The sequence below is a fragment of the Actinacidiphila epipremni genome (assembly GCF_012034175.1).
GTDB classification, from domain to species: domain Bacteria; phylum Actinomycetota; class Actinomycetes; order Streptomycetales; family Streptomycetaceae; genus Actinacidiphila; species Actinacidiphila epipremni.
On sequence record NZ_JAATEJ010000022.1, the window covers coordinates 57672 to 115342 of the forward strand.

Consider the following 57671-nt stretch of genomic DNA (forward strand, 5'->3'; position numbering starts at 1 on the left):
GGCCAGCTCACCGATCTGATCATCCCCCGATGAGGCGGAAAAGCTCCGTAGGCCAGCGGTCGGTGTTCGCCGCGATCGCAAACGTCCTGGTCGGCGACTGCGCATGGTGCCAGCTTCCGCCCTGCTTCAGGATGTCGAAGTCGACGGCGCACCGCCGGTCCGTGATCTGGTCAAGAGCCGGTGTTTGGGGCCGCCCGCATGAGGCTGTACTGCACCGTCTCGACGGCGCCAGCCTCATCGACGTGACCCGTGTCGTCCTGAACACCGCCTATGTCACGGCTGAAGAGGGGGCGAACACACAGGTCCGAGGCCCGTGGACCGGGCGAGTCCGGCTCCGAGATGCACGTCCTGTTGGACGCAAATTGGACTATCCCTCTTCGTCGGGGACTCGGCCGGCAACGTCCACAACGGTGAGGGGCTGAAGCCCACAGTCGCAGATCACCACCACGAGACACGCCCCCGCCGTATCCGCTACTTCAAGCCCCGGCGCCTTCCCGCCGACAAGGCGTACGACCGACTCGACTTGCGGAATTGGCTGCGCGGCAGCGGATCGGCGTGCGCATCGCCCGCAAGGGCATCGAATCCGGCGAACGCTTAAGGCACCGGATGTGGGTGATCGAGCGGGCCGTTTCGTGGCTGTCCGGCTACCGCAGACTCCGCCCCCGCTACGAGCGTCATCCCGCAACTACCTGGCTCCTACTCGGACTCGCCGCGGCGCTCTGCTGCTACGAGCAGAGCGTCCGCGTCACCACACAGGACACGGTCTTAGCTGCGCGTTAGCTCACCCGTAAGAGAACGAGCAACCTCGCTCTCCAGGTGGACGGGCGCGGCCTCATCGACCGGCCGAGCGGCGTGGTGTCCAAAGCGCGAGCGCGTGGCGGCCTTGGGGATGTAAGGCACGTCGTCGCTTCGTTGGAGGGAACCGATGCCGCCCCAAGGGGACGCTCAGTCATGCCCCAACAGTCCGCCTGACGGGGGTGCCTGGTCGTATACTGGCCGCAGTAAGCGCGGCCGTGCCCTCTCGTTCACCGGGCACGTGACCTCCCTCGGTGGCGCCGCAGGGGAGCGCTTGCAGGGCGAGTTGGCCGTCGCGATACGTGACCTGCTGCGATGGGCGGTGGACGCCCGCAAAGCCGCCGAGGACTCCTCCGAGCATCACGAGGACACCGCGGCATGACCATCGACAACTTCCCCGATTACACCGGCAATCCGCCCTCCCCCGTTCTGAATCGCCGACTCCCCTCTCCCTCCGGTCCGCCGGCCTCGCCCCTTTCGGACCTCGCCGTATCCCCCTTCGGCATGCCCACCGCCCTGCTCCGCGGCGAGGTACGGGTCGCGTGGGTGGGCCGGACCTCGACCGAGGAGCAGCAGGATCCACGGCAGTCGCTCATCCGGCAGCTCCGTAACAGCAAGAGCGCACTGCCCGAAGCCTGGGCGGTCGTCTGCCACTTCTATGACGTCGAGTCCGGCCGGATGGAGCTGGCGGCACGCGGCCGTAAGCGCGGATACGAGCGCTTCGACATCCCCATCGCCCGCGACGGCGGCATCACCGACCTCCTGGCCGAAGCAGCACGCCCCACCCGGCGATTCGACGTCGTCATCTGTGAAGGCGTCGCCCGAACCGCCCGGCGCATGTTCGAAGGGCTCTCCATCGAACGCGAGTTGGAGAAAGCCGGCGTCCCGCTCTTCGCCTCCAACGAACCCATCAAGCTCGACGGCGGCCGAGCCCAGCAGATCCTCATGCGGCGCATCAACCAGTCCGTCGCCGAGTACGAGGTTCTCAACACCCTGGAGATGTCCTGGGGCGGACTGTGCACCCACGTCCGTGACGGCTGGAACATCGGCAAACCGCCCCACGGCTACAAAGCAAAACGCTACCGGCACCCCAACCCGGCGAAGGCCGCCAAGGGCGCCACGAAGACTCGCCTCGAACCTGAGGGGGTACTCGGGGAGACCGTCACCCAGATAGCCAACTGGCGCTACTACGAACGTCTCGGCTACGGCCAGATCACCGACCGCCTGGACACCGACCCGGACCGCTACCCCCCTCCGACACCACCCGGGGGACCGGAGCGAGCCCGCGGGGCGTGGAGCAGGTCGGCGGTCTACGACATCCTCCACAACCCCAAGTACACCGGCTACCAGGTCTTCAACCGCCGAGCCACCCGCTCCAAACACGGCGCCCACAACCACCCCGCCCTCTGGGTCTGGTCACCCGAGCCCGTCCACGAACCCCTCATCCCCAAGTGGATGTTCGACGAAATCAACAACACCGCCCACCAAGAGCACGGCACCCGCCCAGGCGGCGACCTGAGCAAGGACCCACACGCCCGACGGACGTACCTCTTCCGGAGCATGATGATCTGCGGGTGCGACCGCAGGATGGCCGGCAACGGGCGGCCGACGCGCACGTACTACACCTGCTGGCCCAAGGCGAACAACCGAGGCCGAGACAAGACCTGCACCGAATACCCCGGACATCCGAAGTCCGTCTACATCCGAGAGGACGTGGTCCTCGCAGGTGTCTCGGACTTCCTCGCCGACCGGCTCTTCGGTCCCCACCGCCGAGAACTGTTCCTCTCGGCCCTCGACACGAAGGACGAGACCGCCGCCCGACAACGGGACCGGGAACGAGATAACCTGCGGCGCGCACTCGCCGAAACCACCCGCCGGCAGGACAACCTGCTCGCCCAGGCCCAGGAGTGCGCGCCGGGGGACCCCTTCGCAGCCGGCCTGCGCGAGAGCTTCAACCGGCTCGAAGCCAACAAACTGCGGCTCCTGGCCGGCATCGAAGCCCTTGACGCAACCGAGCCGGCCACACCGCAAGGGCCCACCCAAGCCGACGCGGACCTTCTGGACGCCGTGCCCTACCTCGCACTGAACCTGGCCAAGGCACCCGAGCGCCTACTCCGCCCACTGTTCGAGATCATCAGGCTCCGAGTCAAGCTCCACCTGGACTCGGACGCAGCGACCATCAGCGTCACCTTGCCCGCCCACATCCTGCCGGACCTGACGGCAGCCACCGAAAAGATCAGAGAGACCATGCCCGCAACCGCACCCGACGCCCCGGCGTCAGGCACCGCTAGTGCAGGGTTTTGTGGTGCCCCCAACGGGATTCGAACCCGTGCTACCGCCTTGAAAGGGCGGCGTCCTGGGCCACTAGACGATGAGGGCTAATCGGCCAGCCGTCAGCGCCTTGCGGCGCGCTTCGGGGACGTCAGCAGCATAGGGGATGCGCGGCGGGTTAGCCAAAACCCTTTCCGTGCGGCGGGGAGGGGCGGCGGGCGGGGTGGGGGCGGGAGAATGAGGGGGTGCTGGAGATGAGCCGCGAGGAGTTCGAGGAGCTGGTCGGGGAAGCGCTCGACCGGATCCCCGCCGAGCTGACCCGCCTGATGGACAACGTCGCCGTGTTCGTCGAGGACGAGCCGCCGGACGGCGACCGGGAGCTGCTGGGGCTGTACGAGGGGACGCCGCTCACCGAGCGCGGCGAGTGGTACGCGGGCGTGCTGCCGGACCGCATCACGATCTTCCGCGGGCCCACGCTGCGGATGTGCCGGACGCGGGAGGAGGTCGTGGAGGAGACGGAGATCACCGTCGTCCACGAGATCGCGCACCACTTCGGCATCGACGACGCGCGGCTGCACGCACTCGGTTACGGCTGACCCGCCGCGCGGCGGCGGGGCGCGGGTACGGCCGCTCCGGTGACAGCGGCTCGCGTACGGCCCGATGGCCCGCGGCGGCGGGGGCTCGGGTACGGCCGAGGACCCGCGGCAACTGTGGCTCGCGTACGGCCGAGGACCCGCGGCAACTGTGGCTCGCGTACGGCCGAGGACCCGGCGTCCGCTGCGTAGGCGTGTCCTGGGGGTGCGTGGGGGCGTTGGGCACGGGAGACACCGTCCCCCATGCCCCGAGCCCCGATTCGCGAGGTCCGCGCCCGATGCCCCCAGCGCAGCCGAAGCCGCACCCGCGGTCGTACGCGTCCCCGTACCCGTCGCAGCCGTCGAAGCCGTCGTACCCGTCGCAGCCGAAGCAGCCCGCGGCGCCCTCAGCCCGAGTGCGCTGCTCCGCCGTGCTGGTCGCCCTGCTCGCGGCCGGCGTGGCGTCCTGCGTCAGTACGGGCGGCGCGGCGGGCAGGCCGGCGACGGCGTCGGCGAGCGGCAGCGCGGCGGTACGGGCCGGGGCGCACCCGGGGCCGGCGGCGGACCGGCCGGGGCGCGGGCAGGACGGCATGTCGCCCTCCCCGCGGCAGGCGGGCGAGGCAGACGCGGGCACGGGCCCGGGCGCGGACTCCGCCTCCCCGGCGGCGTCCGGCTCGCCCGCGCGGGGGCGTACCGGCGGGGGCGGCGGCCGGCCCGTACCGCCCGCGGCAGGCGGCGGCGCCTCCGTACCGCAGCCGACCGCCGGGACGCCGCCCACCGCCGACCCCCCGACGTCCGCCGCGCCGCCCACCGCCGACGACCCCACGGCCCCGCCGCCCGACGGCGACGACCCGACGGCCACCGCCGGCTCCGGCGACCCCGGCGGCGACCCGCCCCAGCCGTAAGCGCCCCCTCACATACCCCCGAGCCGTAAAATCGCAGGTCAGCCGCCCTCCGAGGAAGGGATTCGCTAAAGCGGCGGCGTATGCGTATGCTGGTAGATCGTTTGATCCCCCTGATTCCCTGATTCCCTGCCTGGCGCCTGATCCGTAGCGCGCCGCGTGGCGCGTTCCTTTTCTCCTGTGGCTGACCGCATCGAGGCGGTTGCAAGCAACCTGTGGAGCTGGCGCGTGCCGTAAGTCTCCGAGAGGTTTTGCTTCCGCATGTCCATTGCCAGTGCCGACCGTTCCGCCATGCCCGAGAACGCCGCGGACGCCGCCGTCCTCACGGACGAGGTCACCGTCACCGCCGAGGTCGACGAGGCCACCGAGGGCCGCCCCGAGCCGGCAGAGCCGGCTGAGCCGACCGGCTCCACCGAGTCGGCGGAGCCCACCGAGCCCGCCGAGCCCACCGTCACCTTCGCCGACCTCGGCCTGCCGGACGAGATCGTCCGCAAGCTGACGCAGAACGGCGTGGTCACCCCCTTCCCGATCCAGGCCGCGACGATCCCCGACGCGCTCGCCGGCCGCGACATCCTGGGCCGCGGCCGTACCGGCTCCGGCAAGACGCTGTCCTTCGGCCTGCCGCTGCTCACCCAGCTCGCCGGCGGTCGCAGCGACAAGCGCCGCCCGCGCGGTGTCATCCTCACCCCGACCCGCGAGCTCGCGATGCAGGTCGCCGACGCGCTGCAGCCGTACGGCGACGTCCTCGGCCTGAAGATGAAGGTCGTGTGCGGCGGCACGTCCATGCAGAACCAGATCTACGCCCTGGAGCGCGGCGTCGACGTCCTCGTCGCCACGCCGGGCCGGCTGCGCGACCTGATCAACCGCGGCGCGGCGATCCTCGACCAGGTGCGGATCGCGGTGCTGGACGAGGCCGACCAGATGTCGGACATGGGCTTCCTGCCCGAGGTCACCGAGATCCTCGACCTGATCCCGGCGGGCGGCCAGCGGCTGCTGTTCTCCGCGACGCTGGAGAACGAGATCGACACCCTCGTCAAGCGCTACCTGGTCAGCCCGGTCACGCACGAGGTCGACGCGGCGCAGGGCGCGGTCACGACGATGACGCACCACGTCCTCATCGTGAAGCCCAAGGACAAGGCGCCGGTGACGGCGGCGATCGCGGCGCGCAAGGGCCGGACGATCATCTTCGTCCGCACCCAGATGGGTGCCGACCGGGTCGCCGAGCAGCTCATCGAGGGCGGTGTGCGCGCCGACGCGCTGCACGGCGGCATGACGCAGGGCGCCAGGACCCGGACGCTGGAGGACTTCAAGGCCGGCCAGGTCAACGTCCTGGTCGCCACGGACGTCGCCGCGCGCGGCATCCACGTCGACGGCATCGACCTGGTGCTCAACGTCGACCCGGCCGGCGACCACAAGGACTACCTGCACCGCAGCGGTCGTACGGCCCGGGCCGGCAAGTCCGGTACGGTCGTCTCGCTCGCCCTGCCGCACCAGCGCAAGCAGATCTTCCGGCTGATGGAGGACGCGGGCGTCGACGCCTCGCGCCACATCATCGGCGGGGCGGGCGCGTTCGACGAGGACGTGGCCCGGATCACCGGCGCCCGGTCGCTGACCGACGTGCAGGCCGACGCCGTGCAGAACGCCGCGGCGCAGGCAGAGCGCGAAGTCGCCGATCTGACGCGGCAGTTGGAGCGGGTCCAGCGCCGGGCGGCGGAGCTGCGCGAGGAGGCCGACCGGCTGACCGCCCGCTCCGCGCGCGAGCGCGGGGAGGACCCGGACGAGGCGGTCGCGGCGAAGGCCGCGGAGACGGCGCAGGCGCTGGCCGCCGCGGCGATCCCGGAGCCGCGGCACGAGGAGCGCCACCAGACGCAGTCGGCTGCGCCGGCGTACCAGCGCCGCGACGAGCGGCGGGACGACCGCCGCGACAGCCGGGACGACCGCCGGGATGACCGGCGGGATGACCGGCGCGACGACCGCCGGGATGAGCGCGGCAACTTCGACCGCCGCCGGCCGTCGTACGAGGACCGCCGCCCGGGGTCGTACGACCGCCGCGACGACCGCCGCCCCACGTCGTACGACCGGCAGGACGACCGCCGGCCTTCGTCGTACGACCGCCAGGACGACCGCCGACCCGCGTCGTACAACGGCCGCGACGACCGCCGTGAGGCCCGCCCCTCGTACGACCGCCGCGACAGCCGCCCGTCGTACGACCGGCGCGACTCCCGTCCGTCCTACGGCAACCGCGACGACCGCCGCGACAGCCGCCCGGGCACCGCGAGCTACGGCAAGCGCGACGACCGCCGCCCGTCCTACGGCACGCGTGACTCCCGCGACGCCCGCCCGTCCTACGGCACCCGCGACCGCGACCGCCGCCCCTCGGGCCCGTCCTCCTACGACCGCCGCGACGAGCGCCCCACCTACACCGAGCGCAAGCCCCGCTGGAAGCGCAACGGCTGACCGCCCTCCCCCCCCCCCGCCGGCCCCGCGCGACCGGCGGGCCCGGGGGCCCGGGCCCCGACACCCCATATCCCTGCTGAGCCCACGCGACGACCCGGTTATGCTGTCCGGTGCGGGCCGTTAGCTCAATTGGCAGAGCAGTGGACTTTTAATCCATTGGTTGTGGGTTCGAGTCCCACACGGCCTACCGGGTCGGACCCCTGCGGGAGCCGCTGACCTGCGGGTTTGGTGCCCCGATCGCTTCCGAGCGGCCGGGGCACAGCCATGCCGGGGTCCGTGCGTGAGCGATGCGTGAGCGGGGGGCGCGGTTGACCGCGCGAGGACTGGCTCCACCAACCGGCAACACCTGGTGTGCTCGCGGTGTGCCTCACGGGATGTCTCGGGAGGACGCACTCACTCGGTGTCACTCGATAACATCATCAGGTGGGGTCAGCGCTGGGGCTGGCCTGCTGGGGAGGCGGGGGCGACGTGACGTCCATTCGATCGCAGCAGATTCATCCGGCCGCCTACGGCTCTCTAACTGAGGCATTGGCCACGATCTACTGGTACAAGAAGGACCTCATCCAATTCATCAGGCGCCGCTCGACAGAGCATCCGGAACTTCTCACCGGACTGGATTCCAATGCCTACAAGCGGACTTTCGCCGACGAGTTCGTGGACCGGCTCATGGCCGATGAAGAACAGTATCGAGACGTCACTCTGGCGATCATGCTGGAGATCTCGCAGATGGAGTCCTTCCCCAGTCTGAAGCGGCAGTCGGATTCTGAAAATCTGCTGTCGCAGGCTCGGGAGGCTGTGGCTGATCTGAAGTCTTGGACTGAGCGCCTTCAGGGAGTCCTCGACGAGCGCGCCAAGGTAGAGGCCCAACGTGTCGAGGATGAGGAACGTCAGAAGCATAGGCGCGGTTTCTCCCAGAGGCTCGCAGAACTAAGGGAAGAATTCTTGCGCCTCCAGGCCGAGACCAATCGGCAGCGAGCCGGTCGCGAACTTGAGACTCTTCTGAACAACCTATTCCGCCTGTTTGATATGCAACCGCGCCTTGGTTATGAGCTTGCATACGAGCAGATCGACGGTTCGTTCACGTTCGACACCGACGACTACGTACTAGAGGCGAAGTGGTGGAAGGAAGCCATCGAGGCCGGCCAGTTGCGAGAATTCAACGACAAGGTACGTCGTAAAGGCAAGAACGCCCTTGGTTTGTTCATCAGTGTCAACGGCTTCACGGCGGGTGCGCGGGCCGCTTTCCGGGAAGGCACATCATTCCTGACAATGGACGGCACTGATCTATTCTGTGTTCTCGATGACCGCGTCCGGTTGGACGACCTGCTGGGACGTAAGAAGCGGCACGCCAACGAGACTGGAGACTGTTACTTCCCGGCCAGTTTGATGCTGGAGAGCCTTTAGGGCTCGCGTCGTGAGTAATAAGCGTTGAGGCGGAATGGATTACCCTTTTTCCGGCCGCGCCAAACCCAGACACCAGTTGTGCCATCATGCCGCGTTTCCCTGGGCGGATGGGATCGGTCAGCCCCCTCCTTCCTGTCTCTTCCGCAGAAGCCTGACGCGCCAGCTTCGAGTGGACTACGATTGACTGGTGCGCAACTCCCAGTTGTCAACCACTCGCCCACGAGTGTTCCTCAGTTACGCCCATTCTGACGACCTCCTTGCGCAGCGCGTAAGGGAGGCTCTCGCCGGGTTCGAGGTCGTCCCCTCGAACCCGGTCTCGCACCCGGCAGCAAATGCGGCGGATTGGTTACGACAGAGCCTTCGAGCAAGTGACGTCGTAGTAGTCCTGTTGTCTCCCGCATCCACCATGAGTAAGTGGGTCAACTCTGAGGTGGAGTACGCCTTGTCCCGTGACCTTGACCGGCGCGGTGCCGACCTCATTCCAGTCCTCATCGCACCAACTGATCTGCCGCCGTCACTCCGCGACCGCCAAGTGCTGGACCTTACTGGAGACATCGACGGGGGGCTCCAGCGTCTTGTTCGGCAGATCGAGATGACAGCACTGGCAGACTTCGACGGAATGGGCCCACTAAAGTTCGAGCTTCTCATCGCAGACCTGCTTCGCACTCTTGGGTTCGACGTCGAGGTAGCGGCGGGCCCGGGAGATGCGGGGGCGGATATGCGTGCTACATACCAGCGCTCCGATCCTTTCGGGTCACCTGAGACGGAGGTGTGGTTGGTCGAGACGAAGCTCTACTCGCACCAACGCATCTCCTTCGAGATAATTAGGAGGCTTGCTGGAATTCTGGCTGTATCCCCCGGTAGAACGCGTGGTTTGCTCATCACGAACGCCCAACTAACCTCTGTGGCTGAGGAGTACGTGGCGGAGCTGGAGCAGAGTTCTCATATCACGTTGCGAGTAGTTGATGGCGTTGAACTAAAAAGACTTCTCCGACAGTTTCCCTCAGTCGTATCGCGTCACTTCGGGCCTGCGCCGACGGCGAGGCGCGATGGCGACTCCTGAAGAGGCTCTAAGAGATCGGCTCAGGGCTGTCCCGCGTGGGACCTCGGGGTGGAAGCAGTTCGAGGACGCCGCGATAGCTGTCCTAGCCCATCTCTTCGTGCCACAACTAGCGGATCCCATAATTCAAGCTAGATCGTATTCCGGCATTGACCGACGGGACGCGATATTTCCGAATCGGAACCATGGTGCGTCGAACCACTGGGGACGACTCTTACATGAGCTTGATGCACGTATGATCCTTGTCGAGTTCAAGAACTACGACACAGAGGAGATCGGTAAGGATGAGGTCAATCAGACGCGTAACTACCTCACCAAGCCGCTGGGACGACTCGCGCTGATCGTATCGACAAAGAAGCCCAATCATGCCGCCCACCTAAAACGGAATAGCGTGTATAGCGAAGACGGCAAGGTCATAGTGTTTCTGACCGTGGAACATCTCGACGAGATGCTCTACATGAAAGAGCGCGGTGAGGATCCGGCAGACTTGATCACAGATTTGGTGGAGCGCTTCTATATCGAATGGGAGTAGCCATTTCGTCGTCCAGTTGGTGCCTTAGTCCCATAGTCTGCGCTAGGCAGCTTCTCCTCGTCCGCTTAGGGGGCGCGGGCACATGATCAAGAACCTGGCTGTGTCGATATTATCTGCGCCGAGTTCACTGTGGTCTGCTGTGCCTTGGCCTTTGGGCGAACTCGGGGAACGAGTCGGGCGGCCCTTTCCGCGACCTCCCGGTCTAGTTCGGGCAGCAGGCTCGTGTAGGTGTCCGAGGTCAGGGCGATTGTGGAGTGGCGCAGCACCTTCTTCACCGTGTGGATGTCGCCGCCACCCGCGTGGGTGAGGGTCGCGGCTACGTGGCGGAGGTCGCGGAAGGTGATCGGCGGGAGGCCGGTCGTCGCGTGGATGCGGCGGAAGGTGTCCGAGACCATCTCCGGGTGGAGCCAGGAGCCGTCTTCGCGGGTGAAGACCTTGCCGGTGTCGTTCCAAGCCGAGCCCAATTTCTTGCGGTCCTTCTTCTGGCGCTTCCGGTGGGCGCGGAGGGCCGCGATCGTCAGGCTGTCGAGAGCGATGGTGTTGGCGCTGCCGTCCGTCTTCGGCTCGGCCTCGTACGGGTCCCAGCCGTCGACCACGATCTCCTTGGCCGGGGTGATGAGGCCGGCCTTGAGGTCGACGTTGCTCCAGTCCTGGCTGACGGCCTCGCCGCGACGCAAGCCGCGGAAGCCGACGGGGTGGAAGAGGGCGTAGAGGCGGTCGTCCTGGGCGGCGTCGAGGAAGACGCCGAACTGCTGCGGTGTCCAGACCATGACCGGGCCGGGTATCTCGCCGGTCTGCCGCCACCGCCGGACGCGCTCGTCCGTCCACAGCAGGGGCTTCGGCCTACGGCCCGAGGCGAGTTCGACGTGGGAGGCCGGGTTGAAGGTGATGAGCTGCTGCGCGATGGCGGAGTTGAGCGCCGCCCGCAGGGTTCGGCGTATCGCCTGCTGGGTGGAAGGGCCGGTCACCTTGCGGAAGGGCGGCATCCCGGCGAGCTTCGCCCGCTCCGCCGCCAGCCGCGCCCGTTCCGCGGCAACGGGCCGCCCCGGCGCACTCGGCTTGCAGCGCGCGATCTGTGCGCGCCGGGCCGCGTTCTCGGCCGCGATGACTTCGTTGGAGTCGGCGATTCCGTCGAACATCTCCACGAGGTGGCCGACGTTGAGCCGGTCGAGCCGGACGTAGCCGATGCGCGGCTTGAGGTGGACGTTGATGTGCGAGGCGTAGCCGTTGAGGGTCGTCCTCCGGCGCTTCTTGGACGCGAACCAGAGGTCCAGCCACTCCCCGACTGTCGTGCCGCCGCGTAGGTCGAGCCCGGACCGGAGGCGCCGGCGGATCTCCTCCACGTCGGGGAGCGGCGCCTTCTCCTCGACAAGGCGTTCCAGCAGGGCCGCGACGCGCTCGACGCTGTCCTGGTCGTCGGTGTCGGCGAGGCCGAGGAGCGTGCGGACGTGGTCCAGGTCAGCCTGGGCCGCCTTGCGGCTGTCGTACCCGGCGCGGCTGAAGGAGCGGCGGGTGCCGTCCTCGCGGGGCGCGAGTTCCTGGCGCACGGAGTAGGAGCCGTGCTTGCGGTCCGCGAGCTTGGGGCAGTTGCTGCCAAGCGGCCGGCCGGTTTCGGTGTCACGGCAGTAGCAGCGGCGGTGCGCCGAGCCCTTCATGGTGCTTCCCCCAGCAGGTTCAGAGACCGTCTGCCGGGGCGTCCTTCCAGACGATGTTGCCCTCGGCATCCATTGACCAGGTCCGTTGCGGTGCGGCTCTGCGCTCGCGCAGTTGGCGGCTGGGGCCGTCGTAGCCGTACGACTCGCCGGTGAACCACTGGAGTGCCGCGAAGGTGTCGGTCGGTTCCTCGTCGGAGAGCGCCTGCACACGGTCCACGAGGCCGACGGGATAGATCAGGCAGATCGGCGCCACGTGCAGGGCCTTGGCGAGCACCATGACAGCGAGGCGGGGAGGCGGCGAGCAAGTTGTGGGGTAAGGACTCCTTGCCCCGAGCAGAGCAAGTTGTCGCGCCGGACGTCCTACCGCCCGTCCTGCGCACGTGTCCTCGCCGGGGGACGAGGACACGAGTACCCGAGCGAGGGCGCCCGGGTCCTGGGGGAGACGAAGCGACCTTTGCCCGTCCGCGTGTCGGCCGCAGGCCGCAGGCGCGAGGCACCCGAGCTGGGCTCCGCGTCAGGCCTCGGCGCGGACCAGGAGCGTGCCAATGTGGTCAGGCTCGGGGGCGTCCAGGACGCGGGCCTCGGCGGTGGCGAAACCTGCGCGGGCCAGCAGGCGTTCCCATACGGGCGGGCGGTAGCTGTAGCGGTAGGTGAACATGGCCTTCCCGGCGAAGCCGCCCTTGTACATGCCCTGTGGGCCGTAGGCGCCCGGGATCGCGGGTGGCTGGGAGAAGACGAAGGTCCCGCCGGGATTGAGTCGGCGGCGGACGAGCGGGAAGAGCTTCGACGGGTCCGTGAACCAGGCCGCGCCGAAGATCGAGTACACCGCGTCGTACGTCTCGGCGGTGGAGCCGAGGTAGTCCAGCACTTCGGCGCAGTGGAACTGCGCTCCTGACGGCGCCCAGCGCTCAGCGATCTTCTCGACCATCACAGGAGACAGGTCCACGCCTGTGGCCTTCACGCCGTTCTGCGCCAGGTGGGCGAGAGCGCGTCCGGTGCCGCAGCCGATCTCCAGGACGCTGCCCGGGTCGCCCAGGAGCTCAGGGCCGGGGCCGTGGCCGGCGTACTGCGTCCAGCGGAAGACCGGCTCGGCTTCGTCTTTGAAGGCGGTGCGGGCGTAGGTGTCCCACAGTTCGGTCTCGGCGACGATGTCGTGTTGCGCAGGCATATGTGTCCTCTGCTTGCCGAAGAAGGCGGCGCCCCGCCCCATGATGCCCGCAGGCACCGGACGAGCGGGGCACCGTTCGGTTCAGTGGCTGTCGGGGACCTTGTTGTCGCACGGCGAGCAGTCCGTGCCGTCGATCGCCCACAGCTCGGTGTCGATGTCGAAGCCGATCGAGGTGAGGAAGTCGGCTGTGCGCAGGCACAGGCCGTCGCTGCGGCGCTCGATGAACGGGGCGTGGTGCTTGTACCGGCCGCTGTTGTACACGTCGCACAGGGCGAACCAGACGGGCGTGTCGAGGATGAGCTGGTGGACGCCGATGTCGACGAGTTTGCCGACGCCCAGGTGCACCTCGGGGTGCTCGATGCAGGCGAGGGTGTACATGACGGCGTTGCCGAGGATGCGTTCGGCCATGTCGCGGACCATGGTGTGGTCACGCAGCAGGAGGGCGATCTCGCGGTCCCAGAGGGTCATGCCGCCGTCGAGGATGTTGACCGTCAGATGCGCGATGTTGGGCTGGACGGCGTTGAGGAGTTCCTTCGGGTCCCGAGTGCGTAACCCGATACTGGTGTCGATCTGGACGACTGTGGTCACGGTGCTGTCCTCCTGTTCTGGGGGTGAGTGGGGCTTCTGGTCCGCCAGGCAGCTGCTGGGGACCCGCACGGCGCCCAGAGAGCGTGACGTCGTGCAGTCCGGGCTCAGGGCGACCGGCAACATCCACCGGCGCCTGGGCTCGCTAGGGGCGCCTGCACAGCCGCGCCAGCGGGGAGAGGCCAGGGCAGCGAGGCGCCGGCTAGGTGCGGTCTCCCGGGCACGCAGTTGGCGAACGTTGCTGGGCTGACGGGTGGTGGGTGGCCCAGTCCTCCCGGGCGGCGGTGAGCGCGGGGCGGACCTTCGCGTCAAGGAAGTCGGCGTGGGCGCGGAGCTTTGCGGCGACCTCGGCGAGGCCGTGCGGATCCAGGCCGAGGATCCAGCGGCCCACGCAGACCTGGAGGTTGACGACCGGCACACGGAGGTCGGGGTCGGGGTCGTAGGGGTTGCAGTCGATGCTGCCCTCGAAGACCGCGTCTTCCTCGACCCCTTCCCATACGTCTGGGGCGGTGAGGGGCAGCATCGGGCCTTCGAAGAAGTTCCGGTGGTTGATGCCGGCCAGCCGTTCCGGCAGCTGGTCCGTGGGCACGTTGGCCTCGGTCGGGTCGTCCTCTGCCCAGGCGGGGAGGTAGCCGGACGTCGCCGCGCCACTGTCGGTGGTGATCGCCCACTTGCCCGGGGTGCTCCAGGGAGGAGGCGTCCCGTCGGACGGCCCGAGTTCGAACCAGACGGTCTTCCCCGCAGGATCCGGGGCGCTTCCCCACATGGTGGCCAGGGACTCGACCAGGAGCAGGCCGCGTCCGTCCTCCGCCTCCGGCGAGCTGTGGCGCCGGTGAGGGCGAGCCTGACTCACGTCGGTGACCTCAACCCGGACACGCACGCCGGTCCAGCGCACGGCCACCGCGCAGGAGGAATCGGTGTGCCGGACGGCATTCGTGATCAACTCGGAGGACAGCAACTCCAGGTCGCTCAAGGTGTCGTCCGGCAGTGGCACGTCCCAGTCCCGCACCAAGGCGACGATCTTGCGCCGAACTTCGGGCACCGCCTCGGATTCGGCTTCGACGCGGAAACCGAAAGTAGTGGGGCAGGCATCCGAGATTGTGTCGGACATCGCTGGGGACCTTTCGAGACGCTGGAGGCTGTGCCATGCCGCTGACTTCGGTGCAGCACGGGACTTGTCGCTTCCTCCGGAGGCCAGCTACCGGAAGGAATCTCAGCCTGTTCCAGCGGCCCGTTCTGGGATAAGGCCAGCGTGGACACCCACGGTGGGTAAACTCGCAGTAAGTGAACTCGTGTGACGGTGAGCGATCACACTCCCGTACGAGGGGGCGCCGGACATGATCGAACCCACAGCTTTGGTCGGCCTGCCCGCTCGTCTGCTGGCGGACCCCGAGATGATCGCGGCCTGCGCCGCGCGGGACTTCACGAAGGTCTTCGGCCTAGCGAAAGCGAGGGGCGGGTTTCACGTCTCACGCATCGCCCGCCAGTGTGAGCTGACGCCGAGCAGGGTCGGCGAGGTCATTTCCGGTCGCCGAACCATCACGAACATGAGCGTGATCGAACGCGTCGCGGACGGCCTGCGGGTTCCCGGTCACATGCTCGGCCTCGCGTCGCGGGACTGGGAAGGACGGGCGTCTGCCCCCAATCCACCCGAGCGCAGATCCGTTCAGGTGGCCCCTGGGCCGAGTTCCATCCCAGCGGAGCCAGAGGATCTGGACAGCATTCTCGCTATCGCGGCAGCTACGAAGGTCACCCCGAGCACGCTTCGTTCCCTGCAGACCTCGATCGAGGACTACTGGCGGCAGGACGACGAGCACGGTGGCGAGGCCCTACGGCCGGCGGTGATCGGCCAACTCAATTACGTCATGGGCTTACTGGCCGACAGCACGGATCCGAACTACCGGCGCAGTCTGCACGGCATTGCTGCGGAACTCGCTCGGCTTGCCGGTTGGACACTTTTCGACGCGCGGCAGTACAGCACGGCGAGGGCGTACTTCACCCAGTCCCTGCGCCTGGCCCGCGCGATCGACGACAGGGCCTTCGTCGCCAACGTCCTCGCCTGTCTGAGCCTCCAAGCCACTTATCAGGACCGGGCCGAGGAAGCGGTCACGCTTGCACGGACTGCCCAGGACGTTGCCCGCCACGACGGCGGCACTCCGAGACTGATGGCGATGCTGTACGTCCGCGAAGCGTTCGGTCACGCCAGCGCACGCGACCGGCCAGCGGCCCATGCGGCCATCGCCGAAGCGCAGTTGCAGTTCGGGCGGGTCGGATCCACAGACGACGACCCGCCGTGGGTGAATTACTTCGACCGGACCAAGCTCACCGTGGACATCGGCATCGCTCTCGGGCAGCTCGGCGATGCGGGCGCCGCCGAACCGTTGATCGCGGAGGCGCTGCGCGATGAGCCTGAGACGAACCTGCGCGGCCGGGCCTTCCATTCCTTCTGGCTGGCGAGGACCCAGTTGCAACGCGGCCAGGTGGAGGAGGCATGCCGAGCGGCGAGTGACGCCCTGAACCTGTCCGCGACCGTCGACTCGCCCCGTGTGACCGCACACTTGCGGGACTTCCGTCACTTGCTCACGCCATTCCGCACATTCCGACCAGTCGCGGAGCTGGACGCCCGGCTGGCGGGGACAGCCGGTTGACTAGAGTCTGGCCTCGTCCAGCAGCAGATACAGCACTCCTACGAGGGTCCCGCTGCTGACGATTTCGCGGCGGTCGATCATGCCGCGCAACTTGGACAACGGGACCCACTCAAGCCGGTCAGACTCGTTGAGTTCGGTCGGCGGCCCGGCGTACTCGACCGCGTCGGCGCGGAAGACGAAGTGTTCCGAGTCGGTGATCCCGTTGGCCGGCTGGGCGTAGATCAGGGGCGTCATCTCGCTTGTGCGCCAACCGGTCTCCTCCATCACCTCGCGGGCGGCAGCCTCGGCCGGGGTCTCGCCGGCCTCGACCAGGCCCATGGGCAGTTCCCAGGCCCAGGAGTCCGTGATGAAGCGGTGGCGCCACATCATCAGCACCTGCTTCTCACTGTTCACCACGGCTGCCACTGCCAGGTGCCGCAGCTTGAGTACGTGGTGCTCCCACCGCTTCCCGTCCGGCTGCTCGATATCGACCAGCCACACGTTCACCCAGGGGTTCTCGTAGATCGGACGTTCCCCGTGGATCTTCCACTGCATCGCTGCGGCCCCTCTCGATCTGCCTCAGCATCTCAGACCTGAGAGTCTCGGGTGGTTCGTTCGGGCGACTTAACGTCACGCTGACGAGTATCGGCAAGAATGCTCCGGCGACGATGGAAGGAGGCCCGCCATACGGCCGGATGCGTGAGCGATGCGTGAGCGATGCGTGAGCGGATGTGCCAGCACCCGGCGCCTCCTGCCGGACCAGGCGGCAACCCGCTCCCGCCTGACCTGCGGGTTTTGGATGACGCTCCACCGTCCACCACCGCCGAGCACGTCCTGGCCAGGACTTTTAATCCATTGGTTGTGGGTTCGAGTCCCACACGGCCTACCCGGCCAGACCTCCCCGGAGGCCGCTGACCTGCGGGTTTGGTGCCCCGGTTGCCTTGATGGCGGCCGGGGCACAGGCATGTCCGGGGGTTGCGGGCGGTTGCCGGCATTGCGTCGTACAGCGCGCCGCTCGGCCTGGGCGGCTGCAGAGGGGGGCCGGGCTGCCCCGTCGGTGGGGGTGTCTGGCAGGTCGCGCAGTTCGTCCGGCTGTCCGGGCCGCGCCGTTGGGTGCGGCTGGATAACCGGGGGACTCGGCGTGTCCGCGGGCCTAGCCTGGGCGGGTGAGTGCTGACCAGGTATCCGGCGAGCGGGGCGTCCGTGTGGGCGCCCCTGGTGCGCAGGCGGTGGGCCTCTCGTTCTCCGAGCTCGCGCGGCCTTACGAGGGCGAACCGGGCCTCGACTTCGTGGTGCGGGCCAGTAATCGGCGGTTGAGGGTCGAGACCTCGGTGCGTACCTGGGACGGCGACGGGCTCGGCGCGTTCCTCTTCTCTTTGGCGGAGGACTTCCGCGGCTGGGAGGGAAAACGGACCTGGCGCTCCCTCGAACACGACCTGTCCCTCGCGGCAGAGCACCGCTCCGGTGGCTACGTCCATCTGACGTGGGGCATCCACGACCGGGCGCCCGGAGAAGAGTGGTGTTTCGAGACCACCACGGTCCACGCCGCAGGCGAGGACATGCGCAACCTTGCCGCTGACGTACACGCGTTCCTCTCCGGCGCCGCAGGGGGAGTCACCAGCGCAGGGCGGTGAAGTCGATCGGTCGGGGGGAGAGCTTGGCGGTGCGGGCGGCCAGGGTGCGCATGCGGTGGGCGAATTCGGTGGGGGCAGGTGGCGGCGGTCGCCGTGGCCGGGGAGGAGCCAGGCGAAACGGAGGCGGGGGGCCGTACGCGCCAGCGAGGCCGCCAGTTCGGTGATCGAGTACCAGGTGACCGCCTCGGCCACGGCCAGGTCGCCGTGGGTTCGGGACCAGTAGAAGCTGTCGCCGCTGAAGCAGTAGGCGGCGTCGGCGAGATAGAGCACGCTGCCCTCGGTGTGCCCGGGGAGCGGGTGGGCGGTCACGCCGTCGGCGATCTCGACCGGCTCGGTGCCGCGGAGGACGACGTCGGCGTCCGGGGCCGCGCTCAGGTCCCCTTCGTGGATCCACAGCCGGGCGCCGAACCGGTCGGCGTATTGGCGACCGTGCGCCGCGTGATCGCGGTGGGTGAGCAGCACATCGGTGATCGGGCCGAGGGCGGCGTATTTCGCGGCCAGCGCCGAATTCCAGCGCGGCGTGTCGACCATCATCAGGTTTCCGGCCGGCCGGCGCAGCAGATAGGAGTTCGCACCGGCGGTGCGCGGCGCGTTGTGGCCGCACAGATGTACGTGCTCGGTAAGGCGTAGCGGGAACGGGTCGAATTCCGGGGGCAGTCCGCGTGCGCCGCGCCGGATCGAGCGGGTCTGGCAGGCGAACGCCGCGGCGTACAGGCCGCGTTCTTCCGCGGCGGTGCGCGGCTGGCGGATGAGGGTGGAGCGATCGGCGTCCTCCGTGATCAGGTCCGGCGCCAACTGCCGGGCCACGTCGCAGTTGACGCAGCGGCGATCGATGTGCCAGGCGGCGTCGGCCGGTTGCTCGTTCATGGCGGCGTGCCTCCGTGCGGAAGTGGGTAACGGGGAACGCCCCATGGAATATCACCCGCCACGCCGGATAGCCATTCCTGAATACCGTTGACTTTGCCCGCAGTTGCTGTTCCCGGCTGGCATTTCACTATGCGGTTGACAATGTTCGGGAATTGCGCTCCGAGCCGTTCGTGGCGCTGACGGCACGCGGGAATGGCGCGATTCGACCGGCCGCGGTGCGTAAGCGTGCGCCCTCGGGCGAGCGGGGGGAGGCGTCGTGGGGGCGGCGGTCGAAGAGGCCGCGGACGACGACGTAGCCGAAGCAGCCGCAGATCGGGCCGCTCGCGCCGACAGGGGGCGACGAGGATGTCGGGCAGCCCGCCCGCCCCGGTGACCGCGGGGCCGGCGCGGGGACGGGTGCCGGCCGCGCACGGAGGGCGCAGAGGGCCGTCCCGGGGTCGACAAATCAACTCATTGCGTTAGCCATAATTGGTCGGCCTGTCGAGGTTTGGGATTGCCGCATGCGGTGTGAGCTGCGCCGAAAACCGACGTATGCGGCTGTACAGAGACCGGGGTTGCGGGGCATACTCGGTCGCCTGGGCCAACTGGCCCCCCAGCAGATGACTTTCGGCGGCGAGACGCCTCGCAGGCCACCGGGCACGTCTCTCCCCTTGCGTGGAGTCCTCACCCGCCTGCCTGCACCTGGCTGCCCGACCAGCATTCAGGGAGCATGACTCAAGTGCGAGCGATAACCAAACGAGCCGTAGGCGTTGCTGCGACCATCGGCTCCATCACGGCCGTTGTCACCCTCGGTGGCATCGGTACGGCCTCCGCGGACGGTGGCCGCGGCGGCAACAACGGCGGCGGCAGCAACAACTGCAGCAACGTCGGGATCGAGTACAAGGTCGACGGCGGCCAGTGGACGCGCAGTGGCCGTATCAACGGGGACACCCCGCCGACCAAGATCACCGTGCGGCTGACGGACAAGCCCGGCAAGAACTGCCAGTACAACGTGTCGCTCGCCTCCTACAGCGCCGAGGGCCCGGCGTGGGAGAACTCCGGCCACCAGGCGTTCCTGGGCTGGGACACCGTCACCCTCAGCAAGAACAAGACCTCCGCGAAGCTCGACGTGAGCGGGAGCGCCCCGACCTGCTTCGGCCAGGTGGACCTGTACGGCAACGGCACCGAGTACGACGGCGGTTCCGGCCGCGGCCACGGCCCGCTGCCGCACTACCCGAACTCCGCCACGCCCACCGACCTGATCACCGCCTGGAACGGCGGCCACGAGTGCCAGGGGACGCCCACCCCGACGCCGACCGAGACCACCCCGACGCCCACGGCGACGGAGACCACCACCACCCCGACGCCGACGGCGACCGAGACCACGGGCACGCCGACCCCGACGGCGACCGAGACCACCGGGACGCCGAGCCCGAGCGTCAGCGACACGTCCTCGCCGTCGCCGAGCGCCAGTGTCCCGACGAGCACCGTGGCCCCGACCGGCACGCCGTCCGTGCCGCCGGCCACCTCCGGCACCGGCAACCTCGCCGAGACCGGTAGCAACAGCTCGCAGAACGTCGCCTTCATCGGCGGCGGCGCCGCGCTCCTCGTCGTGGGCGGCGGGGCCGTCTACTTCGCCCGTCGCCGCAACGGCGGCGCCCACAGCTGACGCTGCTGAGCCGGCCGGCCCGACCGCCGGCCGAGCCGAACGACGGCCGCCCGGCCTGGGGTTCCTTCCCGGGCCGGGCGGCCGTCGTCTGCCGTACGCCGGGGGCTCACGCCCGAGGTCACGGGCCCAGGTGGACGTAACAGGCCCACTGGAGCACCGAGTTCGCCGGGTCCTGACGCAGTACGCGCACGGCTCCGTGCAACGCCCGGGCACTGCCGCCCGCGCCCCCGCCCCCACCCGCGCCCCCACCCGCGCTCCCGCCCGCCTCCAGGGCCCGGTAGAAATCGCGGGCGACCTCCGGCGCCGGCCCGTCCGCCAGCGTCCACAACGTCCCCACGACATGCCGGAAACCGGCGAGTTGGAAGGCCGCGGCCAGATGGATCGCCTCGTCGGCGAGCCGGCTCGTACCGAGGGCGGTGTGGCAGGCGGACAGAAAAGCCAGGTCCGCCCCGGACAGATCCTGCGCCGCGATGCCCGCGACCGACAACGGCTTGTCGTAGAGCGCGAGATGGCTTTCGGCGGGGTCGGCCGGCTCGTGGATGCCGTGGCAGGCGACATGCACCCAGGGGTGGGTGGGCAGGGCGGCCAGCACCTCCGCCAGGACGGCCTTCTCGTCGGCCCTGCTGGTGTGCCGGTCGCCGAACACCTCGCTGAGCGTGGCCAGTTCGGCGCTCACGCCCGGCAGCCCGCGCTGCCCGTACGGTGTGGCGCCGTCGGCGTACGGCCGCGGGCGTACGCCGATGCCGAGCACGCGCGGCGCCCGCGCAGCCGCCTGCTCCCGTGAGCGGGCCCTGATCAGCGAGCCGAGCGTCGGGGCGTACGAGGAGACGACCCGGTCGATGACGCGCGGGCCGGTTCTCGGCCCGGCGGCGTGGAGGGGGAGCAGCGCCAACGGGCCCGTGGGGCACCACCACAGGCGGGGCAGGGTCGTCTCCGGCGACGGTGACGCCCCGGCCTCGCGGTCGAAGCCGAGCGCGGCCAGCACCGGCCCGGTGATCTCCTCCCCCAGCCAGCGCAGCGTCTCCGTGACCGTGCCGGACAGCGCGAGCGCCTCGGGGTCGAGGCCGGGCCGGGAGAGGCGGTCGACGGCGGTGACGAACTCCGCGGCGCGGCGCTCGACTTCGGCGGCGCTGACGCCGCGCAGCGGCACCAACTCCACCGCCCGAGCCCCGGGTTCGGACCTGAGCAGCAGCGCGTCGCAGCGGTGCGTGCTGACGTTGATGACCGCGACCGGCCCCCCGTCCGCCGCCCGGCGAAGCTCCTCGAAGTCCGGCGCCGCCAAGAAGCGCTCGAAGTGGCGCAGTCGGCGGATCCGGTCCACGAGGGCGTCGAAGCGCGCGCTGAGCTGCCAGGGCTGCTCGCCCCGCACGGGCCCGCCGACGGGCCCGCCGCCCGCGCCCGGCGACCGGTCCCCCTCCAGCGCGGCGCAGACCGCGTCGAACTCGTCGGCGAGCGCCGGGTGCCGGTCCCGCAGCTCCGTGCGGTCGGTGCGGGTCTGCACGAGCTGCGACCAGATCACGGACCGGCCCTGCTCCAGCAGGCACACCGCGCCGGGCAGGTCGCCGGCGGCTATCGCGGCTGCCGCGGCGTTGCCGGCCAGCAGCGGCACCTGCGCGATCTGCGCGAGCCGGGAGGCCCGGGTCAGGCCGCGGTCCGCCAGCCGGGGCAGCAGCTCCTCGACGGCCGTCCGGTAGCCGGCGAGCGCGTCCTCGGCGTCGCCGCGCGCCATGCTCGTGCCGCCCCAGTGGAAGGCGGAGAAGAGCCGGGTCCTGGTCGAGGCGCCGGTGGTTGCGGCGGAGAGCCGGAAGGCGCGCCCGGCGTCGTACACGTCCTGCGGGCCGGGGCCGCCGCCGGACGCGAAGCGCTCTTCGAGGGTGTAGCCGAGCTCCGCGTACGCGTGGGCGGTGTTCTGGTCGCCCCGCACGACCGCCAAGTCCTCGGCGCCGGCGGCTAGTTCACCGTGCTCCGCGGTCATCCCGCGCAGGAGGGACACCGCCGCGTCCAGGTCCTCGGCGCCGCCCCGTTCCCGTAACGCGACGGCGAGTTTGAGCCGCATGACGGGGAAGTTCAGGTCGGTGGCGGGGGTTTCGGCCATGGCCGCCTCCAGCGCGGCGATCGCCTCGTCCAAGTCGGCCCGCTCCCCGCGAATTTCGTAGCGGGTCTGGAGGGCCGCGGCCAGGTTGGTCCGGGCGTGGCCGGCGTCCCGGCCGGCCGGTGCGTGGCGGGCGGCCTCGCGCCCGGCGGTCACGGCGTCGTCGATGTCCTCGGGGCGGCGCAGGGTGACGAACCGCGCCAGCAGCGCGGCACCGAGGTTGGACTGGGCGGCGGCGTGGAGCCGGCTCCCCGGGTCGGCGGCGGCGACCGCGGCCCTCGCCGCGGTGAGTGCGCGCTCCAAGTCCTCGATGCCGCCCTGGCTTTCGAACCTGATCCGCAGCACGACGGCGAGGGCGTCGAGCCGTTGGGCACGCTCGGGGTCGTCGGGGGCGGTCGCGTCGAGTGCGGCCGTGGCCGCGTCCACCGCCGCGGTGAGCCGGGCCGGGTCCGCGGACCGGAGGGCGTACGCGTACCGCGCGGCGGAGAGGGCCGCGAGGGCGGCGGCGTCGCCGGGCAGCAGCGTCACGGCCTCGACGGCGAACCGCAGCCCCGCCTCCAGGTCGTCGGGGTCGCCGAGCCGGACGAACCGGGCGACCAGGGCGGTCGCGAGGGCCGGCAGCGTGTCCGGGGCGAGCGTCTCGTGCCGCAGCAGCCCGTACGGCGGCTCGGCGGCGCCGTTCATGGCCTGGTGGTGCAACTGCCGCAGCATGCGCGCGTTTTCGTGCAGCTCCGGGTACTGGGGATGCCCCGGCGGTACGGTCCGCTCGGCCTCCAGCGCCGCGGACAGCGCCGCGTCCAGGTCCGCCGGGTCGCGGCCGGCGGCGTACCGGGTGAGCAGCATGCTCCCGAGGCTGCCCAGAACGCCCGGGCGGGTGCGGTGGCCGGGCGGCATGAGCCGGACGTCCGTGGCGGTCGCGTCGATCGCCTCGTCCAGGTACTTCGGGATGCCGGTGAGCCGGAAGCGCTGCATCAGCGAGGCCCCGAGCAGGAACCACCAGCCCGGTTCCGGGGAGCCGTCGGCGACCATCGCCCGCCGGGCGTCGACGGCGTCGTCGAGCTGCCCGAGGTCGCCGGTGGCGTCGAACCGCGCCATCTCGACGTTGCCGAGTTCGTACCACATGAGCGGCCGTTGCGGATGGCCGTGGGCCGCCCGCGCCGCGCGTCCCAACTCGTAGGCGGCCAGCTTGAGATACGTGTCGGCGTCGCCCTCGCCGCCGTCGGCCATCCGCTGCCAGGCGAAGCCCAGGTTGGACCAGATCTGGGGCCGCGCGCTCTCGGGCGCGGCCTCCTCCGCCTCCCGCAGCAGCAGGACCGCCGGGCCGAGCATGGTGGCGTCGCCGTTGCGCGCGTGGTCCTGGAGCAGGACGTGGGCGAAGGCGGCGAGGAGGTCGTGCAGCGGTGGCACGGGCGGCGGTTCGGCGGCGAAGGCGTCGGCCAGCGGGCCGGGTATGAGCTCCGGGTCGAGAGCGTGGACGACGCCGAGCACGGAGATCCACGCGTGGTGGTCGAGGTCCGACGCCTCGTCGCCGAGGGCTTCCAGCCGGGACTGGAGCAGCACACCGGCCAAGTGGGCGGCGGCCAGGGGGGCTTCGGTCACCTCGTCGACGTAGAGCAGCTCCCCGGCCAGGTGCAGCAGGGTCGCCGCCGCGCACAGCGGCCCGGCGGCGAGGACGGTGCCGGGGTCCCGGGTGTCGAACCACTCGGTCAACCGGCCGTGCAGATACGCGTATGCGTCCCCGGGAGTGCCCTCCCACGGCTGGGCGTGCTCGTCCTCATAGGCTTCCATATGGCCCCCTCCACCCCATATCCTCTGCGGTGGCTCACGGTAGCCGGGCGACAGCACACGGGGGCGGCGCTTTGCGGTTACTCATGCCGAAATACGTCTGATCGCGGCGGTGTTCGCGGCGCTCGCCGCCGCGACGGGGGGAACGGGGGGCCGGCATGGCGGTCGACACTGCGGCCGGGTTGGCGTACGTATGCAGTCATCTGCCGGAATTACGGGGCCTGTTGGGCGACGACGGCAGCGAATCCGGTACGCCGCTGGGCCGGTTGCTGGCCGCGTGCGGTGGCGCTCGGCCGACGGCGGACATCGCGCCGCTCCTGGGTGAAGTAGACGCGGCGCTACGGGCGTTGACGGACGGCATGGTGGGCGTCCAGGGCTTCGGCGAGGGCCGCGGCACGAGTTGGAGCGGGCTGGAGCCGCTGGAGTACGTCTACCGGTGCCCGCTGGGCAGGTGTACGGGCCGGCTCGGCAGCGAGGTGGCGGAGGTCCGGCCGCTGTGCGCGATCAGCCGGCGCGAACTCGTCCGCGAACGGCTGCTCTGAGGTGGACGGGCGTCCGGGGTGAACGGGTTGTGGAGCGAACTGGGCAGGAAGCTCGCCGAGCGGTGGCTGTCGGTGCTGGTGCTGCCCGGCGTGCTCTACCTCGCGGTCGGCGCCGCCGCCCACACGCTCGGCCAGCGGCACGCCCTGGACGCGGCCCGGCTCGTACGGGAGGTCACCGCGACCGCCGACCGGCCCGCGGTGACCGGCGTCGGCGGGCAGGTCGTGCTGGTGGGGGCGGTCGTACTGGCGTCGGCCGCGGCCGGCACCGTGGCCGAGGCGGCCGGCACGCTCGTCGAACGCCTTGCCCTCGCGGCGGGTTGGCGGCTGTGGCCCGCCCCGCTGTCGGCCCTGGCCGACCGGTCCGTACGGCGCCGGCAGCGCCGCTGGGAGGCGCAACACCGCATATTCCACCGGAAGTTCGCGCGTGCGCAGGCCCCCGGCCCGGACGACCGGCCCGACCCCGCCGCGCGGCACCGGGCCGCCCGCCGACGGGAGCGGATCGCGTCGGAGCGGCCGGAGCGGCCCACGTGGAGCGGCGACCGCATCCAGGCCGCCGCCCTGCGGCTGGACCGCGACCACCTGCTCGATCTCGCCGTCGTGTGGCCCCACTTGGAGCCGCTGCTCCCCGAGCCGCTGGGCGCCCGCGTCACCGAGGCGCGCGCCGCGTTGGAGCGCGCCACGGTGCTGGCGGGCTGGGCGCTGCTGTACGCGCCGCTCGCCGTGTGGTGGTGGCCCGCCGCCCCGCTGGCCCTGGTCCTGGCCGCGGCGGCCCGGCACCGCGTCCGGGCGTGCGTCGACACGTACGCACGGCTGCTCGAAGCCGCCACCCGGCTGCACGCGCCGGCGCTGGCCGCGCAGCTCGGGCTCGACCACACCGGGCCGCTCACGAAGGACCTCGGCGTCCGCCTCACCCACCACCTCCGGGCGTCACCGCCGCCCAGGCCTGCTGAGCCGCGGCAGCCGCATGTGCCGGACGCGAGGTCGGACGCGTGAGCTGTACGGGGCCGGCGCGCGCGGGGCGTACGGGGGCCGGCACCTGAGGCGTACGTGGTCGCGCCCCGAGTCGTACCAGGGCCGTACGGGTAAGGGGCCTGAGCCGCCCGGGCGAACCGGTCGGCGGGGGCGGAACATATCCCTCCCGGCCGTCGTTTGCGTCGTCATGACGACTCTGGGACTCATCGGCAGCGGACACATCGGCAGCACCCTCGCCCGGCTGGCCGTCGCCGGCGGGCTCGACGTGGTGCTCAGCAACTCCCGCGGGCCGGAAACCCTCGCCGGCCTCGTCGCGGAACTCGGGCCGAACGCGCGGGCGGCCACCGCCGCGGAGGCGGCTGCCGCCGGGGACTGGGTCGTGGTGAGCGTCCCCGTCAAGGCGTATCCGCTGATCCCGCGCGAGCCGCTCGCCGGCAAGACGGTGATCGACACCGGCAACTACTACCCGCAGCGCGACGGGCGGATCGCCGAGCTCGACAACGAGGAGACCACCCACAGCGGCCTGCTCCAGCGGTATTTGGCGGGCGCGCACGTGGTGAAGGCCTTCAACAACATCTACTTCAAGCACCTGGCCGAGCTCCCCCGCCCGGCCGGCGCCGCCGACCGCAGCGCCCTCCCCATCGCCGGCGACGACCCGTCCGCGAAGGCCCATGCCGCCCAACTCCTCGACCTGCTGGGCTTCGACGTCGTCGACGCCGGCCCCCTCGCCGAGGGCCGCCGGTTCCAGCCCGGCACCGCGGCGTACGGCCTGCCCTACGCGGACAAGTCGACGACCGAGTTCATGTCCCAGCCCGGCGTGCCCGCGTCGGTCGCCGACATCGACGCGGCCCTGGCGGCAGCGGACAGCTAAGCCGCCGGAGAAACGAGCCGCCGGGCAAGCGAGCCGCCGGCCAGGTGAAACCGGCGGCCAGGTGAACCGTCGCCTCAGCCGGCCGCCGCAAGGGACGTGACCGTCTCGGCGAGGTGGGGGTGAGCAACAGGCGGTACCACATCGGCCCGTACACAAGGTCGATGAGGAAGTCCTCGTCCCCGTAACCGACTTCGCCGCGCTCGCGGGCCCGGATCAGCAGCGAGCGGACGACGTCGCGGCGCGGGGTGATGAGGCGTTCCCACACGGTGCGGGCGAAAGCGTCGTCGCCGACGGCCTCGGCGGCCACCGCGCGGTTGAGGGTGCCGCGCCCCCTGGCTGCCGGCCGCCGGCCTCGTCCCGCTCGCCCTGGCCGGCGCCGCGCACCGGGCCTCGGGTCGGCACCAGCCCCGTACCCACCACCACAACCACCCGCGGGCGCACGCCAGGACCACGGTCGCGGCCACCGCCGCGAGCGGGCGGCACGCCCACTGACCCGGCCCGTACGCGCGTACCCCGCATCGCCAACTCCGGGCCCCGGTACGCGAGTCCCACGACCCGCGTCCCACGAAACGTCACGTCGGCAGGGCAGGCGGCGCTGGACTTGGACGACCCGCTGCTGGAGCGCGACCGGGACGGCGTCCAGGCGTACGACCCGCGGGCGCGGGCGGCGCTGATCGACCTGAGCGAGAAGCTCACCGGCGTGCGCTTCCGCGGCCGGCCTGACGTCCACCGGCAACCTCCGCCAGGCACAGACCTGCCTCCGTCAGGTACAGACCACTTGACAGGTCCAGACCAATGCGGGAAGGTGCGGCTCGACCCCACCGAACCCCCATAAGGAGTGGTCACGTTGTCGAGACAGCGTCTCATCGCGTTCCTGGCCGCACTCGCGGCCGTCGTGGGCCTGGTGATCCTGGTGCCCATGGCGTCCACCGCCTCGGCGGCCGGATGCGCCGGTGCCTGGAGCCCGTCCTCGGTCTACACCGGCGGCATGACCGCCTCGTACAACTCCCATAACTGGCTTGCCAAGTGGTGGACCCAGGGCGAGACGCCGGGTGCCGCGGAGGTGTGGTCCGACCAAGGCGCGTGCACCGGTGGGAGCGGCGGTACGGGCGGGACGACCGGCGGCGGCGGGACCGGGTGCAGCTACCCGGCCTGGGTCGCGGGGCGTTCGTACGTCACCGGCGACATCGTGCAGTACACCAACGGGCTCGACTACATCGCCACGCACGACAACCCGGGCTACGACCCGACGATCAGCACCTGGTACTGGAGCCCGTACACCTGCTCCGGCAGCGGCGGGACCACCGGCGGCGGGACGAATCCGCCGGCCGGCGGATTCGTGGTCAGCGAGGCGCAGTTCAACCAGATGTTCCCGGGCCGGAACTCCTTCTACACGTACGGCGGCCTGACCGCGGCGCTCGGCTCGTACCCGGGCTTCGCCACGACCGGCAGCGACACGGTCAAGAAGCAGGAGGCCGCGGCCTTCCTCGCCAACGTCAGCCACGAGACCGGCGGCCTGGTCTACATCGTGGAGCAGAACACCGCCAACTACTCGCACTACTGCGACTACAGCCAGCCGTACGGCTGCCCGGCGGGGCAGTCCGCCTACTACGGCCGCGGGCCGATCCAGCTCAGCTGGAACTTCAACTACAAGGCGGCGGGCGACTCGTTGGGCATCGACCTGCTCGACAACCCCAACCTCGTGCAGACCGACCCGGCGGTCGCCTGGAAGACCGGCCTTTGGTACTGGAACACCCAGTCCGGCCCCGGCACGATGACCCCCCACAACGCAATGGTCAACGGCGCGGGCTTCGGCGAGACCATCCGCAGCATCAACGGCAGCATCGAGTGCAACGGCGGCAACCCCGCCGAGGTCCAGGACCGCGTCAACGCCTACCTCAACTTCACGTCCATCCTCGGCGTCCCGGCCGGCAACAACCTCTCCTGCTGACCCCCTCTCCCCCGACACCTCCCGACACACCTCGCCCCCCGCCTCCGTCCGCTTCGGAGTCGGGGGGTATGTCGCGACATGGGAGGGCGGGGCTAATATGTGTAGGCGCCAACGTGTGGGACGACGCGAGGTCCGGGGGGACGGCTGTTCGCGGGACGGTGCGGGGCGGCGCGTGTCGTCGTTCATGTGATGCGTGCCGGTGCCGGGTGCGCCGTTCTGAGGATCGCTCGTGGCTCACTCACCCTCCGTGCCGTTCGCGCGCTCGCGCAGACTCGTCGTCGCCGCCGGGGTGGGCGGGGCGCTGGTGCTGGCCGCCGGGTGTGCGGGCGGGGGTGGCGGGGGCGCCGGGGCCGCGCCGAGTGCGAGTGCGCGGGTGGCGGACGCCGGCAGTGCCGCGCCCTCCCCCACCGCGTCGGCGTCGCCCACCGCGTCGGCGTCACCCTCCGCGTCGCTTTCCGCCTCCCCGTCCGCCTCGCCCTCGCGCTCGGCCACGGCGTCCCCTTCCCGCTCCACCTCGCCCTCTCTGACGCCCTCGGCCTCGCACAGCGCCAAGCCCGCCGCCCCCGCCCGTAAGAGCGGCGACGCGAAGAGCGGCTCCTCCCCCGCGGCCACCGCCGCCCCGCACTTCCCCGTGCCCGTCCAACTCGGCGGCGCCACGCAGCTGATCACCGTCGAGGCGAGCGGCTCGTACGCGACCGTCACCGCCTGGGCGAAGGAACCCGCGGGCTGGAAGGCGCAGTTCAGCACGACCGCCGGGCGGGTCGGGGCGAACGGGGTCACCAACGGGGCGACGCGCAAGCAGAACACGTCCACCACGCCCTCGGGGACGTATCCGATCACCGAGGGGTTCGGTGTCGTGTCGAGCGGCACGGCGATGCCGTATCACCGTGTGACCAGCGCCGATTGGTGGGTCGAGGACCCGCAGTCGAGGTTCTACAACTCGATGCACGTCGCGCAGGGCGCGGACTTCCCGCTGACGGAGGCCGGCGAGCGCGGCAGCGAGCATCTGATCGACCACCCCACGCAGTACGCCGAAGCGCTCGTCATCGACTTCAACCGCCGGCCGGCGACGCCCGGTCGGGGCGCCGGCATCTTCCTGCATGTCAACGGCGCCGGAGCGACGGCCGGTTGTGTGTCCGTGCCGCGCGCGACGATGGACCGGATCATGGCCTGGATCTCGCCGTCCGCGCATCCGCGCATCGCCATCGGGTAGGCGGCGCAGGGCAGTTCAGGTCTCCTCCGGTCCGGGCGGCCCCGGTGGTCCCGGTGGGGCGTCGGGAACGGAGGCGCGCAGGACCGCGAGGAGGTCCAGCAGCGTCGCGCGCTGCCGGGCGTCGAGGCCGGCCGTCGCGGTGGACAGCGCGGCGCGGTCGATCTCCTCGGCCCGGCCATGGGTGGTACGGCCCAGGTCGGTGAGCGTCAGGAGGTACGCGCGCCGGTCGGTCGGGTGCCGCAGCCGCGCGACCAGGCCCTCCCGCTCCAGCGCGTCGACGAGCGAGGTGACCGTACGCGCGGCGACGCCCAGCGCGTCGCCGAGGTCGCGCATCCGCAGCGGCTCCCGCGACGTGGCGAGGGCGCGCAGCAGCCGCAGCCGGGACACCGACAGGCCGTGGCAGCGCAGTTGGGCGTCGACGTACGTCCGCAGCCGGACCGTCGTACGGAAAAGGTCGTCGACCAGTACGTCGCTGCTCCGGATCTCCGTCACGCAATCCGCCCCGTCCCTGCTTGCCATACCCCGTTGTGTGCCGACTCATAGTGAGTAGACTCAGCATATCGCACGACGCATTCCCACCACCGCACAGCACACAGCGCCCCGGAGCCCCCGGGGGAGGAGGACCATGCCCGGCCGACGACTCGATCAGCGCCTGGTCGTACCCGTCATGTTCGTCGCCACGTTCTTCCTCGTGGTGATGGACGGCGCGATCACCACCGTCGCCCTGCCGTCCATCGCCCACCAGTTCGGCACGTCGGCGGCCGGCAGCGACAGCGTCGTCGTGGTCTACCCGGTGTGCGTGGGCATCAGCATCCCGGTCTCCGGCTGGCTCGGCGACCGCTTCGGCGGCAAGCCGGTGCTGCTCGCCGCGATGGGGCTGTTCACCGCGTCCTCCGCGCTGTGCGGCATGGCCGGCAGCCTCGGCCAACTCGTCGCCTACCGCGGCCTCCAGGGCCTGTCCGGCGGCCTGCTGACCCCGGTCGCCGCGGCGATGCTCTTCCGCACGTTCACGCCGGCCGAGCGGGTACGGGCGTCGCGCATCATGACCATCCCGCAGCAAATCGCCCCCGCCGTCGCGCCCATGCTCGGCGGCGTGCTCGTCGACGGCCTGTCCTGGCGGTGGGTCTTCTACGTCAACCTGCCCTTCGGCATCGCCGCGCTGCTGTTCGGCCTGCTCTTCCTCGACAACCCGCGGCACGGCGACCCCGGCCGCCTCGACGTCCCCGGCCTGCTGCTGTCCGGTGGGGCGATGTCGCTGCTGATGTACGGCGTGTGCGAGGGCGCCCGGCAGGGCTGGTCGGCGCCGGTCATCGTGGCGAGCCTGGCCGGCGCGGCGCTGCTCGTCGCGGCGACCGTCGTGGTCGAACTGCGCACCGCCGCGCCCATCTTGCGGCTGCGGCTGTTCCGGGACACGCTCTTCCGCGACACGAAGGTCATCGGGCTCATCGGCGTCATCCCCTTCATGGGGGCGATGTACGCGGCGCCGCTGTTCATCCAGGAGGCGCAGGGCGCGAGCGCCTTCCAGTCCGGCAGCAGTACGTTCACCGAGGCCATCGGCGTACTACTGACGGTGCAGTTCGTGGCCCGGGTGTACCACCGGGTGGGGCCGCGGGTGGTGATCTCGGCGGGGCTGTTCGTGGTGGCGGCGGTGCTGTTCGTCATGACCGGCGTCGACGCCGGGACGGGCGCGTGGGCGTTCCGGCTCTACATGTTCCTGCTGGGGCTGGGCATGGGCGCGGTCTTCATGCCGCTGACGGTCGCCTCGTTCACGACGATCCGCAAGGAGGACATGGGGCAGGCGTCCACCCTCGGCAGCGTGGCGAGCCAGCTCTCCATGGCGCTCGCCCCGGCTCTTGTCGCGACGTTGCTGCTGGCCCGGACGCCGGGCGACGCGCAGGTGGCTCCGCCGTCGGCGTACCGGACGGTGTACCTGGTGCTGGCGGTGATGGCGCTGGTCTCCGCGCTGTTCACCTTGACGATGCGGGACGCGGTGGCCCGCTCCTCCTCCACCCCACCGCCGGGCTCCCCGGGCCCGGGCGGTCCGCCTGCGGCGGGCGGTACGACCCCGTCCCGGCTCCGCCGCGGGCGCCGCGCTGCGGCGGGCGGGGCGTAGGGGCCGGCCAGCGCGGGGTTGACGCTTGCGTAGTCCCTAGCCAGGCGGGGGCGTAGGTGCGTAGTCCGGCCGTATCGCGTAGGCTGCCCGGCGCGGCGGGTGGGGGTGAGTTCCTGTCACCCCCACCGACCGCCAACGCGGGCTGTCGCGCCTCAGATTCGCAGGTCAGCGAGGATGCAGTGCCACTCGTGCATGAGCGTCCCCGGGTCCGACGGTGACACGGCGACCGCCGGAGTTGCCAGGAAGATGCCTGACGGTGCATCATGGGCCGTGCGCAGCTGCGCGATAGAGGTTGCGTACTCCGCTTGACTCGGTCCTACGTCATGCGAGAGAGTGGGACCCGCGGCGGTCGCGGTGGTCGAGACGACCGTTGCAGAGGCAGGAGCAGGGGCGGGGGCGGCCGACGCGGTCGGAGCGAGGGCAACAAAGGCAACAGTTGCCGGCGCAACCAATATGGCAGCCCGAAGAATAGCGACGTGCTTCAAGGACGTTCCTTATTGATGGTACGGGAATTGCAGGCCGTCAGCGTAGCGCGTTCCGGTTACGGGGCGGCGCCATGGCCAACGCTGCCCATTTCGTACCGAATCGCACCCGGCAACCGGCCTGGCGCCGGCGCTTGGCCGCGCGTCAGAAGTCGGCGGTTCCGTCCGCCGTAATGGTGTCCCGCACCTCGGTCGCCCGTCGCTCTATCGTAGCCAGTTTCCGGTGCCCCTCGGCTCGGGCTTCACTAAGCGCGAGCCGCAATGTGCGGTAAGCCGTCCGAGGCTGCTCCCCGGCAAGCTGTGCCTCCGCCAGGAGTATTCGCGCCTCCACGAGTTCGTCGAGGTCGTGAATACGATCGGCGGTCGCGACCGCGGACTCGAGGTGGTCCAACGCGGCGTCGAGACGCCCGGCGTGGAGGTCCATTGCACCCAGGCCCCGGCGCGCGCGGCCGACTTGGTACGCTGCGCCGATGTCCGACGCCAGGGTGAGTGCGTCGGTGAAGCAGGCGACCGCCTTGCCGTGGTCGCCTCGCTTCTCGTAGGCCCAGCCCATACCGGTGAGCGTATCGGCCTGACTCTTGGAGTCCGCGAGTGACCTGAATACCTGGAGGGCCTGGTGGCATAGCGCCAGAGCCTGCTCGGTATCCCCGATCTCGGTCAGGACGTCGGCCAGGCTCGCATGGGCCAATGCCAGCTCATAGCGATTGCCCGCACGCTCCATTACCGCTATTGCATCCTCGAACGCCTGGCGCGCCAGCTGGAATTCCCCGGCATGCGCGTATCCGTCCCCGGTGTTGTTGAGCGCTATCCCGTACCGCCGGTAATCCCGAGTGGCGGCGAACTGATCGCGCGCCTGCTGGAATTCCCGCAATGCGGTTTCCCGCTCTCCCAAATGCAGCTTCATGATACCGCCGTTATTGTGCATCCGGGCCTGGAACCACACATCCCCGATTTCCTCCGCGATCGTCAGAGCACGCTCAAAGTGCTCAAGCGCCGCAGTGCGCTCTCCCCGGTGCCACATCATCGATCCCACCCTCAGAAGCGCTTCCTCCTCCGCGCGGGCGTCGCGCAGGTCGACAGCGAGTTGCAGCGCCTGGCGGCCGGTCTCGGCGGCGCGGTCGTACCGGCCGAGGCTGGCCAGCGCGTCGGAGAGGGCGAGCAGGGCGCGGCAGAGGGCGGGGTGGGTGCCGTGGGCCGCGAGGTGGTCGACCGCACGCGTGAGGATGTCCACCGCGGCCGGCCAGGAGCACTCGTCGTTGAGATAGCCCGCGAGCGCGTACGCGAGCCGCGCGGCGAGATCGGGGTGGCCGTGGGCCGCGGCCAGGCCCTCGACGGCGAGGGCGTTGTCGCGTTCGGCCGCCAGCCACGCTATTGCTGACGGTGCGTCGGGAAAGGGCGTCATGCCTGGTGGCGGAGCCGCGGAAAGATCGACGATCTCCCGTCCGGACTCGGCAGCCTCAGCCGGCTCATCCGTATCGCGCAGCCGGCGCGGATATGCGATCCGGTCGGCGTGCTCCACGGCGCGGACGTAGAACAAGATCAGACGGAGCTCGAATTGTTGCCGTAGCTGAAGCTCATCCTCCGCAACCGTCAGTTTCCGTGCATATTCGGCCAGCAGATCGTGGTAAATGCACCGTTCAGGTACCGGTTCTGTCAGCATGTGCGAGTCGAGCAGGCTCTCCAGGAGCCGTTCCGCCGCGACCGGCGAGACGTTCAGGATCGCCGCAGCGACCGGCAGGGTGATGTCCGGCCCGGGGTGCAGGCTGAGGCGGCGGAAAGCCTGGCGCTGGGGGAGGCTCAGGGTGCGGTAGGAGAGGTCGAACGCGTTCTTGAGGTCCTGGCGGGTGTCGTGGATCTCGTTGAGGCGTTCGGGGCGGTCGAGCCGGTCATGGAGGGTGGCGAGGGTCCAGGCGTTGCGGGTCTGGAAGCGGTTGGCCACGAGCTCGATCGCCAGGGGCAGGCAGCCGCAGAGGCGGACGATCCGGGCGACCGCCGCCTCGTCCTGCGTGCGCTCGTGGCCGGCGAAGCGGCGGAAGAGGGCGATGGCGTCGGGGACCGGGAGGACGTCGAGTTGGACGGAGCGGGCGGCGGGCAGACCCGTGAGGTGGCGGCGGCTGGTGAGGATGACCAGGGACGGGGTGTCGTGCGGGAGCAGCGGGCGGACCTGCGCGGCGTCCATGACGTCGTCCAGGACGATGACGGCCCGGCGGCGGGCGAGCATCGTGCGCCACAGGTCGGCCAACTCGTCGACGCCGAGGGGCATGTTGGTGGAGGGTGTGCCGAGCAGGCGCAGCAGGTCCGTAAGCGCTTCCGTGGGGGTCAGCGGCTCCTGCGACGCCGAGTGGGCGCGCAGGTTGAGGTAGAGCGCGGCGTCGGGGTACGTGTCGGCGAGCGAGGCCGCGGTGTGGACGGCGACCGCGGTCTTGCCGATGCCGCCCATGCCGCTCACCGACTCCAGTGCCACGACCGGCCCTTCGGCGTTCGTGGCGGCGAACTCCCGTGTGAGGGCGTGCAGTTCGTCGTGCCGGCCGATGAGCGGCGGCTGGCTGGGCAGGTTGCGCGGCACGTGCTCGTGCGGGGCGGACGCGGGCGCCCTGGGCTCGGGGACCCGCGGTACGGCGGCGAGGCCGGCGGCGGTTCCGGCGCCCATTGCGCCGGCGTCCCCGGACGCGGGGCCGGCTCCCGCGCCGGACGCCGCGCCCGCGGCAGACGGCACCGCGCCGCCCCGCGCCCGTAGCGTCGCCGCCGGCGGCGGTGCGGTCGCGGCCCGTACCAACTCCCCCACCGCCGTGCGCTTGAGCACGCCCACGTGGATACGTTGCAGCGCCGCGCCCGGCCGCGCCCCGTACTCCTCCCTCAGTACGCGCCGCGCCAGTTCGTGGACGCGCACGGCGTCGGTGTAACGGCCGCTGCCGTAGTACGCGAGGGCGAGGTGGCCCAGCAGCGTCTCGTCGCCGGGGTGCTGGGCGGTCAACGCGACCAGCTCCGGGACGAGTTCGTGGAAGCGCCCGAGCCGCAACTCGGCGGCGACGCGGGAAACGGTGGCGGCCAGCCGGCGTTCGGTGAGGGCCCGGCGGACGGACTCCGCCCACATGCCGGGAAGCCCCGCGAGCGCTTCGCCCTCCCACAGCTCCTCGGCCTGGCGGAAGAGGGCCATGGCGCGGTGGTCGTCCGGGTCGGTGGCGGCAGCGGCAACCAGGCGCTGGTAGCGGTGCCAGTCGACGGTCTCGGGCGGGGCCTGGAGGGTGTACGTGTGATCGCGGCCGACGATGCCGGGGGCGTCGGGTGTTCGGGCGGCGCGCATCATCCGGCGGCGCAACCGCGAGACGTAGGTATAGGTGTTGGCGTCGGCGTGCGCGGGGGCCGGGCCTTCCCACAGCCGGCCCACGAGGACGTGGAGGGGGACCGGGCGGCCGGCGTCGAGGGCGAGGGCGGCCAGGACGGCGCGCTCCTTGAGCGAGCCGAGGACGATCCGTTCTCCGTCGACCCAGAGTGTGATCGGTCCCAACAGTCGGATGTTCACCCAGCGCACTCCTCTCCGCTGGCCCCCCCTACCCTGAAAATGAGCATGACACGGGCGTGCGGCGGTCACCAGAGACGGCGGACGGGCTGGCCGAATAGCGCCGGAGAGCTGTCCACGGTGGCGCGGGTAGCCATTTCCCGTTGCGCAGCACGTGCGTTGGCATATGCGTAGGGCATGCGCAGTGCACAATCGAGCGGGACGGACCGGACCGGCCGACAGGGGGGCGTGGGTGGACGGCGAGACGCGTGGCGGTGCGCCGCACGAGACACAGCGCAACAGCATCGAAGGGCAGGCCAGGATCAGCGGTGCCGTCGTCCAGGCACAGCAGGTGCACGGCGGCGTCCACGTCTACCCGCCCGCACCGCCACCGGGGCCCGCGCCGGTTCCCGTACCGCGGCAACTACCGCCCGTTCCCGGCCATTTTGTCAACCGCAGACGTGAACTCGCGGCACTGGACGCCGTGCTGTCCCGGCACATGGCGCAGGACGCTGGCGCGATACCGCTGATCGTCGTCAACGGGCCCGCGGGCGTGGGCAAGACGACGTTCGCCGCGCGCTGGCTCGGCGGCCGGGCCGCCGACTTCCCCGGCGGGCAGCTCTACGCGGACCTGCGCGGGCACACCGCGGAGGGTGCGGCGGCGCCCGGCGAGGTGCTGGGGCGGTTCCTGCGGGCGCTCGGCGCCGGCTCCGTCCCCGCGGACCTGGCCGAGCAGATGTCGGAATGGCGGTCGCGCTCGGCGGAGTTGAAGGTCGCGGTGCTGCTCGACAACGCCCTCTCCGCCGCGCAGATACGGCCCCTGCTGCCCGCGGGGCCCGGCAGCGTCGCGGTGGTGACCAGCCGCCGCCGGCTGACCGGACTCAACCTGGACGGCGCGGACTTCCACCGGCTGGAGGTCTTCGACGCCGCGGACGGCGTGGAATTGCTGAGGCTCGGCATCGGCGCGGACCGCGTCGCCGGTGAACCGGCCGCGACCCGGCGGGTGGTGGACCTGTGCGGCGGGCTGCCGCTCGCGGTACGGCTGGCCTCTGCGCGGCTCGCCTCCCGCCCACGGCAGCCCGTCGCGGCCCTCGCCGCCGCGCTCGCGCCCGACGCGGACGGGCTCGCGGCACTCGATGTCGAAGGGGAGACCACTGTGAGCAAGGCCCTTGACGCCTCCTACTCCGTGCTCGGGCAGGACGCCGCGCTGCTCTACCGGCGGCTCGGCCAACTCCCCCTCGCTACCTTCGACGTGCCCGCCGCCGCGGCGGCCTGCGCCCGGCCGCCGCACTGGGCCGATGACCGCCTCGACGAGCTCGTGGAGGCCAACCTGCTGGAGATGGTCGGCCCCGAGGGCTTCCGCTTCCACGACCTCGTGCGCGTCCACGCACGGACGCTCGGCGCCGCCGACACCGCCGACGGCGGGCCCGGCACGACGCTGCGCCGGGTCTGCGACTGGTACCTGCACACCACCACGGCGGCCGAAGCCCGCCTGACACCCGCGCAGTTGCATCTGCCGCGCGACTACGTCCACCCGCCGCAGGGACTGCCCGTCCCCTTCGCCGACGACCTCGGTGCCACGCGCTGGCTCGATGCGCACCGGCTGGACCTGATGACGCTGCTGCGCACTGCTGCCGACCGCGGCTGGCATGCGTACGCCTGGCAACTGGCCGACGCCATGTGGCCTTTGGTACTGCGCTTACGGCACTACGACCTGTGGATCGAGGCGTACGACATCGGGCTGGCCGCCGCGCGCGCCGACGGGCACGAGCGGGCCGTACGGCAGATGCTCACCTCCGGGGCGATCGGGCTGAACGCCATGCGCCGCTACGACGCGGCCGTCGCGCGCTACGAGGACGCCCGGGTGGCCGCTCGCGACGCCGGCGACATCCGCGACGAGGGCCAGGCGCTGCTCGGCATCGGCCGCTCCCACCGCGAGGCAGGCCGGCCGGCCGAGGCGCGGCCGTATCTGGAGCAGGCCATCGCGCTGTGGGAGGCGTGCGGTTATGTACGCGGTACGGGGCTGGCGCGTACCGTCCTCGGCGAGGCTGCCCTCGCCGCGGGCGAACCCGTGCGGGCCGCCGCGTACTTCGCCCGGGCGCGGCAGACGCACCTCGCGGTGGACGACCCGCACGACGCCGCCCGCAACCTCGCCTTCCTCGGCCGGGCCAAGGCAATGGGCGGCGAACAGGCGGCGGGCGTGGCGCACATGGAGGAGGCGCTGGGCGTCTTCACCGCGTCGGGCGCGACCCATTGGCAGGCCCGCACCCTGGAGATGCTCGGCGACAGCGCCTACGAGCGCGGCGACCACCCCGCGGCGGCCGAGCTGCACTCGCAGGCGCTGGCCTGCTACGAGCTCACCAACCCGGACGACGCAAACCGGCTGCGCCAGCTGCTCGCGACCCGCACACCGGGTGGTCCGGAGTAGCCGCCGGCGATCCGGCCGGGCGCGGATCCGGTCCGCCCGGACACGTCGCCGCGTCCGAAATCGGCGGCGGCTGCTTCCCGTACGCCGCAGGTCCCGCCGGCAGCGGCGGGGCCGGGGGCGGCGGGGGGTGCGGCGTGACGGTGACCTCCGCCGCCGCGAGCTGCGGCAGCGTGGCCCCCGGCACCAGGACGAGGTAGGCGTGCAGGCAGGACGGCACCAGCGGGTGGCGCCCGGCGCGCAGGCCCACGACGAGCACCTGGCGAGAGGCGTCGGGCACGCAGCCCGAGGGCAGTGCCGGCGCCCCGTCGGACGCCTCAGGCCCGCGCAGGCCCGTTGCCACCGCCCAGCCGCCGCCCGGGAGGGGGGCGGCGGCGAGGGCGGCGCCGGGGTGGGCCGCGAGGGCGCGGGCGAGCCACGTACGGGCCGCGCCCGAGGACCGCGGGCGGCCCACCGTCACCACGTCCGCGCAGTCGGCCAGCCGGCGGCCCTGGTACGTATCGAGGTCGGCGACGACGTGCTCGTCCCCGCCCTCCCCGGGGCCCCACGCGGCCGTGAGCGCCACGCACCGCGCTCCCCACCGCAGCGCGACCGTCACGCCGGGAGCGGCGGGGAGCGCCGCGCCCAGCGCCACGTGGACCAGGCCGGCGCCGTTCACGCCGACTCCCGTTCCGCGCCGCCCACCAGCGCCGCCCACCCGGGCGGGTCGGGCAGCTCCCGGGTCACCGGCGGGTGGGCGGGCTCGCCCAGATTGAGCAGCCGGTAGAGCAGGCTGCGCATATTGCGGGCGAATCGCCCCGGCTCGGACGTGATCCGCCCGGCGATCGCCTTCCGCTCGGCGTCCCACCGCTCGGCCGCCGCGTACTCCAGCTGCTCGACCAGCGGGTGGGTGGGCGACAGCGCCGGTACGGTCAGGGCGAGCGCGGCGGCCGGCGAGTCCGGGTTGAGCTCCTGCGTCGGCGGGCCGGCGAGCAGCATCGCCGCCTGCGTCAGCGTGCCGTAGAGCGTCACGCTGCCGTGGTCGCCGATGATCCAGTCCGCCGCGATCAGCACATTGCGCCAGTCCGCCTCGGGCGGCACCACCGCGATGCCGGCCTGCCGGCACCTGGCCAGCCACGACCGGATCTGCCACGCCCCGTGCGCTGCCCAGGCGTTGGGGTGCATCAGCATCGCCACCCGGTGCGATTCGCGCGGGAGTTCGTTGAGCAGCCGCGGCAGCAGCGCGTCGAAGCGGCTGAACGACGACCACGGCCCCCAGGTGGAGGCCGCCACCACCAGCGCCCGCCCCTCCGCGACCCCGAGGGCGCGGCGGAAGCGGGCCCGCAGCGGCAGGCTCGCGGTGATCCGGTCGTGCACCGGGTCGCCGACGACGACGGCGTAGGGCGCCGCTTCCGGGCAGTGGCGGCGCAGTTGGCGCAGCTCCGCCTTGTGCGGCAGCACGATCGCCGCGGGCGGCTTCCCGTCGGGCAGCAGGTCGATACGGCGCATCCCGGCGACGCCCGGGTCCTTCGTGCCGACGATCCGCTTGAGGTACGCGGCACCGTGCGGCATGGTGACCAGCGGCGCCCGCAGCCGCTCGACACCGCCCCGCCCGGCCGCGAGGGCGAGGTCGAACTCCATGGTCACCGCTTCCTCCCACGGCACGACGGCGCAGCCGAGCCGGGCGAGGAAGGCGGGGACCTCGTCCCCGAAGACGTGCGGCGGCATGGTGAAGACAACCTGCACCCGGAAGTCGCCTTCCAGGAGCGGCAGTACGTCGAGCAGCCGCTTGGCATAGGTGACGGTGTGCACCACCGCCAGGATCTTCTTGCACCCGACGACGGTCAGATACGAGCGCGTCCCCGCGCCCGGTATCCGGCCGATCGGTCGTAACGCTGACACGGCATTCCCCCAGGTTGTCCGCTGAGTGCGGACCACCCGGCCCGCACTCAGCGTCACTTGCCCGGGCGGGCGGACGGATTCCTTGCAGGAACCTTGCACACCCCTGGACGCGCACCGCTCAGCTCCCGGACGGGCGGCGTGCGGGACAGACGGTGACAGAACTGTCTGAGTGATGCACAGTGTCAGAGCGGTTGTGCAAATTACACAGTGTTCCTTGCCAACTTGCGTGCCGCATGCGCATATAGTGGCGTGGCGATGTTGCGCCACTGAACGTCCGGCACGTACTGCTCCAGCTGCTCTCGTTGGACCTCCTGTGGGAGAGGAACGCACCGTGGCCTTACCGAGCAACGACAGTCCGACGTCCGGCGTCGGGGCCCGCAGTGGCCCGGCCGGCGGGACGGTCACCGCGGCGACTCCCCGGCACGGCACGGCGGCAGTGGACGGCGGGTTCGAACTGCCCGCGCACGGCGGGTCGGTGGCCGAGGCGCGGCGGCGGGTCCGGGCGTATCTGCGCGGGGCCGGGTGCGACGAGGACGGCGTCGAGACGGCGGCGCTGCTGGTGAGCGAGCTGGCCACCAACTCCGTACGGCACACCGCCAGTCCGGTGTTCGTGTGCCGGGTCGGCTACGACGGGGCGCAACTCGTCCTGGAGGTCGAGGACTACGGCGGGACGCCGGAGATGCCGCACCGCAAGGAGCCGGGGCTCGGGGACGTCGACGGGCGCGGGCTGCTGCTGGTGGACGCGCTCTGTACGCAGTGGTGCGTGACGCCGGGCCCGTGCGGCGGCCGGATCGTACGGGCGGTGCTGGCCGCCGGGGCCGCGCAGGCCGGGCCGGTGCGGCGCAGCGCCTGACCGGGAAGACGCCTGCCCGCCGGCGCGTGCGGCACCGGCGGGCAGGGCGTAAGCAGGGCCGGGAAGCAGGGCCCGGGCGTGGGACCGGAAGCAGGCCCGAAGCAGGCCTGGAAGCAGGGCCCGTAAAGCAGGGTGGGCGGGAGCCGAGGGCGCAGCGCCCCCGCCCGTGGCGGGACTTACGGCTTGCGGCCCACGCCCGCGTACATCGCGACCTCGGAGTCCTTGACCTTGCCCTCCGTGCCCGGCTCGGGGTTCCAGCGGTGCACCAGCGTGATGCCCGGCTCGACCAACTCCAGGCCCGCGAAGAACGGTTCGACGTCCGCCTTGGTGCTGTCGCGCACCGGGATGCCGCGCCGGGTGTACTCCTGCGTGACCGTGGTGGCGTCGTCGGGGTCGGTGTTGGTGGTCACCGTGGAGATCGTCAGCAGGCTGCCGGGCGCGAGCCGGTCGACGTAACCGCGCACCAGCTCGTACGCCTTGTCCTTGTCCAGCACGAACTGCAGCACCGCGATGAGGGACAGCGCCACCGGGCGGTCGAGGTCCAGTGTCCCGGTCAGCTCGGGCGAGTCGAGGATGGTGGCCGGGTCGTGCATGTCGGCCTGGAGGTAGGCGATACGGCCCTCGGGGGTGCCGGTGAGGCGGGCGGCGGCGTGCACGAAGACGATCGGGTCGTTGTCGACGTAGACGATGCGGGCGGACGGGATGACGGACTGGGCGATCTCGTGCAGGTTCGGCGAGGTGGGGATGCCGGTGCCGATGTCGAGGAACTGGTCGATGCCCTGCTGGGCGGCGTAGCGCACCGCCCGGTGCATGAAGGTGCGGTTCTCCCGCATCGAGGTGCGCAGGCTCGGCCATCCGCTGAGCATCTGCTCGGCGGCCTCGCGGTCCACCTGGTAGTTGTCCTTGCCGCCGAGCACGTAGTCGTAGACCCGGGCGGAATGGGCGATGCTGGTGTCGATCACCGGCGGTTCACCGGCGGTGTCCGCAGCGTCCTCGTCGGGCAGGGCCAGGTCGTCGGACATCCGTCATCCCTTCGTCGGGGCGTCTCGCAGCCCGTCACATCGCGTCCACGGTACGCGCGTTCGGGCCCTGCTCAGAGCCATTTCGGGGTCCGGTGCGCGAACACGCCGCGACCGCCGCGGAGTCGGCCGGCGCGCTCCCGCGCGAGCCCGGTGTTCCGGATTCGGTGACAGGCTTCCGGATTCCGTGACACCACGACGAACAACCGGGGCATACCTGGGGATTCGGCTGGCGGGTGACCCTCCGGCTCCCTACAGTGAGCACTGATCCTTCATCCCCCGTCCTGGCCCGGGCCCGGGAAGGAGCGCCGCCGTCGTGACCCACCGAAGACCAGTGGTCCACCCCACGCCCTTAACGGCCCCGGCCCCCGAGGTCCGGGGCCGAGTCGTCGCCCTCCTGACGGCGTACGACGCCGCTCCGCTGGCCCTGGTGGTCGCCCCGGCCGGCTACGGCAAGTCCATCCTGCTCGCCCGGCACGCCGCCGCCTTCCCCGGCCAGGTCCTCAGCTGGCGCCCGCACCGCGGCGCCCACGCGCCCGCCTCGCTCCTCAACCGCCTCACCCGCCAACTCCTGGGCACAGGACCGGGACTCGGCCCGGAACTCGCGCCCTGGCAGGGCGGCGCCACCACCGAGTCGGTGCTCGCCGCGATCGAGCAGCGGCCGGGCCCGGTGCTCGTCGTGGTGGACGACGCGCACCTCATCCACGGCGGCCCCGTCGAGGCCACGCTGGAGGAGATGGCGCTGCTCGCGCCGCCCAACCTGCAAATCGTGCTGGCCGGCCGCCGGCTGCCCGCGATCAACCTCGCCCGGCACGAGCTGTCCGGCACCGTCGTCGTGACCGCCCGCGACCTCGCCCTGGACGCCACCGAGACCCGCGACGCCCTGCACACCCTGCTGCCGCCCGGCGGCGCCGACATCGCCCGGCTGCACGCCCTCACCCGGCTCACCGAAGGCTGGCCGGTGGCCCTGCAGTTGTGCGCCGCCCTGCCGCGCCGGGCGGCCCGCAGCGCCGCCGCACTCGCCGAGATCACCCTGGCCTCCGCGGCGGTGCGCGCGTATCTCGACCGCGAAGTGCTCGGCATACTTCCCGCGGGACTCGCCCTCGACTTCGCCCGCATCTGCCGTACGTCGCCGGGGCGGCAGCTGCTCGACGACGGCTCGGGCACCCTCGACGAACTCGACTGCGCCTACGGGCTGGTGCGGCGGCGCGCCGACGGGCGCTACGACTGCGTCCCGCTGCTGCGCGAGCACCTGCGCCGGCGGGCCGTGCCCGCGCCGCCGGTGGTGCACTCGCTCGCGCCGCCGCCGATGGACGACCGGCCGCCGCCGGCGCTGCACCTGCGGTGCTTCAAGCACTTCGAGGCGACCTTCGGCGACCAGGAGCTGGACTGGCGCAGCACCCGGCCGCGGGTACGGGCGCTGGCCCGGCTGCTGGCGGTGCACGCCGGCCAACCGGTGCACCGGGAGCGGCTGATGGAGGCGCTGTGGCCGGGCAGCCCGGAGCGCACCGCCGCCCGCGGGTTGCAGGTGGCGCTGTCGGCGCTGCGCACGTTCCTGGAGCCGGGCGCGGACCGGGGCCGTACGCGGCTGCTGATCCGCAGCGGCGAGGCGTACATGCTGGCGCTGCCGCCCGGCGGCACCTGCGACGTCCAGCGTTTCGAGGCGGCGGTCGGGGCGGGCCTGCGGGCCGCGGCGCGCGGGGCGGCGGGCGCCGAGCAGGCGGCGGAGTCGCTGGGGCAGGCGCAGCGCCTCTACGCCGGGGAGTTGCTGCCCGAGGACGGTCCCGCGGAGTGGGTCGTCCCGCTGCGGGAGCACTACCGGGCGCAGGCGGTACGGGCCGGGCACACCCTCGCGGAGGTCGAACTGGCCCGCGGGCGGCCCGCGCAGGCCGCGACGGCCGCCGGGCACGCGCTGTCCGTCGACCCCTTCCACGACGCCACATGGCGGCTGCTGATCACCGCGCACCGGCAGGCGGGCGACCCGGCCGCCGCGCACCAGGCGGCGTTGCGGCACGCGCGCGTCCTCGCGGACCTGGACGTACCGCCGCGCGGGCTCACGGAAGTGTGAAGCTGCTTGATCCTGGCGGGAGTCGGGGGCTCAGCGCTTGAAGAACTCGATCTCCGCGACGCCCACGCGGTGTGCGGAAGTGGCCGCGTAGGCGGTCTGGATGGTGATACGGACCCTCGTCACGTCGCTCTCGGCGATGTGGAAGGTCTGCGGGCCCGGCTGGTCGGCGAGGTGGAGTTCGTGCGTCGTGGTCGCGCCGCCCTTGCCGGTGACCGTGACGAGCAGGTCGTGCGGGCGGGCCTGGGCGAGGAACTGCTGGTCGTTGGCGGACGCGCCGGGGTGGACGACCAGGTCGAGGAGCCGGAAAGGCTGGTCGAAGGCGGCCTCCAGGTACTGGCCCTTGGCGGCGCCGGTGGCGGCGGGCGCCCAGTAGCGGTCGGTCGTGCCGTCCACGGCGAGGTTCGCCGGGTGGCCGGGGGCGGCGGAGGAGGCGGTGACCTTCACCGCGTGTACTTGCTGGGCCTTGGCCACCCGGTCCTTGACCTTGTCCGTGGCGCCGCCGATCTGCCCGCGCAGCAGGAAGGCCGCGAGGCCGAGGACCACGACGAGGGCGGGCACGAGCAGCCGCGGCCGGCGCAGCCGGCGCCACAGGCCGGGCGCGGGCCGGGTGCCGGCGGCGGGCGCCTCGCGCGGGGTGCGGCCGAGCAGCCGCCGCCACCAGGGCGGGCGGGCCGCGACGGGCGCCTCGGCGAGCGAGGTGCCGCAGCGGCGGCAGTAGCGCCGGGTCGGTACGTTCCCGGCGCCGCACTCCCCGCACACCAGCTCGCCGGGCGCGGGAGGCGGCTCCTGGGGCGTCAGGGGCCGCGTGGGGCGCGGCGGGGCGGGGGAGGCCGCCCGGGGCTGTACGGGGGCCACGGAGGGCTGTACGGGGGCGGCTACGGGCGCGGTGGGCGGGGGTGCGGGCGCGGGGGTCGGCGCTGAGCCGGGGTCCGTGGCGGGCGGGGCGGGCTCCGGCGCGGCAGGCGAGGCCGGTGTGCCCGGGCTCGTACGGCCGCCCGCGTCCGGCGTGGCCGGCCCGTCCGGTGCGCCCGACGTGCCCGTGCCGGACGGCGTCACCGCGGAGGGCGCCGCCGACGGCGCGGCAGAGGGCGCGGGTTCCTCGGACCAGTCCAGGTACGCCCCGCAGGACCCGCAGAACTGCTCACCGCGCTGGCAGCGCTGACCGCAGACCGTGCACTCGACCACTGGACGCCCCTTCCCCCCGGGTCACTCGTGCCCGGCCCATCGTCGCGACCGCCGGGTCGCCCCGGCCAGTCACCCCGGGGCAGCCGCCCGGCCGCCCGCCGCTGCCCTTTCGGGCCGCCGCCCGCGCATCGCGGACGCCGCTAGGACTCCCCCACCACCTCGACGGTGTACGGCACATGGGCCGGCCGGTTCCTGGCCACGAGCGCCCGCAGCGCCCGTACGTCGAGGGCCGCCGGGTCCGCGGTGCGGACGCGTACCGTCAGCCGGAGCGGGCCGGCGGGCGGCAGCGGGGTCAGGGCGCTGGTGGAGGCCAGCGACGTGAGCCCGTCGGAGACCTCGGCGGTGACGCCGAACGCGAGCCGGATCTCCTGCGCGAGCCCCGCGCACGTGCCCCGTACGGCGTGTGCGGCGACCGCGCCCGCGACCGCCTCGCGGCCGGCGCCCGCCTCCGGGTCGGCGCCGACCCATGCGGCGAGCAGCGCCACGAAGTCCTCGGGCGCGAGGGCCGGATCGAGGTAGGCGGGCAGGTTGTCCAGCGTGCACAGCACCGGCGCCAGCACCTCGTCCAGCGCGGCGGTGAAGTTCTGGACGAACGCGTCCTCGGCGTAGACGGCGGGCAGTTGCGCCCCGAGCGGATGCCGGGTCGGCAGGCCCGGCAGCAACCGCCGCCCGCCGCCGGGGGACTTGGACAAGGGCGTGCTCATGAGGGCGTCACCCGCACCTGGTGGTCGTAGGAGAAGGCGAGGGCGCCCGGCGGCAGGTCGATACGGTCGGCGGGGTCGCCGCGGCGACCGGTCACCGGGTCGGCGGGGAAGAGCCGTACGCTCTCGACGACGTCGACGCCCGGGACGCGTTGCAGCACCGCGAAGACCTCACCGGACTGCACGGACCGCCCGAAGGGCCAACCGGCGCCGCCCGCACCGCCGGTGAGCGGGTTGAGGTGCCGGTAGAGGGCGGCCTGCGCGGCCTGCTGGACGACGGCGGGGGTGCTCGCGGCGGTGGAGCGCAGGGTGCTGACGACGGTGACGCCCTGGTAGTGGGGCAGTTCGACGACGAGCCGGGTGCCGATGACCCGCCGCAGGTCCAGGGCGTCCCGGACCCGGACCACCAACTCCTCGGGGCATGCGAGCTGTTCGAAGGCGAGTCGCCCGGTGCCGTCGTCCTCCGCCCACGGCACCAGCAGCACCCGTACGGTCCCGGCCTCCGGGCCGGTCTCGGCGGACACGCAGCGCACCCGGGCGATCTCGGGCGCGGCCTGCCGGGCGAGGTATTCGAAGTCCTCGGCGGTGACGGCCCGTTGCCGAGTGCGCAGGGCGAGGGCGCCGCGCAGCCGGGCGTTGCCGGCGTCCTCGCCGTCGACCCCGCCGGTGGCGGCCCGGCGGTTGGCGACCGGGCCGATGTAGGGGATGGAGCTGCGCAATACGCGCAGGGCGCCGGGCGCGACGTTGCCGCTCCTGCCGCCGCCGGTCAGGTACGGCAGGGCGCGCACGGCGGCGTCCGGCGGCGGGACGGCTCCGTAATGGCGCAGGGTGCCGTCGGGCTGCCGGACGGCGGGGCCGAAGGAGATCTCGCCGGTGCTGCGGTCGAGGCGGATGTGCCGGTCGCCGGGGCCGGAGCCGTCGAAGTCCTCGACCTCGGTCCACTCCTGCGGGCCCTGCGCGGTCACCGTCTCGACGGTGAAGGGCACATGGCCGCTGAGGACGGGCGGCCGGGAGACGGCGAAGGTCTGCCCGGGCACGCCCTCGGAGCGGCCGACGACCTCGGCGGCGGCGCGCTCCGCGTGCGCGGCGGGGGCGGTGCCGCCGACGGTGAAGGCGGTCGCGGACACCAGCCGCGGGGTGTCGGAGAAGGGCCGGCGCAGGCCCTCCGGCGGCAGGACGCGGGCCCGCAGCCAGCCGGCCCGGCGCCCGCCCTCGGCGATCGCGACATGCGTGCCGGGGACGTGGACGAGCACGTCGCCGGGGCGGTTGAAGCCGCCGGTGCCGTCCGACTCGGTCTCGCACTCCTGCCAGCCCTCGGCGGTGCGCGCCTCCCACACCAGCGGCGGGTGGTCGGGGTCCACGCCGTGCCCGGCGACGGGGAAGTCCAGCCGCAGCGCGACCAGGCAGGAGGGCACGGCGGCGGACAGCCCGAACAGCACGCAGTCGCCGGGCTGCGGCACGTCGGAGAAGCACGACACGCCCCGCCCGTCGGCGAGTTCGGCAGTGCGGTCCACCGCCGGGCGGTGGTCGCCGCTCCCCGCGGCCCCGGCCCGGGTTGCGAGGGCGGCCAACTCGCAGGGCACGATCACCAGTTCGCGGGTGGTGGTGAAGACGACGGCCTGCTCGGTCTCGGTGCGCTCGGTGGCGACCTCGGTGCCCTCGCGCACCGGCACCGGGGTGGTCTGCGGGGCCGACAGCCGGAAGGTGATGTCGGTGCGGGCGGCGACCGGCGGCAGCAGCCGCAGGCCGATCAGCTCCAGCAGCGCCACGTGGTTCTTGTCCGGCACCCGGTTGAGCCGGTAGATGAGCTGGTCGACCATGTGCGCGAAGGTCTCGATGAGGGTCACGCCGGGGTCGGAGACGTTGTGGTCGGTCCAGCGCGGATTGCGCTGCTGCACCATCCGCTTGGCCTCGTCCACCAGGTCCTGGAAGCGGCGGTCGTCGAGGTTGGGCTGCGGCAGGGACATCAGCGCGCACCGCCCCGGACGTCCGGACCGCCGCCGTGGCCGCCGCCGTGGTCTGCGTGGTCTGCGCGGTCGCCGTCGTGCGGGGGGATCACGTAGAACGGGAAGACCAGGTTGCGCGGGTCGTTGGTGCCGCGCACCGAGTAGCGGATCTCGATGTAGAGCTTGCCGAGGTCGACGGTGTCGAAGGTGACGACGACGTCCGCGAGGTCGATCCGCGGCTCCCAGCGCTCCAGCGACGTCCGTACCTCGTAGGCGAGTTGGCCCGCGGTCGCGGCGTCGGCGGGCGCGAACACGTAGTCGTGGACGGCGCAGCCGAACAGCGGGCGCATCGGGCGCTCGCCGGGCGCGGTCGCGAGGATCAGCCGGATGCTCTCCTCGATCTCGGTGCGCCCGCTGACCAGCGCGACCGATCCGGTGGCGTCGGTACGTGCCGGGAAAGCCCAGCCCGCGCCGATGAATTCGGCTCCCACCGCCCGCTCACCCGCCGATCAGCACGGTCACGGCGCCCATGAGGATGGGCGCGCCGCAGCCGGCCAGGTCGCCGACGCGGGCGGCCGGCATGCCGCCGATGAGCACCGTCGGGCAGCCGGGCGGCACGATCGCGGACGGCGGGTGCACGGCCGGCGGCGGGAAGGAGCAGATGTGCGGGGTGCCGACGACGGCCGCGGGCATCCCGGCGATGAGCACGGTGGGCACACCGGGCGGCCCGATCACCCCCGGGTGCCCGGTCGGGTCGGCGACTCTCGCTGCTGGGGGCATCTGTCCCACCGTTTCCGTGTGTTCCGCTGCTTGTTCCGCTGTCGCGCTGTTCCGCTGCTTGTTCCGCCCGCGGGGCGCGGCTAGTTGATCTTCACCAGGGTCGCGCTGATCGCGCACATCGCGCCGCCCTTGATCTCCGTGTTGGCGGTGCCCTCGACCCCGACCGTGGTGCCCTTGACTGCGACCTGCCCGTTCGTCGTGAGCTGCAACGCGCCCGTGCCGCCGTCGAGTTGGACGCCGGTGCGGGCGGTGACGCTGACCGAGTCGCCGGTGAGCTCCAGCTTCCCGGTGCCCGCGTCGAGGCTCACGCCCTGCTGCGCCTTGACGGTCACCTTCTCCTTGGCGTCGATCTCGACGGTGCCGTCGCTGTGCAGCACGACCTTGGTGTCCTTGCGGTCCAGGTGCAGGGTGACCTTCCCGTCGCCGGTGGACAGCCGCACGCCCTGCGGGCCGCCGCCCGCCGCGTCCAGCAGCTCCAGCCGGTCGCCGGAACGGTCCACCAGGGAGCGGCGGTTGACCGTGCCGCTGGTGGAGTCCACGAGCGGCACGTCGTGGTCGGACGGCTTGTCCTGGCCGTTGTAGAGGCCGCCGAGCACGAACGGCCGGTCCACCCGTCCCTGTTCGAAGCCGACCAGCACCTCGTCGCCGACCTCGGGGCCGAACATGCCGCCGCCGCCCGCGCCGCCCATGCCGGTCGCGCGGGCCCAGTCGCTGACGTACTCCTTGTCCAGCCACGGGAAGGACACCTTCAGCCGGCCCCGGTCCTCCGGGTCGCGGTTGTCGCTGACGACCGCGTTGACCAGCCCGCACAGCCGGTCCGCCGCCCCCGCCCCGCCGCCCCCGGCGGCGCGCGTGCCGCCGGACGCGAGCCCGTACAGCGAGCGGTTCTCCCGGCCGCCGACGGTGACCCATGTCTGGTAGCCGGTGTCGGGGTCGAAGACGTGCCGGCTGGAGCTGACCGTGTACTTGCCCTCGAAGGGCGCCCCGACGTTCGCGAGCGTGACGGCCGTGCCCGCGCGCAGCTTCGGGATGCCCATCGCGACCGCGTCCAACTCGGCGAAGGAGCCCGCCAGATCACCGGCGATCGTACGGGCCGCCTGGGCGGCGGCGGCCTGCGACGGATAGGGGGTGCCGGTGACGAGGTGGACCGCGTCGCCGAACGGCTGGGTGATCTGCGCGGGGGTCAGGCCGAGTGTCAGCCGGTCGCTGCTGCCGGCCGGCTCGGACACCACGATCTCCGACTTCGTCCGGTCGTCCCAGCCGCGCACTTCGACCCGCGCGACCTGGTCGGCGGCCGTCACCGCGACCTGGCAGCGCAGCAGGTTGCGGCCGAACTCCAGGACGTACGGGCTCGCTTCGGGACGCGTCGACGGACTGGGCGCCCGGGCGGCCCGGGTGGGCACGCCGAAGCGGAAGGTGCCGTCCACGACGGAGACCTCGGCGCCCGCGAGATCCGCCAGCAGGTGCAGGAACTCCCAGTCGCTGATGCCCGGTTGGGCCAGGTGCTCATAGACGGTGGTCGTCGCGTCGACCTCGCCGACCGTGAGCCCCGCCGCCCGGGCCACCTGTGTCGCCACGTCCGAGGCCGTCGCCTGCCGGAAGGCCTTGACGCGACGGCCGCGCAGCAGCCGGTGCGAGTGGTCGAAGCCGCGCACGACGGTGAAGGTGCCGGTGGTGTCGAGGTCCACTTCGAGGGCGGTGACCTCGCCGGAGACGAGGAGTTGGCGCTGCGGGTCGTCGGCGGCGGTCGCGTAGATCTTCAGCGCCGAGCCGATCCGCACTCCGGCCTTCGCCAGCACCTGGTGGTCGGGGTCGCGGAAGCGCAGCACGAACATGTCCGGCAGCCGCACGCTGTCGTCGACGTAGCCGGAGACCAGCAGCGCCGCCACGTCCTGCGGCAGCGGTCGCCCGGCGGCCTCCACCGCGAGCACGTTCGCGAATGTCTCTCCGGCCATCGTCTTCTCTTTCCGGGAAGGGGAGTTGGGGCTGTCGGGGTTCTCGGGCGCCGTCCGCCTCAGCGGGTGATCTCGTCGGCGCCGGGGAGGAGCAGGTCGCGCCCCGGGGCCAGGCGCATGGGGTCGTCGATGCCGTTGGCCTCGGCGATGTCGCGCCAGGCCGCGGGGTCGCCGTACTCGCGGAAGGCGAGCATCGCGAGGGTGTCGCCGGCCACGACCCGGTGCACCCGGCGGGCGGTGAGCGCGCCCGACGTCGGGTTCTGGCCCGGCAGTTGGGAGGCCAGTTCCTCGATCGTGACCTGGCACACCGCGCGGATCGGCAGCCCGCCGGCGGTGAAGAGGGTGTATTTGGCCTGGACTTGGCTGATGAAGCCGACAAAGCCGGTCAGGCCGCCCCAGTGGAAGATCACGAAGGGCGGGGTGCCCTTCTTCTTGTCCTGCGTCTGGTCGGTCGGCACGCAGCAGGAGAAGAGCTGCTCGACGGACTTCACGACGCTGTCGCCCTGGTCGTCGGTGGCGTCGAAGAACATCTCCAGCGTGAGCTTGGACGGTTCGGGCCCGGTGTATTCGGCCGGCCCGGCACGGCTCGCCCCGCGGGCGGTCTTGCGCTCCCACTTCGCCGACTTCGCCAGGCTCAGCTCCTTGGGGTTGAACTGGAAGTCGATGGTGGCGAACTGCGGCCCGGGCGTGCTGGTGCCGCCGTCCGGCGGGGGCTGGCGCAGCTCCAGATACGCCCGCTCCAGCTTCGGCCGCGCCCCGGCGCCGGACGGGCCGCCCGCGCTGTGGCTGCCGCCGGGCGAGGCGGCGGAGAAGGCGACGGGAGAGGACGGCGGCATCGGCGGGCTCCTTCCGGATCGGCGTGCGTACGGCGGCAGTTGCAGGTGCGGGCTCAGTCGGCGGTGAGGAAGCCGTGGTGGGCGATCTCCAGCGTCTCGGTGGCGACCTTGGGCGAGTCGACGCTCAGCGACGGGCCCTGCCAGCGCACCGGCACGACGTCCATGAGGCTCCAGCGGGCGACGACCGTGCCGTCCACCGTCATGGCGCTGATGTGGCCGGTCTTGCGGGTCACGCCGGAGGTCATGCTCGCGATCCACTTGGTCACCTTCTCGGTGTCCTTGGTGATCGGCCGGGTGAGCTTGATGGTGGAGAACTTCAGGCGGGACGGCAGCTGCCAGACGTAGCCGTTGTTGCCGCCCTCCTCGCGCTGCTCCATCACGACCTCGCACCCCAGGCCCTCGCAGCTGTTGAACGAGCCCAGGCTGAAGTCGTCGACCTCGACGATGAAGCAGACGCTGACCGCGGGGTCGGCGGCGGCTGCGGGGGTCGTCATGTGCGGCTCCTGTTCCTGCGGGTTCTGCGTACGGCGGGGTCAGTGGCTGGGTCAGCGGCGGGAGTCGAGGCGGTATCCCGCGCGCTCGCGGTCGAGCCGGAGCTCGGCGCGCAGGAGGCGGGTGAGGGGGCCGAGCAGGCGGCGCACCAGCTCGTCCGTGGATTCGGCGGTGGGGACTGGTGCGGGTGCGCCGGGCGCCGGTGGGGGCGCCGGCGGGGCGGCGGGGGTCGCGGGCGCGGGTGCGGCCTCCGGCGCGGGGGTGTCGGCGCGCTGGACGGCGACGGGGGCGGGTGCGGGCGTGACGGGCGCGGGTGCGGCTTCCGGCGCGGCGAAGACGACGGAGCCGTCCGGCGCGCGGGTCGCGATGCCCGCGGCGACGGCGATGTCCCCGGCCGCGGGCGAGGGGATGTGGGCGGGCGGCGGGGGTGCGGAGGGGGATACGGGCGGGTCGGCGGCCGGGTGCGGGAGGGTGCCGCGCTGGGCCGTCGGCACGGCGCCGGGACCTGGGCCGGACGGGGGCCTCGGGCCCTGCGGGGTGGGCGGTTGGGGCGGCGGCGGGGGTACGTCGCCGGTACGTACGGTCGCCACCGTGGCTGACGACAGGGTGCGTTGGGCCTGTGGGCCGGGCTCCCACACGACGGGCACGGGCTCCTCCGGCGCGGCGGGCGGCTGCTGCTCCGTGGGCGTTGGCGCCCCCCGCAGCTCCAACCCGCGCTCCCCGACCAGCGGTACGTCCCGCTCGGGCGCCACCAGCCGCTGGACGGCGGCGTGTTCGGCACCCGCGTCCACCAGCGAGGCGGACCCGTCGCCGGTGAACGGCCGTACGGGGACGGGGGTCTGCCGCCGCACCGGCACCGGGCCAGGGGTGATGTCGAAGCGCTGGACGACCGGGCCGCCGGGCGCGAGAGGCAGGGCCAGCCCCGCGGCATCTGCCGGCCGCGGAGCCGCCGGGGGCGCTTCCGGGAGGGCCGAACGCTGCACCATATGGGCGGCGGCTTCGCCGGGGGACGCCGCGGTGTCGCCCGCCGCGGAGGGCGCCGCGAGGCCGCTGCCGTCGTTGTCCGCCGGGCCGCCCCGGACGAGCGGCGCCGAGGCGCCGAGCAGCGGGGCGGTCGCCGCCCCGGGCGCCGTGCCGGCCACGTCGAGGCGCTGGACGTGGGCACTCGCGGCGCCGGGCTCGTCGAGCCACAGCCCCGCCGGGCCGGGAGCGTCGGACGGGCCCTGCTCGGCGGCGGATACGCCCGCGTCGCCCGCCGCCCCGGACCGTACCGGCGGCCCCGCCACGCCCGCCCCGGACACCGACGCGACCCCGGGACCGGGCGCCCCACCGGTCGCCTCGCGCTGGACCGGCGGCAGCCCCGCCGCCTGCGTCCCCGGCGCGGTGGAGGCGGAAGGCGTGGCCCATTGCGCAGCCGTAGCCACTGGCGCCGCATCGCCCAGCAGCGGCGCGACCGGCGCCGCCGGCTCACCCGTCACGTCCTCACCCGCCCGGCGCTGTACGTCCGCGGCGTCCGGCCCCTGCCCGGGCACCTCGCGCAACGGCTCCCCGATACGCCCGGGCCGCGGCACCGCACCCGGCGACGGGACCCGCTGCACGGCCACCGGCACGGACGCCAGCGGCGCCCCGAGCCCCAGCGGCCGTACGGGCGGCGGCGCGGATTCCAGCGCGGCGTCCGGTACGGGTCCGGCACCGGCACCGGCACCGGCACCGGCACCGGCACCGGCGAGCGATTCCGCCCCCAACGTGGGCGCGAAACCCGCCTCAGCCCCGACCTCAGGCACGGCCCCGCCCCCAGCACCCGCGGAACGCCGCACCTCCGGCGCACCACCGGTCCCGGAGCCCGGCCCGGCTGCAGCCCCGCCTCCGGCGCCCACGGAACGCTGCACGCCCGCTACGGGCCCGGCTTCCGGCGCCCCGCCTTGTGCGGGCCCGGCGAGCGATTCCGCCCCCAACGTGGGCGCGAAGCCCGCCTCGGCCCGGAGGTCAGGCGCGGCTCCGAAGTCAGGTGCAGCCCCTCCCCCGGCGTCCGTATCGGCGGGCCCCCGGCCCACCTCCGCCGTGCCGGCGCCCGCGGCCTCCGTACCCGCCATGTGCGCAGCCCTACCCGCCGAATCGCCGGACTCCGCGGAAGCCGCAGGCGCGAAGCCGGCCACGGACGGCGCCCCCGGGGCAGCACCCGCTCCCCGCCCCGACCCCACGCCGCCCCCGGAACCGGCGTCCGGCTCCGCGCCCGACCCCGCCTCCGTACCCGCCCCGTCCGTACCGCCCGCCACCAACGGCACGTCCGTCGCCCGCTGGAGCACCGACGGGTCGGGCAACTGGCCCACCAGCGGCGCTTCCAGGGCGCGTTGGAGGGTGGGCGCCGCGCCCTCGGGAGCCGTCGCCGGTACGGCCGGGTCCGGCAGCGCGACCAGCGGCCGTACCGGAAGGTCCAGGTCCACCGTGCGGGCGACGGTCAGCGGGAGGTCCAACGCGCTCGGGCGGGGCGCCGTGTCCATGGACACCGTGGCGCCGGCCCCGCCCCGGGAAGTCCCCGGCAGGGCGGTGAAGTTCACGACCCGGGCGGCAGCGGCGTCCTCCGAGGGGCCGCCGTCCCCGGCCGGCGAGGGCTCCGGCGGCGCGAGCCGCGCGACGTCCGGGAGCAGCCCGCCCGGCGCGGACGCGGACACCGCGTGGCCCAAGGCGCCGCCCAGCGAGGGGTTCTGCCATGTGCTGAGCCCCGCGGCGAAGTCGGCCGGCGCGGTCAGCAGCGGCGCGGGCGCGAACGTCCGGCGCTGGACGGCCAACTGCCGCCACTCGCCGCGCGGTTCGGCTGGCGCGGGCACGACACCCGCACCGCCCGTACCGCCGGCACCGTCCGAAGCGCCGACAGCGCCCGTACCGGCGGGAGCCGCGGCGGTCCCGGACGCGGCGGGCACCGCCCGGCCCCGGCGTTCCGCCCACCGCTCACCGACCCGTCCGAACACCGGCTACCGCCCCCCGGCCGCACGCTGGTTGAGGCGGGCGATCTGGGCGACGTACCGGCGGCGTTCGGCGTGTTCGAGGTTGAGGATGGTGTCCAGCGGCCAGTGGAAGTGGTAGGCGACGTACGCGACGTCCTCGTAGAGCCGGTCGGCCGCGTACGTCACGATTCCCCCAGGCGCTCACCGGCCAGGTCGACCGCGAAGGCGGTGGCGCAGGACGGGCAGGTCACTTGGGCGCGGGTGTGGCCCTCGGCGTTGATGCGGCGGTAGAAGTCCTGGAGGAAGGCGAGGTCGGAGGCGAACATGTCCTCGATGACGCCCGCGTGGATGTCGGTGAGGGTGCCGAGCCGGACGACGACGCGGCCGAGCAGCACCACCGACAGGTACGCGGGGTTCTCCCGGACACGGTCGTCGCGCAGCGGCACGAGCTCGTCGCGCGCGGTGGACAGCCGCATCACGCCCTCGCGGTGCACCTGCCCGCTGCCGTCGACGTAACCGCGCGGCAGCCGGAAGGCGAACTCGGTCTGCATGACGTCCCGTTCCCCTCCGGAGCGGCCACCGGCGCCACCGGCGCCACCGCCACCGCCTGCCCCCGCCCCGACTCCCGCGTCAACTCCCGCCGCCGCAGCGGCGGACGGCTCCTGCTCCGCGCCCGCCGACTCCGGCTGCGCCACGATCTGCCGCCGCATCCCTCAACCCCCGGCCCCGAAGCCGAAGTCGACCCCGAACCCGAACCCGACACCGGCCCCGAGCCCGTCTCCGGCCGGCACCGCAGCCACCCTCACGCCACGTCCATCGACTCGTACGTCAGCACGACCTTCTCGGTGAGCACACTCGTGTCCCCCGCCTTCAGCGAGCCGATCTCCAGGCTCTTGGGCCAGGCGTTGACGAGCGTGTAGCGCTTGATCGCGTTGCCCTCGTAGTCGTAGACGATGATCGCGCCGCCCTTGCGGGAGTCGGCCATCTTGCCGAACCGCGAGTCCTTGATCCACTTCTCGAAGCTCTGGTCCGCGGTGAGGCCGCGGGTCAGCGTGACCTCGCCGGCCTTGGGGCGGCCCGGGAGCTTCTTGACGACGTACTTGCCGTCGTTGGTGTTCTGCTTCAGCTCGATGACGTCCTGCTCCATCTTCAGGCCGGTCACCTCGGTGATCTGCTTGATGACGACGCCGTCGAACTCGAGCCCGAAGGAGTGGCCGACCGACGTGTCGAGGTCGGGGAGTGCCATGCGCGGCTACCTGCCTTCCGTGGTGGTGGACGTCACTCGTTGACGAGACTGGTCCCGCCGGAGAACTGGGCGAGCCGGAAGATCACGAACTCCGCCGGCTTGACGGGGGCGATGCCGACCTCGCAGACCACCTGCCCGGCGTCGATGCCCTCGGCGGGGTTGGTCTCGCGGTCGCACTTGACGTAGAAGGCCTCGTCCGGCGTGAGCCCGAACAGGGCGCCCTTGCGCCACTCGTTGACGAGGAAGGCGGAGATGGTGCGGCGGATCCTGGCCCACAGGGCGTCGTCGTTGGGCTCGAAGACGACCCACTGGGTGCCCAGCAGGATCGACTCCTCCAGGTAGTTGAAGAGCCGGCGCACGTTGAGGTAGTGCCAGGCCGGGTCGCTGGAGAGCGTCCGCGCGCCCCACACGCGGATGCCGCGGCCGGGGAAGGCGCGGATGCAGTTGACGCCGGTCGGGTTGAGCAGGTCGTTCTCGCCCTTGGTGAGGTTGACGGCCAACTCGACGGCGCCGCGGATGACTTCGTTGGCCGGGGCCTTGTGGACGCCGCGGCTGTCGTCGTTGCGGGCCCACACGCCGGCCAGCGCGCCGCTGGGCGGGACGAAGCGGTTGCGGCCGGTGGAGGGGTCGGCGACCTTGATCCAGGGGTAGTACAGGGCCGCGTACTTGGAGTCGTAGCCGGCGCCGTTCTGCCGCCAGTCCTTGACCTCCTGCGGGTTGAGGTCGGGCAGCGGGTCGATCAACGCGACGCGGTTGCCCATGAGTTCGCAGTGGGCGATCATCGCGAGCTGCACCGCCTTGACGCCTTCGGCGTCGAGCGCGCCCTGCTCGTAGGCGCTCATCAGGTCGGGCACGGCGAGCATCGTGACCTCGTCGACGGCCTCCAGGCCTGCGAAGCCGGTGCGGTCGGCGGAATCGCCCACATATTGCGCAGGGGTGATCGTCGCGGGCACGGGCAGCGGCCCGGAGGGCGGCGGTACGGCGACGGTCTGGTTGCCGGGGCGGGCGACGGCCGCGGAGCCGCCGGGCTCCTCGACGACGATCAGCCGGGACTTCTCCCGTACGACGGCGGCGACGTACGTGCGCTGGCTGCGCTTGGCGGAGACCTCGAAGGTCTCCTCGACCTGGTCGCCGCGCCGCACCACGAGGGTGAAGGCGTCCTCGCCCGCGCCCTCGGCGGCGTCGGCGACCTCGACGGTCAGGCCCTCGCCGGCGCCCTGCTGGGCGGCGACCTGGAAGCCGCCGAGGGCGGCGCGCGGGCCCGCGGCGAGCGGGGCGGCGGCCTTGCCGCGCGGCTTGGCGGCGGGTTTCGCGGCGGGCGCGGCGGCGCCGTCCCCGGACTCCGCCGCGTCCTCGCCGATCCGGACGACGTAGCAGGTGCCGCCGCCGTTGAGGAAGTAGCCGTAGACCGCGTGCGCCAGGTAGGCGCCCTCGACGAAGCCGCCGAAAGTCCCGGTGAACTGCGTCCAGTTGGTCACCAGCGTGGCGGTGTTGTACGGGCCCTCGGCGGCGAGTCCGACAAAGGCGGCGACCGCCGTGCCGACCCCCTCGATGGGCCGCGAACCGGCCTCGACCTCTTCGACATAGACGCCCGGCGACAGGTACGACGGCATCCTCGGTCCTCCCCTGGGACAGCTCTGGC

At 72.3% G+C, this 57671-nt stretch carries 48 protein-coding genes, 2 tRNA genes and 3 pseudogenes (1 of these 53 only partly in view); 24 read left to right on the top strand and 29 right to left on the bottom strand.

Annotated features, from left to right (window positions below):
- The 4 genes and pseudogenes from HCN08_RS34855 to HCN08_RS36960 form a co-directional block, all read left to right on the top strand.
- A protein-coding gene (locus HCN08_RS34855) for a hypothetical protein (RefSeq protein ID WP_240970397.1) crosses the window boundary here: on the top strand, positions 1 to 33 show its 3' end. Its footprint begins 861 nt before the window's first position; only the last 33 of its 894 coding nucleotides appear in the window; the start codon falls outside the window, past its left edge; it ends in the stop codon at positions 31 to 33.
- A gap of 26 nt (positions 34 to 59) precedes the next feature.
- A pseudogene (locus HCN08_RS35680) lies at positions 60 to 780 on the top strand (IS5 family transposase); the annotation flags it as partial.
- Between the two features lie 256 nt (positions 781 to 1036).
- Complete coding sequence (locus HCN08_RS24345) at positions 1037 to 1177, top strand: hypothetical protein (RefSeq protein WP_167985366.1); 141 nt, start codon at positions 1037 to 1039, stop codon at positions 1175 to 1177.
- A 296-nt stretch (positions 1178 to 1473) separates the two neighbouring features.
- Positions 1474 to 2262: pseudogene (locus HCN08_RS36960) on the top strand (recombinase family protein); the annotation flags it as partial.
- Positions 2263 to 3098: 836 nt separating this feature from the next.
- Here HCN08_RS36960 and HCN08_RS24355 read toward each other — a convergent pair.
- Positions 3099 to 3174: transfer RNA gene (locus HCN08_RS24355), tRNA-Glu, on the bottom strand.
- A gap of 137 nt (positions 3175 to 3311) precedes the next feature.
- On the opposite strand from HCN08_RS24355, the gene HCN08_RS24360 reads away from it, so the two are divergent.
- The 7 genes from HCN08_RS24360 to HCN08_RS34875 all read left to right on the top strand — a co-directional run bounded on the left by HCN08_RS24360 (position 3312) and on the right by HCN08_RS34875 (position 9993).
- Positions 3312 to 3662 carry a metallopeptidase family protein gene (locus tag HCN08_RS24360; RefSeq protein ID WP_167985367.1) on the top strand — a complete coding sequence of 117 codons (351 nt, stop codon included), beginning with the start codon at positions 3312 to 3314 and terminating at the stop codon, positions 3660 to 3662.
- 407 nt (positions 3663 to 4069) lie between these two features.
- On the top strand, positions 4070 to 4543 hold the full coding sequence (locus HCN08_RS24365; RefSeq protein ID WP_167985368.1) for a hypothetical protein: 474 nt from the start codon (positions 4070 to 4072) through the stop codon (positions 4541 to 4543).
- A gap of 258 nt (positions 4544 to 4801) precedes the next feature.
- Entirely contained in the window at positions 4802 to 6997 is a 2196-nt protein-coding gene (locus HCN08_RS24370) for a DEAD/DEAH box helicase (protein WP_167985369.1), read from the top strand.
- A 114-nt stretch (positions 6998 to 7111) separates the two neighbouring features.
- A tRNA-Lys gene (locus HCN08_RS24375) sits at positions 7112 to 7184 on the top strand.
- Between the two features lie 281 nt (positions 7185 to 7465).
- Complete coding sequence (locus tag HCN08_RS24380) at positions 7466 to 8401, top strand: restriction endonuclease (protein ID WP_167985370.1); 936 nt, start codon at positions 7466 to 7468, stop codon at positions 8399 to 8401.
- Positions 8402 to 8588: 187 nt separating this feature from the next.
- A complete protein-coding gene (locus tag HCN08_RS24385; protein ID WP_167985371.1) occupies positions 8589 to 9464 on the top strand; it encodes a TIR domain-containing protein in 876 nt (291 codons plus the stop codon).
- Between the two features lie 232 nt (positions 9465 to 9696).
- On the top strand, positions 9697 to 9993 hold the full coding sequence (locus HCN08_RS34875) for a hypothetical protein (protein ID WP_206319184.1): 297 nt from the start codon (positions 9697 to 9699) through the stop codon (positions 9991 to 9993).
- Positions 9994 to 10079: 86 nt separating this feature from the next.
- Here the strand turns inward: HCN08_RS34875 and HCN08_RS24395 are convergent, their stop codons facing one another.
- The 5 genes from HCN08_RS24395 to HCN08_RS24415 all read right to left on the bottom strand — a co-directional run bounded on the left by HCN08_RS24395 (position 10080) and on the right by HCN08_RS24415 (position 14512).
- On the bottom strand, positions 10080 to 11648 hold the full coding sequence (locus tag HCN08_RS24395) for a site-specific integrase (protein ID WP_167985373.1): 1569 nt from the start codon (positions 11646 to 11648) through the stop codon (positions 10080 to 10082).
- Positions 11649 to 11667: 19 nt separating this feature from the next.
- On the bottom strand, positions 11668 to 11925 hold the full coding sequence (locus HCN08_RS24400) for a hypothetical protein (RefSeq protein WP_167985374.1): 258 nt from the start codon (positions 11923 to 11925) through the stop codon (positions 11668 to 11670).
- A gap of 237 nt (positions 11926 to 12162) precedes the next feature.
- Positions 12163 to 12816 (bottom strand): class I SAM-dependent methyltransferase, encoded by a 654-nt coding sequence (locus HCN08_RS24405; protein ID WP_167985375.1) that lies wholly within the window; start codon positions 12814 to 12816, stop codon positions 12163 to 12165.
- An 81-nt stretch (positions 12817 to 12897) separates the two neighbouring features.
- On the bottom strand, positions 12898 to 13404 hold the full coding sequence (locus HCN08_RS24410; protein ID WP_322974652.1) for a hypothetical protein: 507 nt from the start codon (positions 13402 to 13404) through the stop codon (positions 12898 to 12900).
- A 199-nt stretch (positions 13405 to 13603) separates the two neighbouring features.
- Positions 13604 to 14512: an ATP-binding protein gene (locus HCN08_RS24415; protein ID WP_167985376.1), complete on the bottom strand. Its 909-nt coding sequence runs from the start codon at positions 14510 to 14512 to the stop codon at positions 13604 to 13606.
- Between the two features lie 226 nt (positions 14513 to 14738).
- Here HCN08_RS24415 and HCN08_RS24420 point away from each other — a divergent pair, with 226 nt between their 5' ends.
- Positions 14739 to 16049: a tetratricopeptide repeat protein gene (locus HCN08_RS24420; RefSeq protein ID WP_167985377.1), complete on the top strand. Its 1311-nt coding sequence runs from the start codon at positions 14739 to 14741 to the stop codon at positions 16047 to 16049.
- Here the strand turns inward: HCN08_RS24420 and HCN08_RS24425 are convergent, their stop codons facing one another.
- Entirely contained in the window at positions 16050 to 16583 is a 534-nt protein-coding gene (locus tag HCN08_RS24425; protein ID WP_167985378.1) for an NUDIX hydrolase, read from the bottom strand.
- A 611-nt stretch (positions 16584 to 17194) separates the two neighbouring features.
- Here HCN08_RS24425 and HCN08_RS24430 point away from each other — a divergent pair.
- Positions 17195 to 17662 carry a DUF6228 family protein gene (locus HCN08_RS24430; RefSeq protein ID WP_407648875.1) on the top strand — a complete coding sequence of 156 codons (468 nt, stop codon included), beginning with the start codon at positions 17195 to 17197 and terminating at the stop codon, positions 17660 to 17662.
- On the opposite strand, the pseudogene HCN08_RS24435 reads toward HCN08_RS24430, so the two are convergent.
- A pseudogene (locus tag HCN08_RS24435) lies at positions 17643 to 18529 on the bottom strand (MBL fold metallo-hydrolase). The gene HCN08_RS24430 and the pseudogene HCN08_RS24435 sit on opposite strands and share 20 nt — an antisense overlap.
- 718 nt (positions 18530 to 19247) lie before the next feature.
- Here HCN08_RS24435 and HCN08_RS24440 point away from each other — a divergent pair.
- Positions 19248 to 20177, top strand: a complete 930-nt coding sequence (locus tag HCN08_RS24440) for an LAETG motif-containing sortase-dependent surface protein (RefSeq protein WP_167985379.1) — start codon at positions 19248 to 19250, stop codon at positions 20175 to 20177.
- Positions 20178 to 20295: 118 nt separating this feature from the next.
- Here the strand turns inward: HCN08_RS24440 and HCN08_RS24445 are convergent, their stop codons facing one another.
- Complete coding sequence (locus HCN08_RS24445) at positions 20296 to 24057, bottom strand: CHAT domain-containing protein (RefSeq protein WP_167985380.1); 3762 nt, start codon at positions 24055 to 24057, stop codon at positions 20296 to 20298.
- Positions 24058 to 24212: 155 nt separating this feature from the next.
- Here HCN08_RS24445 and HCN08_RS24450 point away from each other — a divergent pair, with 155 nt between their 5' ends.
- The 3 genes from HCN08_RS24450 to HCN08_RS24460 all read left to right on the top strand — a co-directional run bounded on the left by HCN08_RS24450 (position 24213) and on the right by HCN08_RS24460 (position 26439).
- Positions 24213 to 24596, top strand: coding sequence for a hypothetical protein (locus HCN08_RS24450; protein WP_167985381.1), 384 nt, complete (start codon positions 24213 to 24215; stop codon positions 24594 to 24596).
- A gap of 18 nt (positions 24597 to 24614) precedes the next feature.
- On the top strand, positions 24615 to 25589 hold the full coding sequence (locus HCN08_RS24455) for a hypothetical protein (protein WP_167985382.1): 975 nt from the start codon (positions 24615 to 24617) through the stop codon (positions 25587 to 25589).
- 166 nt (positions 25590 to 25755) lie between these two features.
- A complete protein-coding gene (locus tag HCN08_RS24460) occupies positions 25756 to 26439 on the top strand; it encodes an NADPH-dependent F420 reductase (RefSeq protein ID WP_167985383.1) in 684 nt (227 codons plus the stop codon).
- On the opposite strand, the gene HCN08_RS36965 is transcribed toward HCN08_RS24460, so the two are convergent.
- On the bottom strand, positions 26369 to 27169 hold the full coding sequence (locus HCN08_RS36965; protein ID WP_407648876.1) for a TetR-like C-terminal domain-containing protein: 801 nt from the start codon (positions 27167 to 27169) through the stop codon (positions 26369 to 26371). The genes HCN08_RS24460 and HCN08_RS36965 overlap by 71 nt on opposite strands.
- Positions 27170 to 27286: 117 nt before the next feature.
- Here HCN08_RS36965 and HCN08_RS24470 point away from each other — a divergent pair, with 117 nt between their 5' ends.
- Positions 27287 to 28390: a glycoside hydrolase family 19 protein gene (locus HCN08_RS24470; RefSeq protein WP_167985385.1), complete on the top strand. Its 1104-nt coding sequence runs from the start codon at positions 27287 to 27289 to the stop codon at positions 28388 to 28390.
- 234 nt (positions 28391 to 28624) lie between these two features.
- Here the strand turns inward: HCN08_RS24470 and HCN08_RS36710 are convergent, their stop codons facing one another.
- Positions 28625 to 29260: a hypothetical protein gene (locus HCN08_RS36710; RefSeq protein WP_322974663.1), complete on the bottom strand. Its 636-nt coding sequence runs from the start codon at positions 29258 to 29260 to the stop codon at positions 28625 to 28627.
- On the opposite strand from HCN08_RS36710, the gene HCN08_RS35690 reads away from it, so the two are divergent.
- Complete coding sequence (locus HCN08_RS35690; RefSeq protein ID WP_322974662.1) at positions 29226 to 29603, top strand: L,D-transpeptidase family protein; 378 nt, start codon at positions 29226 to 29228, stop codon at positions 29601 to 29603. The two genes, HCN08_RS36710 and HCN08_RS35690, sit on opposite strands and share 35 nt — an antisense overlap.
- A gap of 15 nt (positions 29604 to 29618) precedes the next feature.
- Here HCN08_RS35690 and HCN08_RS24480 read toward each other — a convergent pair whose 3' ends face one another.
- Positions 29619 to 30095, bottom strand: coding sequence for a MarR family winged helix-turn-helix transcriptional regulator (locus tag HCN08_RS24480; protein WP_322974653.1), 477 nt, complete (start codon positions 30093 to 30095; stop codon positions 29619 to 29621).
- A gap of 133 nt (positions 30096 to 30228) precedes the next feature.
- Here HCN08_RS24480 and HCN08_RS24485 point away from each other — a divergent pair, with 133 nt between their 5' ends.
- Positions 30229 to 31716, top strand: a complete 1488-nt coding sequence (locus tag HCN08_RS24485) for a DHA2 family efflux MFS transporter permease subunit (protein ID WP_167985387.1) — start codon at positions 30229 to 30231, stop codon at positions 31714 to 31716.
- 627 nt (positions 31717 to 32343) lie between these two features.
- Here the strand turns inward: HCN08_RS24485 and HCN08_RS24490 are convergent.
- On the bottom strand, positions 32344 to 35721 hold the full coding sequence (locus HCN08_RS24490; protein ID WP_167985388.1) for an AfsR/SARP family transcriptional regulator: 3378 nt from the start codon (positions 35719 to 35721) through the stop codon (positions 32344 to 32346).
- A 229-nt stretch (positions 35722 to 35950) separates the two neighbouring features.
- Here HCN08_RS24490 and HCN08_RS24495 point away from each other — a divergent pair, with 229 nt between their 5' ends.
- Positions 35951 to 38125, top strand: coding sequence for a tetratricopeptide repeat protein (locus HCN08_RS24495; protein WP_322974654.1), 2175 nt, complete (start codon positions 35951 to 35953; stop codon positions 38123 to 38125).
- On the opposite strand, the gene HCN08_RS24500 is transcribed toward HCN08_RS24495, so the two are convergent.
- A complete protein-coding gene (locus tag HCN08_RS24500; protein WP_167985390.1) occupies positions 38055 to 38780 on the bottom strand; it encodes a hypothetical protein in 726 nt (241 codons plus the stop codon). The two genes, HCN08_RS24495 and HCN08_RS24500, sit on opposite strands and share 71 nt — an antisense overlap.
- Positions 38777 to 40003, bottom strand: coding sequence for a hypothetical protein (locus HCN08_RS24505; protein ID WP_322974655.1), 1227 nt, complete (start codon positions 40001 to 40003; stop codon positions 38777 to 38779). Before HCN08_RS24505 ends, HCN08_RS24500 begins: the two co-directional genes overlap by 4 nt.
- Before the next feature lie 331 nt (positions 40004 to 40334).
- Between HCN08_RS24505 and HCN08_RS24510 the strand changes: the two genes are divergently transcribed.
- Entirely contained in the window at positions 40335 to 40856 is a 522-nt protein-coding gene (locus HCN08_RS24510) for an ATP-binding protein (protein ID WP_167985391.1), read from the top strand.
- 176 nt (positions 40857 to 41032) lie between these two features.
- Here HCN08_RS24510 and HCN08_RS24515 read toward each other — a convergent pair whose 3' ends face one another.
- Positions 41033 to 41878: an SAM-dependent methyltransferase gene (locus HCN08_RS24515; protein ID WP_167985392.1), complete on the bottom strand. Its 846-nt coding sequence runs from the start codon at positions 41876 to 41878 to the stop codon at positions 41033 to 41035.
- Between the two features lie 313 nt (positions 41879 to 42191).
- Between HCN08_RS24515 and HCN08_RS36715 the strand changes: the two genes are divergently transcribed.
- Positions 42192 to 43943, top strand: coding sequence for a BTAD domain-containing putative transcriptional regulator (locus HCN08_RS36715; protein ID WP_167985393.1), 1752 nt, complete (start codon positions 42192 to 42194; stop codon positions 43941 to 43943).
- 30 nt (positions 43944 to 43973) lie between these two features.
- On the opposite strand, the gene HCN08_RS24525 is transcribed toward HCN08_RS36715, so the two are convergent.
- The gene (locus tag HCN08_RS24525; RefSeq protein WP_167985394.1) at positions 43974 to 44798 is read right to left on the bottom strand and encodes an NADase-type glycan-binding domain-containing protein; all 825 of its coding nucleotides are present in this window, start codon (positions 44796 to 44798) and stop codon (positions 43974 to 43976) included.
- A 76-nt stretch (positions 44799 to 44874) separates the two neighbouring features.
- On the opposite strand from HCN08_RS24525, the gene HCN08_RS24530 reads away from it, so the two are divergent.
- The gene (locus HCN08_RS24530; protein WP_167985395.1) at positions 44875 to 45105 is read left to right on the top strand and encodes a hypothetical protein; all 231 of its coding nucleotides are present in this window, start codon (positions 44875 to 44877) and stop codon (positions 45103 to 45105) included.
- Positions 45106 to 45268: 163 nt separating this feature from the next.
- Here the strand turns inward: HCN08_RS24530 and HCN08_RS24535 are convergent, their stop codons facing one another.
- The 12 genes from HCN08_RS24535 to HCN08_RS24590 form a co-directional block, all read right to left on the bottom strand.
- Positions 45269 to 45832 (bottom strand): phage tail protein, encoded by a 564-nt coding sequence (locus tag HCN08_RS24535; RefSeq protein WP_167985396.1) that lies wholly within the window; start codon positions 45830 to 45832, stop codon positions 45269 to 45271.
- Entirely contained in the window at positions 45829 to 47796 is a 1968-nt protein-coding gene (locus HCN08_RS24540) for a putative baseplate assembly protein (RefSeq protein WP_167985397.1), read from the bottom strand. The genes HCN08_RS24535 and HCN08_RS24540 overlap by 4 nt, the downstream gene beginning before the upstream one ends.
- The gene (locus HCN08_RS24545) at positions 47796 to 48266 is read right to left on the bottom strand and encodes a GPW/gp25 family protein (protein WP_167985398.1); all 471 of its coding nucleotides are present in this window, start codon (positions 48264 to 48266) and stop codon (positions 47796 to 47798) included. The genes HCN08_RS24540 and HCN08_RS24545 overlap by 1 nt, the downstream gene beginning before the upstream one ends.
- A 7-nt stretch (positions 48267 to 48273) precedes the next feature.
- On the bottom strand, positions 48274 to 48555 hold the full coding sequence (locus tag HCN08_RS24550) for a PAAR domain-containing protein (protein WP_167985399.1): 282 nt from the start codon (positions 48553 to 48555) through the stop codon (positions 48274 to 48276).
- A gap of 80 nt (positions 48556 to 48635) precedes the next feature.
- Positions 48636 to 50510 (bottom strand): VgrG-related protein, encoded by a 1875-nt coding sequence (locus HCN08_RS24555; protein ID WP_167985400.1) that lies wholly within the window; start codon positions 50508 to 50510, stop codon positions 48636 to 48638.
- Positions 50511 to 50569: 59 nt separating this feature from the next.
- Positions 50570 to 51346, bottom strand: a complete 777-nt coding sequence (locus tag HCN08_RS24560) for a CIS tube protein (protein ID WP_167985401.1) — start codon at positions 51344 to 51346, stop codon at positions 50570 to 50572.
- A gap of 53 nt (positions 51347 to 51399) precedes the next feature.
- Positions 51400 to 51840, bottom strand: coding sequence for a phage tail protein (locus tag HCN08_RS24565; protein WP_167985402.1), 441 nt, complete (start codon positions 51838 to 51840; stop codon positions 51400 to 51402).
- Positions 51841 to 51891: 51 nt separating this feature from the next.
- Complete coding sequence (locus HCN08_RS24570; RefSeq protein WP_167985403.1) at positions 51892 to 54666, bottom strand: hypothetical protein; 2775 nt, start codon at positions 54664 to 54666, stop codon at positions 51892 to 51894.
- Between the two features lie 144 nt (positions 54667 to 54810).
- Positions 54811 to 54969, bottom strand: coding sequence for a DUF6760 family protein (locus tag HCN08_RS24575; protein ID WP_167985404.1), 159 nt, complete (start codon positions 54967 to 54969; stop codon positions 54811 to 54813).
- Positions 54966 to 55493, bottom strand: a complete 528-nt coding sequence (locus HCN08_RS24580) for a hypothetical protein (protein ID WP_167985405.1) — start codon at positions 55491 to 55493, stop codon at positions 54966 to 54968. Before HCN08_RS24580 ends, HCN08_RS24575 begins: the two co-directional genes overlap by 4 nt.
- A gap of 92 nt (positions 55494 to 55585) precedes the next feature.
- Positions 55586 to 56029 carry a phage tail protein gene (locus tag HCN08_RS24585; RefSeq protein ID WP_167985406.1) on the bottom strand — a complete coding sequence of 148 codons (444 nt, stop codon included), beginning with the start codon at positions 56027 to 56029 and terminating at the stop codon, positions 55586 to 55588.
- A 32-nt stretch (positions 56030 to 56061) separates the two neighbouring features.
- Positions 56062 to 57642, bottom strand: coding sequence for a phage tail sheath family protein (locus HCN08_RS24590; protein WP_167985407.1), 1581 nt, complete (start codon positions 57640 to 57642; stop codon positions 56062 to 56064).
- Positions 57643 to 57671: the final 29 nt, after the last annotated feature.

Excerpts from the sequence above, each read along its gene's own strand:
- HCN08_RS24415 (WP_167985376.1), bottom strand. The coding sequence starts at position 14,512 with ATGTCCGACACAATCTCGGATGCCTGCCCCACTACTTTCGGTTTCCGC.
- HCN08_RS24565 (WP_167985402.1), bottom strand. The coding sequence starts at position 51,840 with ATGACGACCCCCGCAGCCGCCGCCGACCCCGCGGTCAGCGTCTGCTTC.
- HCN08_RS24550 (WP_167985399.1), bottom strand. The coding sequence starts at position 48,555 with ATGCCCCCAGCAGCGAGAGTCGCCGACCCGACCGGGCACCCGGGGGTG.
- HCN08_RS24400 (WP_167985374.1), bottom strand. The coding sequence starts at position 11,925 with ATGGTGCTCGCCAAGGCCCTGCACGTGGCGCCGATCTGCCTGATCTAT.
- HCN08_RS24425 (WP_167985378.1), bottom strand. The coding sequence starts at position 16,583 with ATGCAGTGGAAGATCCACGGGGAACGTCCGATCTACGAGAACCCCTGG.
- HCN08_RS24460 (WP_167985383.1), top strand. The coding sequence starts at position 25,756 with ATGACGACTCTGGGACTCATCGGCAGCGGACACATCGGCAGCACCCTC.
- HCN08_RS24405 (WP_167985375.1), bottom strand. The coding sequence starts at position 12,816 with ATGCCTGCGCAACACGACATCGTCGCCGAGACCGAACTGTGGGACACC.
- HCN08_RS24420 (WP_167985377.1), top strand. The coding sequence starts at position 14,739 with ATGATCGAACCCACAGCTTTGGTCGGCCTGCCCGCTCGTCTGCTGGCG.
- HCN08_RS24540 (WP_167985397.1), bottom strand. The coding sequence starts at position 47,796 with ATGTCCCTGCCGCAGCCCAACCTCGACGACCGCCGCTTCCAGGACCTG.
- HCN08_RS24585 (WP_167985406.1), bottom strand. The coding sequence starts at position 56,029 with ATGGCACTCCCCGACCTCGACACGTCGGTCGGCCACTCCTTCGGGCTC.
- HCN08_RS24370 (WP_167985369.1), top strand. The coding sequence starts at position 4,802 with ATGTCCATTGCCAGTGCCGACCGTTCCGCCATGCCCGAGAACGCCGCG.
- HCN08_RS24560 (WP_167985401.1), bottom strand. The coding sequence starts at position 51,346 with ATGCCGCCGTCCTCTCCCGTCGCCTTCTCCGCCGCCTCGCCCGGCGGC.
- HCN08_RS34875 (WP_206319184.1), top strand. The coding sequence starts at position 9,697 with ATGATCCTTGTCGAGTTCAAGAACTACGACACAGAGGAGATCGGTAAG.
- HCN08_RS24395 (WP_167985373.1), bottom strand. The coding sequence starts at position 11,648 with ATGAAGGGCTCGGCGCACCGCCGCTGCTACTGCCGTGACACCGAAACC.
- HCN08_RS24445 (WP_167985380.1), bottom strand. The coding sequence starts at position 24,057 with ATGGAAGCCTATGAGGACGAGCACGCCCAGCCGTGGGAGGGCACTCCC.
- HCN08_RS24590 (WP_167985407.1), bottom strand. The coding sequence starts at position 57,642 with ATGCCGTCGTACCTGTCGCCGGGCGTCTATGTCGAAGAGGTCGAGGCC.
- HCN08_RS24450 (WP_167985381.1), top strand. The coding sequence starts at position 24,213 with ATGGCGGTCGACACTGCGGCCGGGTTGGCGTACGTATGCAGTCATCTG.
- HCN08_RS24535 (WP_167985396.1), bottom strand. The coding sequence starts at position 45,832 with ATGAGCACGCCCTTGTCCAAGTCCCCCGGCGGCGGGCGGCGGTTGCTG.
- HCN08_RS24555 (WP_167985400.1), bottom strand. The coding sequence starts at position 50,510 with ATGGCCGGAGAGACATTCGCGAACGTGCTCGCGGTGGAGGCCGCCGGG.
- HCN08_RS24580 (WP_167985405.1), bottom strand. The coding sequence starts at position 55,493 with ATGCGGCGGCAGATCGTGGCGCAGCCGGAGTCGGCGGGCGCGGAGCAG.
- HCN08_RS24485 (WP_167985387.1), top strand. The coding sequence starts at position 30,229 with ATGCCCGGCCGACGACTCGATCAGCGCCTGGTCGTACCCGTCATGTTC.
- HCN08_RS24515 (WP_167985392.1), bottom strand. The coding sequence starts at position 41,878 with ATGTCCGACGACCTGGCCCTGCCCGACGAGGACGCTGCGGACACCGCC.